This window comes from Meishania litoralis (assembly GCF_042611095.1).
In the GTDB taxonomy this organism is placed as follows: Bacteria; Bacteroidota; Bacteroidia; order Flavobacteriales; family Flavobacteriaceae; genus Meishania; species Meishania litoralis.
The window spans coordinates 859,776-917,446 of record NZ_JBHFPV010000002.1 but is presented as its reverse complement, the minus strand read 5'-3'; the positions used below and the strand labels follow the sequence as shown (position 1 = coordinate 917,446).

48 protein-coding genes and 1 tRNA gene (1 of these 49 only partly in view) are annotated in these 57,671 nt (G+C 43.6%); 34 read left to right on the top strand and 15 right to left on the bottom strand.

Features of this window, described 5'->3' with window-relative positions; translation table 11 throughout:
• Positions 1–152 precede the first annotated feature (152 nt).
• The 5 genes from ACEZ3G_RS13270 to ACEZ3G_RS13250 all read right to left on the bottom strand — a co-directional run bounded on the left by ACEZ3G_RS13270 (position 153) and on the right by ACEZ3G_RS13250 (position 7,295).
• On the bottom strand, positions 153–308 hold the full coding sequence (locus ACEZ3G_RS13270) for a hypothetical protein (protein WP_432425977.1): 156 nt from the start codon (positions 306–308) through the stop codon (positions 153–155).
• 105 nt (positions 309–413) lie between these two features.
• Positions 414–974, bottom strand: coding sequence for a helix-turn-helix domain-containing protein (locus tag ACEZ3G_RS13265; RefSeq protein WP_432425976.1), 561 nt, complete (start codon positions 972–974; stop codon positions 414–416).
• A 288-nt stretch (positions 975–1,262) separates the two neighbouring features.
• On the bottom strand, positions 1,263–2,129 hold the full coding sequence (locus ACEZ3G_RS13260) for a sigma-70 family RNA polymerase sigma factor (protein WP_432425975.1): 867 nt from the start codon (positions 2,127–2,129) through the stop codon (positions 1,263–1,265).
• A 730-nt stretch (positions 2,130–2,859) separates the two neighbouring features.
• On the bottom strand, positions 2,860–5,862 hold the full coding sequence (locus ACEZ3G_RS13255) for an aminotransferase class III-fold pyridoxal phosphate-dependent enzyme (protein ID WP_432425974.1): 3,003 nt from the start codon (positions 5,860–5,862) through the stop codon (positions 2,860–2,862).
• A 53-nt stretch (positions 5,863–5,915) separates the two neighbouring features.
• A complete protein-coding gene (locus ACEZ3G_RS13250) occupies positions 5,916–7,295 on the bottom strand; it encodes a Gfo/Idh/MocA family protein (protein WP_432425973.1) in 1,380 nt (459 codons plus the stop codon).
• Between the two features lie 144 nt (positions 7,296–7,439).
• Between ACEZ3G_RS13250 and ACEZ3G_RS13245 the strand changes: the two genes are divergently transcribed.
• The 5 genes from ACEZ3G_RS13245 to ACEZ3G_RS13225 all read left to right on the top strand — a co-directional run bounded on the left by ACEZ3G_RS13245 (position 7,440) and on the right by ACEZ3G_RS13225 (position 14,826).
• Positions 7,440–9,551, top strand: coding sequence for a thioredoxin domain-containing protein (locus tag ACEZ3G_RS13245; protein WP_432425972.1), 2,112 nt, complete (start codon positions 7,440–7,442; stop codon positions 9,549–9,551).
• A 259-nt stretch (positions 9,552–9,810) separates the two neighbouring features.
• Positions 9,811–11,532, top strand: a complete 1,722-nt coding sequence (locus ACEZ3G_RS13240; RefSeq protein WP_432425971.1) for a GMC family oxidoreductase — start codon at positions 9,811–9,813, stop codon at positions 11,530–11,532.
• Positions 11,533–11,538: 6 nt separating this feature from the next.
• Positions 11,539–12,255 carry a gluconate 2-dehydrogenase subunit 3 family protein gene (locus tag ACEZ3G_RS13235; RefSeq protein ID WP_432425970.1) on the top strand — a complete coding sequence of 239 codons (717 nt, stop codon included), beginning with the start codon at positions 11,539–11,541 and terminating at the stop codon, positions 12,253–12,255.
• A 6-nt stretch (positions 12,256–12,261) separates the two neighbouring features.
• Positions 12,262–13,086, top strand: coding sequence for a sugar phosphate isomerase/epimerase family protein (locus tag ACEZ3G_RS13230; protein WP_432425969.1), 825 nt, complete (start codon positions 12,262–12,264; stop codon positions 13,084–13,086).
• A gap of 99 nt (positions 13,087–13,185) precedes the next feature.
• A complete protein-coding gene (locus tag ACEZ3G_RS13225) occupies positions 13,186–14,826 on the top strand; it encodes a sulfatase family protein (RefSeq protein WP_432425968.1) in 1,641 nt (546 codons plus the stop codon).
• A 1-nt stretch (position 14,827) separates the two neighbouring features.
• On the opposite strand, the gene ACEZ3G_RS13220 is transcribed toward ACEZ3G_RS13225, so the two are convergent.
• Together ACEZ3G_RS13220 and ACEZ3G_RS13215 are read right to left on the bottom strand one after the other, a co-directional pair.
• On the bottom strand, positions 14,828–16,606 hold the full coding sequence (locus ACEZ3G_RS13220; protein ID WP_432425967.1) for an arylsulfatase: 1,779 nt from the start codon (positions 16,604–16,606) through the stop codon (positions 14,828–14,830).
• A 152-nt stretch (positions 16,607–16,758) separates the two neighbouring features.
• Positions 16,759–17,883, bottom strand: coding sequence for a glycoside hydrolase family 130 protein (locus tag ACEZ3G_RS13215; protein WP_432425966.1), 1,125 nt, complete (start codon positions 17,881–17,883; stop codon positions 16,759–16,761).
• 132 nt (positions 17,884–18,015) lie between these two features.
• Between ACEZ3G_RS13215 and ACEZ3G_RS13210 the strand changes: the two genes are divergently transcribed.
• From ACEZ3G_RS13210 to ACEZ3G_RS13190, 5 genes are all read left to right on the top strand, one after another.
• Positions 18,016–18,726 carry a M15 family metallopeptidase gene (locus ACEZ3G_RS13210; RefSeq protein WP_432425965.1) on the top strand — a complete coding sequence of 237 codons (711 nt, stop codon included), beginning with the start codon at positions 18,016–18,018 and terminating at the stop codon, positions 18,724–18,726.
• Positions 18,727–18,743: 17 nt separating this feature from the next.
• The gene (locus tag ACEZ3G_RS13205; RefSeq protein ID WP_432425964.1) at positions 18,744–19,670 is read left to right on the top strand and encodes an alpha/beta hydrolase; all 927 of its coding nucleotides are present in this window, start codon (positions 18,744–18,746) and stop codon (positions 19,668–19,670) included.
• Between the two features lie 231 nt (positions 19,671–19,901).
• Positions 19,902–20,138, top strand: coding sequence for a GIY-YIG nuclease family protein (locus tag ACEZ3G_RS13200; protein ID WP_432425963.1), 237 nt, complete (start codon positions 19,902–19,904; stop codon positions 20,136–20,138).
• 4 nt (positions 20,139–20,142) lie between these two features.
• Positions 20,143–20,216 (top strand) — tRNA-Pro (locus ACEZ3G_RS13195).
• A 122-nt stretch (positions 20,217–20,338) separates the two neighbouring features.
• Entirely contained in the window at positions 20,339–21,103 is a 765-nt protein-coding gene (locus tag ACEZ3G_RS13190; RefSeq protein WP_432425962.1) for a LamG-like jellyroll fold domain-containing protein, read from the top strand.
• A 187-nt stretch (positions 21,104–21,290) separates the two neighbouring features.
• Here the strand turns inward: ACEZ3G_RS13190 and ACEZ3G_RS13185 are convergent, their stop codons facing one another.
• Both ACEZ3G_RS13185 and ACEZ3G_RS13180 read right to left on the bottom strand, forming a co-directional pair.
• Positions 21,291–21,962 (bottom strand): hypothetical protein, encoded by a 672-nt coding sequence (locus ACEZ3G_RS13185; protein WP_432425961.1) that lies wholly within the window; start codon positions 21,960–21,962, stop codon positions 21,291–21,293.
• Positions 21,963–21,980: 18 nt separating this feature from the next.
• The gene (locus ACEZ3G_RS13180; protein ID WP_432425960.1) at positions 21,981–22,184 is read right to left on the bottom strand and encodes a hypothetical protein; all 204 of its coding nucleotides are present in this window, start codon (positions 22,182–22,184) and stop codon (positions 21,981–21,983) included.
• 359 nt (positions 22,185–22,543) lie between these two features.
• Here ACEZ3G_RS13180 and ACEZ3G_RS13175 point away from each other — a divergent pair, with 359 nt between their 5' ends.
• The 14 genes from ACEZ3G_RS13175 (at position 22,544) to ACEZ3G_RS13110 (ending at position 34,729) form a co-directional block, all read left to right on the top strand.
• Entirely contained in the window at positions 22,544–22,693 is a 150-nt protein-coding gene (locus ACEZ3G_RS13175) for a hypothetical protein (protein ID WP_432425959.1), read from the top strand.
• A gap of 437 nt (positions 22,694–23,130) precedes the next feature.
• Entirely contained in the window at positions 23,131–23,313 is a 183-nt protein-coding gene (locus tag ACEZ3G_RS13170) for a hypothetical protein (protein ID WP_432425958.1), read from the top strand.
• Between the two features lie 38 nt (positions 23,314–23,351).
• The gene (locus ACEZ3G_RS13165) at positions 23,352–23,984 is read left to right on the top strand and encodes a Crp/Fnr family transcriptional regulator (protein ID WP_432425957.1); all 633 of its coding nucleotides are present in this window, start codon (positions 23,352–23,354) and stop codon (positions 23,982–23,984) included.
• Between the two features lie 72 nt (positions 23,985–24,056).
• On the top strand, positions 24,057–25,796 hold the full coding sequence (locus ACEZ3G_RS13160; RefSeq protein WP_432425956.1) for a SulP family inorganic anion transporter: 1,740 nt from the start codon (positions 24,057–24,059) through the stop codon (positions 25,794–25,796).
• A 61-nt stretch (positions 25,797–25,857) separates the two neighbouring features.
• Complete coding sequence (locus ACEZ3G_RS13155) at positions 25,858–27,273, top strand: MBL fold metallo-hydrolase (protein ID WP_432425955.1); 1,416 nt, start codon at positions 25,858–25,860, stop codon at positions 27,271–27,273.
• Positions 27,274–27,408: 135 nt separating this feature from the next.
• Positions 27,409–28,818, top strand: a complete 1,410-nt coding sequence (locus ACEZ3G_RS13150; protein ID WP_432425954.1) for an MBL fold metallo-hydrolase — start codon at positions 27,409–27,411, stop codon at positions 28,816–28,818.
• Positions 28,819–28,958: 140 nt separating this feature from the next.
• A complete protein-coding gene (locus ACEZ3G_RS13145; RefSeq protein ID WP_432425953.1) occupies positions 28,959–29,627 on the top strand; it encodes a peroxiredoxin in 669 nt (222 codons plus the stop codon).
• Positions 29,628–29,705: 78 nt separating this feature from the next.
• Positions 29,706–30,050: a rhodanese-like domain-containing protein gene (locus ACEZ3G_RS13140; RefSeq protein WP_432425952.1), complete on the top strand. Its 345-nt coding sequence runs from the start codon at positions 29,706–29,708 to the stop codon at positions 30,048–30,050.
• A 72-nt stretch (positions 30,051–30,122) separates the two neighbouring features.
• Positions 30,123–30,392, top strand: coding sequence for a heavy-metal-associated domain-containing protein (locus ACEZ3G_RS13135; protein ID WP_432425951.1), 270 nt, complete (start codon positions 30,123–30,125; stop codon positions 30,390–30,392).
• Positions 30,393–30,478: 86 nt separating this feature from the next.
• Positions 30,479–31,483 (top strand): Tll0287-like domain-containing protein, encoded by a 1,005-nt coding sequence (locus ACEZ3G_RS13130; protein WP_432425950.1) that lies wholly within the window; start codon positions 30,479–30,481, stop codon positions 31,481–31,483.
• An 18-nt stretch (positions 31,484–31,501) separates the two neighbouring features.
• Positions 31,502–32,185 (top strand): aspartate/glutamate racemase family protein, encoded by a 684-nt coding sequence (locus ACEZ3G_RS13125; protein WP_432425949.1) that lies wholly within the window; start codon positions 31,502–31,504, stop codon positions 32,183–32,185.
• A 44-nt stretch (positions 32,186–32,229) separates the two neighbouring features.
• Positions 32,230–32,868: a Crp/Fnr family transcriptional regulator gene (locus ACEZ3G_RS13120; RefSeq protein WP_432425948.1), complete on the top strand. Its 639-nt coding sequence runs from the start codon at positions 32,230–32,232 to the stop codon at positions 32,866–32,868.
• Positions 32,869–33,052: 184 nt separating this feature from the next.
• Positions 33,053–33,259 (top strand): YgaP family membrane protein, encoded by a 207-nt coding sequence (locus ACEZ3G_RS13115; protein WP_432425947.1) that lies wholly within the window; start codon positions 33,053–33,055, stop codon positions 33,257–33,259.
• Positions 33,260–33,418: 159 nt separating this feature from the next.
• The gene (locus tag ACEZ3G_RS13110) at positions 33,419–34,729 is read left to right on the top strand and encodes an NAD(P)/FAD-dependent oxidoreductase (protein ID WP_432425946.1); all 1,311 of its coding nucleotides are present in this window, start codon (positions 33,419–33,421) and stop codon (positions 34,727–34,729) included.
• Between the two features lie 153 nt (positions 34,730–34,882).
• Here ACEZ3G_RS13110 and ACEZ3G_RS13105 read toward each other — a convergent pair whose 3' ends face one another.
• Complete coding sequence (locus ACEZ3G_RS13105) at positions 34,883–37,183, bottom strand: TonB-dependent receptor (RefSeq protein ID WP_432425945.1); 2,301 nt, start codon at positions 37,181–37,183, stop codon at positions 34,883–34,885.
• 83 nt (positions 37,184–37,266) lie between these two features.
• Complete coding sequence (locus ACEZ3G_RS13100; RefSeq protein WP_432425944.1) at positions 37,267–37,644, bottom strand: hypothetical protein; 378 nt, start codon at positions 37,642–37,644, stop codon at positions 37,267–37,269.
• 408 nt (positions 37,645–38,052) lie between these two features.
• Between ACEZ3G_RS13100 and ACEZ3G_RS13095 the strand changes: the two genes are divergently transcribed.
• From ACEZ3G_RS13095 to ACEZ3G_RS13075, 5 genes are all read left to right on the top strand, one after another.
• Positions 38,053–39,354, top strand: a complete 1,302-nt coding sequence (locus ACEZ3G_RS13095) for a TolC family protein (RefSeq protein WP_432425943.1) — start codon at positions 38,053–38,055, stop codon at positions 39,352–39,354.
• A 77-nt stretch (positions 39,355–39,431) separates the two neighbouring features.
• Positions 39,432–40,514: an efflux RND transporter periplasmic adaptor subunit gene (locus tag ACEZ3G_RS13090; RefSeq protein ID WP_432425942.1), complete on the top strand. Its 1,083-nt coding sequence runs from the start codon at positions 39,432–39,434 to the stop codon at positions 40,512–40,514.
• Positions 40,515–40,643: 129 nt separating this feature from the next.
• Positions 40,644–43,889 carry an efflux RND transporter permease subunit gene (locus ACEZ3G_RS13085; protein WP_432425941.1) on the top strand — a complete coding sequence of 1,082 codons (3,246 nt, stop codon included), beginning with the start codon at positions 40,644–40,646 and terminating at the stop codon, positions 43,887–43,889.
• Positions 43,890–43,943: 54 nt separating this feature from the next.
• A complete protein-coding gene (locus ACEZ3G_RS13080; RefSeq protein WP_432425940.1) occupies positions 43,944–44,249 on the top strand; it encodes a hypothetical protein in 306 nt (101 codons plus the stop codon).
• A 33-nt stretch (positions 44,250–44,282) separates the two neighbouring features.
• Positions 44,283–44,471, top strand: a complete 189-nt coding sequence (locus ACEZ3G_RS13075; RefSeq protein WP_432425939.1) for a YgaP family membrane protein — start codon at positions 44,283–44,285, stop codon at positions 44,469–44,471.
• A 99-nt stretch (positions 44,472–44,570) separates the two neighbouring features.
• On the opposite strand, the gene ACEZ3G_RS13070 is transcribed toward ACEZ3G_RS13075, so the two are convergent.
• The 4 genes from ACEZ3G_RS13070 to ACEZ3G_RS13055 form a co-directional block, all read right to left on the bottom strand.
• Entirely contained in the window at positions 44,571–45,155 is a 585-nt protein-coding gene (locus tag ACEZ3G_RS13070) for an alpha-glucuronidase family glycosyl hydrolase (protein WP_432425938.1), read from the bottom strand.
• A 123-nt stretch (positions 45,156–45,278) separates the two neighbouring features.
• Positions 45,279–47,696, bottom strand: coding sequence for an ABC transporter permease (locus ACEZ3G_RS13065; RefSeq protein ID WP_432425937.1), 2,418 nt, complete (start codon positions 47,694–47,696; stop codon positions 45,279–45,281).
• Between the two features lie 110 nt (positions 47,697–47,806).
• A complete protein-coding gene (locus ACEZ3G_RS13060; protein WP_432425936.1) occupies positions 47,807–50,251 on the bottom strand; it encodes an ABC transporter permease in 2,445 nt (814 codons plus the stop codon).
• A gap of 89 nt (positions 50,252–50,340) precedes the next feature.
• Positions 50,341–52,770 (bottom strand): ABC transporter permease, encoded by a 2,430-nt coding sequence (locus ACEZ3G_RS13055; protein ID WP_432425935.1) that lies wholly within the window; start codon positions 52,768–52,770, stop codon positions 50,341–50,343.
• A gap of 352 nt (positions 52,771–53,122) precedes the next feature.
• Between ACEZ3G_RS13055 and ACEZ3G_RS13050 the strand changes: the two genes are divergently transcribed.
• The 5 genes in view from ACEZ3G_RS13050 to eboE are tightly spaced (at most 15 nt apart) and all read left to right on the top strand, a layout consistent with a single transcriptional unit that may run on beyond the window.
• Positions 53,123–53,977: an EboA domain-containing protein gene (locus ACEZ3G_RS13050; RefSeq protein ID WP_432425934.1), complete on the top strand. Its 855-nt coding sequence runs from the start codon at positions 53,123–53,125 to the stop codon at positions 53,975–53,977.
• Between the two features lies 1 nt (position 53,978).
• The gene (locus ACEZ3G_RS13045) at positions 53,979–54,887 is read left to right on the top strand and encodes a TatD family hydrolase (RefSeq protein ID WP_432425933.1); all 909 of its coding nucleotides are present in this window, start codon (positions 53,979–53,981) and stop codon (positions 54,885–54,887) included.
• Positions 54,888–55,766: a UbiA-like protein EboC gene (eboC, locus tag ACEZ3G_RS13040; RefSeq protein ID WP_432425932.1), complete on the top strand. Its 879-nt coding sequence runs from the start codon at positions 54,888–54,890 to the stop codon at positions 55,764–55,766.
• A gap of 15 nt (positions 55,767–55,781) precedes the next feature.
• Complete coding sequence (locus tag ACEZ3G_RS13035) at positions 55,782–56,936, top strand: 3-dehydroquinate synthase (RefSeq protein WP_432425931.1); 1,155 nt, start codon at positions 55,782–55,784, stop codon at positions 56,934–56,936.
• 10 nt (positions 56,937–56,946) lie between these two features.
• Positions 56,947–57,671, top strand: partial view of a metabolite traffic protein EboE gene (gene eboE / locus ACEZ3G_RS13030; RefSeq protein ID WP_432425930.1) — the 5' portion only. 469 nt of this gene lie beyond the right edge of the window; only the first 725 of its 1,194 coding nucleotides appear in the window; its start codon is at positions 56,947–56,949; its stop codon lies beyond the right edge, outside the window.

Sequence of the window (57,671 nt, the reverse complement as noted above, 5' to 3'; positions counted from 1 at the left end):
CCCTTTTTGCCTTTTAATGAAAAAAGAGCAGTGTTTTTTAGTTCCTGCTCTTTTTTGGGCTTTTGAATAATCTAAAAGCACTTATCAATAAACAAAGTTAAATTCTCTTTCTCCTAGTATGGTTCAGGCCGCGTATTTGAAATTGACCGAAGTCACTTTCTGATTTTGATCAGATCGGGTTGAAGGTTTTTCTCCAATTCCTTCCATCTTGCAGTTTCTTTGCTTGTATTATCGAATACAGGCCTAAAGACATCTCTTATTTTTTTAAGAATACCGTAAACCAAATTGTTCTTTTCGAATATGTCCATACATGTTGTGTATTTAGTCCTGTTCGTTAACATCATAACAGTAGGCAAAGATGCGACAGAACCACGGGAATTTTGCTATATAAATATTTGTGGTCCTTACATATATCACAGGTTTTCCAAATTTTGCTGTCTTTTTTTCTTCATTTTTTTGAAGAATGAAGGTGTGAGGCCAGTGACTTTTTTAAATTGATTTGACAAATGCGCTGGGCTACTATAGTGAAGCTTATGGGCTATTTCGGCTAAGTTGAGCTCATTATATAGCAACAATTCCTTTACCTTTTCAATTTTATGTTTGATAATATAATGCTGTATGGTGATTCCTTGCACTTCTGAAAATGTATTCGACAGATAGGTGTAGTCGTATCCCAATTTTTCGCTTAAATAACCAGAATAATTTGTTTTTGGAATTTCATCATTGTGATGGATCATCTCAACTATTACATTTTTTATTCTTTCGATTAATATACTCCTATTATCATCCAACAATTCCAATCCGGACTTGAGTAGATTATTCTTGAGCTGGATTCGCTTTTCATCAGTAATTTCCCCCATAGTTTCAACCATGCCCAGATTCAATATTACGTAGTCCAGTCCCAACTTTTTTAATTCTTCCTTTACCAACATTTTACAGCGAAGACTGACCATGTATTTTATGTATAACCTCATATAATTCGTTTAAAACTAAAGGTGGTCACTTAGTTGGTGCGTAAAAATCAAATAAGCTTGTACATCCTAAATCCAGGACAATTGAAAATAGGTTTTCCGCCTGAATAATAGGATTCTAATGCCCTTTGAAAAAAGTGAAAGTAAGTCCTTTTTAAAGGTAGTCAATAAATGGTGTTTTGATGTATGAACACAAATCATTATTTAACTGTTGAATCCAATAAGAAAAGATATTGGAAGATTAAAATGGGATATGTTCTCAGTGATAAAGCAATTATTCAAAAACAGAACCTATTCCAAATATTCCTTAAGGAAATCGCATTTTGAGGATTTCCTTAAACGTAACAATGCCCTCGTTTTTATCTGTCTTATCCGTTCCTTCGTAATGCCCAGTTGGTAGGCAATTTCCTCCATTCCCATTGCTTTATTGGCGCCGATGCCATAATACTTCTTGATCACGTAGGCCTCACGATCTGAAAGGATATTGAGCAACCCCTCCAATTCTGTCCTTAATGAATTTTCAATAAGGCCCTTTTCAGGGTTATCCAAATTGCCCGAACTTAAAACTTCATACAACGTGAAGTTGTCACTCTCGGTATTTAATGTTTCATCCATTGACTTGGGCCACATGGAGTGTTTCATGCAGAGTTGGACCTCAGCAAGGGAAACGTCAATCAGTTCCGAGATTTCTTCAGCATACGGCAGTCTTTGGTGAATCTGTTCAAAATTGGAGGAGGCTTTGGTTATCTTGTTGATCACGCTTATTTTGTTCAAAGGCAATCTCACCATTCTTGTAGTTTCTGTCAACGCCTGAAGTATCCCCTGGCGTATCCACCAAACGGCATAGGAAATGAATTTAAACCCTCGGGTTTCATCGAATCGGGTTGCGGCCCTAACCAATCCAAGATTTCCCTCATTTATCAAATCGAGTAATTTCAAACCCCGACCTTGATATTGTTTGGCCACCGATATAACAAATCTTAAATTGGAATTGACCAACTTTTCAAGGGCCAAATTGTCGCCATTTCTTATAAGAATCGCTAATTCGACTTCTTCATCTTCTGTAATCATTGGGATACGGCTTACATCAACTAGATATCTTTTAAGTGATTCACCATCCCTATTGGTAACTTGTTTTGCTATTGAAAGTGGCCTCATGGTATTTGGTGTTTAATCGTAACGAACTTCCGACGTTAATTAGGTTTCAGCTGCCTTTGGGGTCGTTCCTTTGTAAAATTTCGATTTTGCCAATTGATTTGACCAAGGGGGTAATGCAAGCCTCTACGGTATTTGGTGCGTTAATGTTGAAACCTTCAAAAAAATAGCTTAGAATGGACCCCTAGTGATAATTGGAAAATGACAATAGAGAGGGCTCTCTTTTTATTTCAAGACTGGCTCAATTCTCGTGGATGGTCTGTTAAGTTTGATAAAGAAACGGATATTAATTGGATATACTGGGTTAATTCCATTTATTACTATTCGATTAAAACTTTAGATATCAGGTTTCCTGATATCTTATATGTTGAGGGGATTGTAAAAGGAACTTTTTATAAGACAATATTTTACTTTGAGAACAACACTTGGTAGGCATATTTACTACACATGATTGCACAAAGGTAATCTTGGACTTTTATAATATTCGATGATATCGATTTACTTTGTAATTTTGGCTTGTAGACAACACACAATCAATACGTTCTGAAGTTACTTATAAATCGAGTGTCCATAAAGGGATTTGATTTAGACAAGTACAATCAAAATACTGAAAATCAATTATTTGTAACGATACGCGGCATGCTGCCACCCCGACTTTAGCTTTAAAGCCTGTAAACAAACGTTTACAGGCTTTTTTGTGCAATCAAGTTTTGACGAAAGGTTGGTAAATCAATCAATCCACCCAACTTTTCATAAAATCCTCCGCCAATATTTTCTTAAGATAGCATAATAGTTCCCGGGCATTTTCTTGGGTAAAGACCAACGGGGGTTTGATTTTCAAAACGTTATGGTCGGGGCCGTCGATGCTCATTAAAACATGGTGGTCCTTCATTCGATCCACCAGATAATCGGTTTGATCGGGTAGGGGGTTCTTTTTTGAATCTACCAACTCTATACCGAGAAATAGTCCTTGCCCACGTACATCACCTATTATCGGAAACTCTTCGGCCAAGGCTTTCAACTCAACCTTTAGAAACTCCCCGACCAATTGGGCATTTTTACGAAGTCCTTCATTTTTTACCGTTTGCAGAACTGCGCTTCCGATCGCGCATGACACCGGATTACCACCAAAGGTGTTGAAATATTCCATTCCGTTTGCGAATTTTTCCGCTACCTCTTGGGTGCAGACTACAGCGGCTAGCGGGTGTCCATTGCCCAAGGGTTTACCCATCGTAATAATGTCGGGCACGACATCGTAAAGTTGAAAGCCCCAAAAGGTTTTTCCCATACGTCCGCAACCTACTTGAACTTCATCTGAAATACAAAGGCCGCCGGCCCGTCGTACGTAATCATACGCCTTATCTAAAAAGCCGTTCGGTAATTCGATCTGACCGCCACAACTGATAATAGGTTCGATGATAAAGGCCGCGGGTTTTCTATTTTTTTTATGAATGGCATCGATTTGTAGCTGTACTTCTTCGGCATATTTGCTTCCCGAATCGAATCCTCTATATTTACCGCGAAAAGCATCGGGTAAAGGAATTATGTGTGTATGTTCGGGAGCTCCTTTTCCGCCTTTGCCGTCGAACTTATATGAACTGATGTCGATACACATGTTTGTATTTCCGTGGTAGCCGACTTCCGAGGCGATTATATCTTTCAGTCCGGTTGCGGCCTTAACCATGCGCATGGCAAGTTCGTTGGCTTCACTTCCGGAGTTCACAAAATGTACGACATTGAGCGCTTGGGGAAGCGTTTGCAACAATTCTTGGGCCAAAATATTGATTTGATCATGAAGATAGCGCGAATTGGTATTCAGCAGTGCCATTTGCTCTTGCCCGGCCTTTACGACTTTGTAATTCTCGTGGCCGACGTGCGCAACATTGTTGACGGTATCCAGATATTTTTGACCGTATTGATCCAATAAATATTGGGCCTCCCCGCGAACTATTTTAATGGGATTTTTGTATTGAAGGCTTAGACTTTTTCCAAGATGCTTTCTGCGATAATCGATCAACTCTTGATTGGTGGTTTCCTGTTTTTGAGCTAATTCCTTTAATTTGAAAAGCAGGTTGGGGTCTGGACAAAGCCCTTGCCAAACCTCTTTCTGTTTGGGGTAGGTTACGCCCGGAAAGTCTTTTTTGTTGTCTAGTAGCGAATGCATCAGCTGAAAATGCAGGTGGGAGACCCAGTTTCCGTTCTCGGGATAGTTTCCCAAATGGCCAATACACTCTCCTTTGTTTATTCGTTGGCCGACTTTTTTAGAGGATACACTGGCCACCGTCAAATGGCCGTATAAGGAATAAAGTCCAAAGCCATCCAATTCATGCCTTAGAATTAGCAATCCGCCATACTCCTTGTCCCCGGCATCGTTTACCGCAATTACCACCTCACCATCAAATAGGGCATGTACCGGCGTTTTTTCAGGAAGCCAAAAATCAATGCCCAAATGAATTGTGCGGCTTTCAGGACCTGAATTCCCCACTTTGTCATATTCGGTCGATGTGTATAAAGGCCGTGGTTCTAAATACCCTCCGGCAAGAATTCTGTCGGGATACTCTTTTTGTAACCGGTCGATCTTAAACTGAAAAAATTCCAGATCATTGAATTCCTCCCGATGGCCGATCCATTTGCTGGAAACACTTAAATCGAGATGATGGACTTTGTTTTTGTCGACCGTTGGAAATAGATCAGTAAGGGAAAATCTGTTTTGCGCCGCCCACTTTTCAAATTTCCCTGAATCGGGGTGAACTGAAAACCCACAAGCCTGTCGAAAACTGAACAGCGCAAATTCAGGGCTAATTTCCTTCCATTTCATCAAGAGCTCCCAGGCAGGTCGCTCACTGATCTGCAAGTAAGCGTTGTCGGGCTCTTTGATTTTGTTAATGGCCGATTTTGTGACCGAAATAACCAATCTCATGGCTATGCACCAATATAGATGTTCGATTTCACCCTCGGTTAGCGCATATTGCTCGTGATAACCTTTCACTATCGACAAAGAAGCCTCTAGAGGATTGTTATGGCCCATAATACCATAGGCGCAGGCAACGGCAAGATCATTTATAACCTGGGTATGGCAAGAATCGCCATAATCGATGGTCGTTACGACATGTGGGTGGATCAACGCGTCTGAAACGATGATATTATTGTCATTGGCATCGTTATGCACAACGCCTTTTCTTAGTTTTGAATACGATTTTTGTAACGCTTCGAATGTCTGTTGATAGAATAGGATAAGGTCTTTTTCCTTTCCTTTGAACAAATTCAAATGGTTTTTGGTCCAAAGTGATTGGGCGATGTCCCAATCGAATTCTCTATGGGCCTGCGGGTGATCGAAGCCCTGTAGCGCTTTGGTCAGTTTGCCACAATGTTCGCCCAAACTTTTCCTCAAATCGTCGAGTTGAGGATTTACCGTACTCCACAAACGACCTGATACCCATGTGAGCAGACGTACTTTTCTGCTTTTTCCATGCGCATCGGTAATCGTGGTTATCACATTTTCTTGAAGATCGCTAACAACTTTTGGAGCGATTAGGTTTTCTCCGTTATCCGCGATATATAGCAGCAGTTTTTGTTGAAAGTCAAGATAGTCATCGTCTTCTCCAGGCCTTGATATCTTAAGTATGTAGTCTTTTCCGACCTTGGCCTTTATCCTGAAATTGAAATCGATTTCACCTGGGAGGGCCGTCGCGCCACAATTCATGCCAAAATGTTCGAGAACGATATTCTCGGCCATTTCGGTCGTTATTTGAAGATTATTGTAAGCGTCTGGCATTGAGATTCTAAGAACTAACTAAACTGATCAGGGTGTGGATGTTCCCAAGGCCCGCGATATTCTCTTTGAAGCAGTTTCGTGGCTTCGGGATCGTCGATAACCGTTCTTGTTTTTGGGTCATATGAAAGGGGTCGCCCCAACTCCATTGATAAGTTGGCCAAAATACAGCTTGCCGTTGAGATATGACCTTCTTCGATATCGGCTACGGGACGGGTTCCATTTTCTATGGCCGCTAAAAAGTTGCGCATATGTCGTCGAGTTGCCGGGGCGGCATTCAACTCATTGTCCTTTTCTATAAGATCTTCGGGGTATTGTTCTTTTTCGTAGAGTACATCGAAATGTATGGGTTCGGCATCTTTGTCGAAAGGTACAAAATCGGCTTGCATCGTGCTTCCCGACAGTGTTCCCTTTTCACCATATAATTTGAATGACCAGGGATATTCCGGATCGGCCGGTGTGCCCCATGTTCGGTGTTGCCAGACGCAGTTCAGTTCATCGTGTTCGAAAATAGCCGTTTGGGTATCGGCAATATTTGATTTGCCATCCGTTTGCACATAAATACCTCCCGTAGCGGTTATTTTTTTTGGCCATCCCAATTTGAGCATCCAGCGCACGGTGTCGTACATGTGTACACACATGTCGCCTGTTATCCCGTTGCCGTATTCCATAAAAGTTCGCCACCACCTTCTATGCGGAAGCCCATCGTAGGGCCGCAAAGGTGCGGGACCTGTCCACATTTCATAATCCAAAAAATCCGGAACGGGTTCCAAGGGTGGATTCCCATTGGCCCGCATATGATAATAACAGCACATTTCTACATGCTTTATCTTCCCGAGAAGACCCGCATCGACTATTCGTTTTTTTACCTCGATAAGGTGCGGAGTGCTTTTGCGCTGCGTGCCCACCTGTACTACCTTGTTATGTTTTCTTGCCGCCGCGACCATGGCCTCCCCTTCAATAACATCAACACTGATAGGTTTTTGCACATAAACATGCGCACCCGATTCGATCGCGGCGATGCATTGCAATGCATGCCAGTGATCAGGTGTTCCGATAAGCACGATATCCAGATCTTTTTTCTCTAGCATCTTGCGGTAGTCGGAGTACAGCTTGGGTTTCTTGCCTGATTTTTGTCTCTGTGACACAAGAACTGCCACTTCGTTCAAAAATTTACTGTCGACGTCACAAAGCGACACTACATTGACATTGGCAACCTGAATCAATTTAAAAAGATCGCTCGTGCCGTACCATCCCGTACCGATCAACCCTACCCGAATCGGTTTGTCTTCATTGGTCAGATCAAACCCATAGGCGCTAAAGGTCGAGAATAACATAGCGGCCGATGTGCCTTTGATAAAATTGCGGCGATCTAGGTTGAATGTATCTTTTTTCATGGTTCGGTTTATTGCCTCTTTTTTATTGAATGCTTCTAAAGATATTGAAAACTCATTAAAACGGGCCAAAGTTTAGATAGATTTTGTAATTCGATTGATAGTACCTTTTTAATGGGTAATTTAGCGGATATTTAAAGATAGGACATGAAAATTCAATTATATAAGCCATGTTGGGGACATTTACGGTTGTTTGCGCTTGTCTTTTTTATCGCCTGCAAAGGTCAGGTCGAAGAAAAAACAACCGAGCACGAATATACCAATGCGCTCATTTCAGAAACAAGCCCTTATTTGTTGCAACACGCCCACAATCCGGTGGACTGGAGGCCTTGGAGTGAAGAAGCCTTGGAAGACGCCAAAAAAGAAGATAAGCTTTTGCTGATCAGTATCGGCTATTCATCTTGCCATTGGTGCCATGTAATGGAGGAAGAAACTTTTGAAGATGAAGAAGTGGCGGCCCTAATGAACGAGAATTTCGTAAGCATAAAAATTGATCGCGAAGAGCGACCCGATATCGACCACATCTACCAGACCTTCGTACAGCTTATCGACCAGAATAGTGGTTGGCCCCTGAACATTATCGCCCTGCCCAATGGAAAGCCTTTATATGGAGGAACCTATCACACGAAGAAACAATGGAGCGAAGTACTTGCAAAGATTCATCAGTTGTATAAAGATAGCCCCGAAAAAGCCAATGAGTATGCCGACATGGTTGCGACGGGAGTTCAAGAGGCAAATATTGTTTCTCCACAAAACGACACCAAGGGAATCTCACCTGACCTACTAGCGGAAGCAGTGGATATTTGGAGGGCCAACTGGGACTTCGAATGGGGAGGAGATAAGGGGCCCGAAAAATTCATGCTTCCCATAAATTTAACTTTTTTACTTGATTATGCACTCTTGACCGGCGATGAACAGGCAAAGGCCCATGTTAAAAACACGTTGGACAAGATCGCCCTAGGAGGCGTCTATGATCATGTTGGCGGTGGGTTCTTTAGGTATAGCACAGATGGTCAATGGAAAGTTCCTCATTTTGAAAAAATGCTTTATGACAACGCCCAGTTGTTGAGTCTATATGCCAAGGCGTATCAGGTTTTCAAAGATCCGGACTACTATAAGGTCGTTTTGGAAACCATTGAGTTTCTTGAGCGTGAAATGTACAATGGGGAAGGAGGCTTTTATGCAGCCATCGATGCCGACAGCGAAGGTGAAGAAGGAAAGTTCTACGTTTGGAAAGCAGATGAACTGAAAGATATATTGCAAGACGACTTCAGACTGTTTTCAGAATACTACAATATTCGCCCTGAGACCGTTTGGGAAAACGACAACTACGTATTGTACAAAGAGGTCGAGAACGTTGATTTCGCTAAAAGCAACAATGTTTCGGAAAGTGATATGGCCAATGCAGGGTCACGGTGGAAAAAATCACTTTTGGATCAACGGATGACAAGGGTGCGGCCCAGTATAGATGACAAGATAATCACCTCATGGAACGCGCTGTTGATCAATGGCTATCTCGATGCCCATAAGGCATTCGGGAACACCGAATTTCTTGACAAGGCCAAAGAAATATTCGGCTATTTAAGGCAGAACAACTACCAAGAAAAAGAATTGGTGCATGCGTTCAAAAAGGGAAGCAAGCGCAATACTGGCTTTGTGGAAGACTATGCCTTCGTTATTGACGCAGCGCTCAGTCTATATGGTGTTACCCTTGAGGAAGTATACCTCGATTTCGCTTATGAACTGCAAGAAACGGCCCAAAAAGATTTTTTTGACCAAGCTTCAAAAATGTTCCATTTTAACAAAGGTCACGAGTTGATTTCAAGAATAATAAAGACAAATGACGGCGTGTTGCCCTCCCCGAACGCGATAATGGCAGGTAATCTGCTAAAACTCGGGCATATCGGTTATGATTTAGAACTGATTGAAGGCTCGGAGGTCATGTTGGCCAATATGGCCGGAGTCATGCAAACCGATTTGGCCGGTTTTGCGAAATGGGGCCAGTTATCAATGGCCTTCACCCATCCGTACTTTGAGGTTGCCGTGGTCGGTGATCAGGCCTTATCACTGGTAACTGCATTTAATGAGAATTATATTCCGAATGCAATCGTAGTGGGTAGTGCCGAACCTAGTAATCTTCCGCTGTTCAAAGATCGTTTTGATGAAGAAAGCACTTTTATTTACGTATGTCAAAACAGTACGTGTAAACTTCCCGTGAAAACGGTTGCCGAAGCTATCGATCAAATGGCAAACTTTTAGCGAATTCGATTTCCCCAACTGAAATCGGCCTGTATAATTAAGGGTCACTGAGATTGAATTTTATCGATTTGGTCAAACCAACCGACGTTTTTCCGGGGTCAAGCGAGTACCCTAAAATGTAACATCGCTCGCATAAATATTGATTGTCGTTGACCGACGGTTTTATGTCATCTTTGACCGCTTTTGTGTTATTCGGATAAAAAAATAGGAATACTCCTTAATTATTTTTTAAATTGTTGCAAATAACAAAAATCAAACTATGCAAATAAAAGAAAGCTCTGAGGTATATGATGTAATTATTGTAGGCTCGGGTGCGGGTGGGGGCATGGCCACCAAGCAACTCGCGGATGCCGGGCTTAATGTGGCCGTTGTTGAGGCGGGCCCATTTTTTGACCCCAAAGACCCCAAGACCATGACACAACTTAAATGGGCCTATGATTCGCCGAGAAGAGGTGCCGGAACGGATCGTGCATTTGGAGAATGGGATATGTCCTGGGGCGACTGGGAGGTCGAAGGAGAGCCTTATACCCATGAAGAAGGCACTGAATTCAAGTGGTGGCGTGCAAGGATGTTGGGTGGAAGAACCAACCATTGGGGGCGTATCTCACTTCGGTTCGGTCCGAAAGACTTCAAGGGAAAATCACATGATGGTTACGGAGAAGATTGGCCGATAGGGTATGACGATGTCAAACCCTACTATGATAAGACCGAAAAATTGATCGGGGTTTTTGGTTCAAAGGAAGGGTTGCCCAACGATCCTGACGGATTTTTTCTTCCTCCACCAAAGCCTAGATTACATGAACTTTTTTATATCAACGGGGCCAAAAAAAGTGGAATTCCGGTAATTCCCGGTCGGCTTTCCATGTTGACCAAAAAGATAAACGAAGATAGAGGTGTCTGTTTTTATTGTGGACAATGTGGCCGTTCATGTTCCGTTTATGCCGATTTCTCCGCGGGTAGCTGCCTGATATTTCCTGCCCAAAAAAATGGAGGCAAGGTCAAATTGTTTGTCAATTGCATGGTACGGGAGGTAACGACCAACGACGAAGGAAAAGCAACCGGGGTATCCTATATCAATAAAGAAGATAGAAGGGAATACAAATTAAGGGGCAAGGTCGTAGTTCTGGCCGCCTCGGCCTGCAGTACCGCTAGAATTCTATTGAACTCGAAGAGCAAACAGCACCCCAACGGATTGGGCAATAGCAGCGACCTCGTAGGTCATTATTTGCACGATTCTACCGGTGCCAGTGCCGCAGGATTCATTCCCGGGTTGATGAATAGAAAAGTTTCCTACAATGAAGATGGGGTAGGCGGTATGCACGTCTATTCGCCATGGTGGGGAGATCATTCAAAATTGGATTTTCCCCGAGGATATCACATCGAGGTTTGGGGCGGAATGAGCAACCCTAATTACGGCTTTGCATGGAATCCGAACGACTTCAATAAATTCTTCGGTTTGAAGGTCGGCGGCTATGGCGACCAATTGCGTGACGATGTCAAAAAGTACTATGGTTCTGTCATTGGTTTTGGCGGTAGGGGAGAAAGTGTCGCAAGAAAGGAAAATTATTGCGAGATCGACCCCACTACGGTCGATCAATTCGGCATTCCGGTGCTTAAGTTCAACTACAAACATTCCGACCTCGAGATTAAGCAGGCCAAACATATGCAGGACACATTTGAAGAACTGATACACAATATGGGTGGCGAGCCTTTGGGGGAAAAACCTGGCAAGGACAAAGACTATGGACTGTTGGCCCCTGGTCAGATTATCCATGAGGTGGGCACGACCCGAATGGGCAAAGATCCGAAAACATCGGTTACGAACGAATTTCAGCAACTGCACGATGTCGACAATGTCTTTATCACCGATGCAGGTCCTTTTACTTCGCAGGCCGATAAAAACTGTACCTTGACAATTTTGGCGCTTTCATGGAGGGCCAGTGATTATATCATCGAACAACTGAAAAAACAAAATATTTAGAAGAAGATGGATAGAAGAAAAAGCATACAGACCATAATCCTTGGTGCAGGGGCCTCGGCCTTGGCGTTTCATGGTTGCAAGACCGAAGGCGATGCCAATGTTGAAGAAGCGGTCGCCGCATCCGATGAAAAGTATTTTGGTCGAACGCCCAAGGAACTTGAGCGGATCGAAAAACTAAATGCCGAGCGATTGTTCAACGAACACGAAATGGAGACCATCGGGGTCTTGAGTACGGTCATACTTCCTCCTAAAGAACCACATGGCGGACCTTTGGAAGCTGATGTTCCCGAGTTCATTGAATTTATGGGAAAAGACATTCCGGAAATGCAAACCACCCTATTGGGAGGTCTCATGTGGTTGGACCATAAGAGCAATACCGAGTTCGGAACCGATTTCAAATCGGCGACCTTGGAACAGCAAAAACAGATCTGTGATCAAATTTGCTACCACGATATCGAAGTGCCCTTGGACGACCAACCCTTGGAAATACAATTTTTCTATATGATGCGGGGCCTGACGATGACAGGCTATTATACCTCTAAAGTCGGTATAGCCGACCTCGGGTATAAGGGAAATATGCCCAATGTCTGGGATGGGGTACCCCAAGATGTGTTAGATCAGCACGGCGTGGCCTACGATCCCGAATGGATCGCAAAATGTGTCGACCAGAGCAAGCGAGGTGTCATTGCCGAATGGGATGAAGATGGTAACCTTTTAACATAGGCCATAATGAAGAAATTTACCGTAGTCATAATTCTTGCGGCTTTTGCAATGTCGTTGAACGCCCAAGAAGTAGGGTTGCAACTGTACAGCCTTCGCAATCAATTCAAGACCGATGTACCCGGCACGCTGCAATTGATCAACAGTTGGGGCATCACCAATTTGGAAGGCGGTGGAACGTACGGACTTGAGATGGATGAGTTCAAAGGCCTGCTCAAAAAAAACAACCTTGACGTAGTCAGTGTCGGTGCCGGATATGATGATCTGAAAGATGGAAATATCGATAAGATTATTGAAAATGCGAAAACTTTCGGTGCCAAATATGTCATGTGTGCATGGATTTCCCATGAAGGGAACAATTTCGATATTGCCAAGACCAAGGAGGCGACCGAAGTGTTCAATACGGCCGGGAAAAAATTGAAAGAAGCAGGCCTTACACTGGCCTATCATGCCCATGGTTACGAGTTCCGTCCTTATGAAGATGGTACTTTGTTTGACTATATGGCCAAAAATGCAAAGGATTTTGCCTTTGAAATGGATGTTTATTGGGTGCAGCACGGAGGTGAGGATCCCTTGGCTTTGTTGAACAAGTATCCCGATAAATTCGTTTTATTACATCTTAAGGATATGGAAAAGGGAGTGAAAGGTAACGATACCGGTCACGAAGATGTTGAGACCAATGTAGTGTTGGGCACAGGGCAGGTAGATATCGCCGGGGTCGTAAAAAGGGCCCAAGAACTAGGGGTAGTCGAATATATGTTCATAGAAGATGAATGCTCTAGAGTGGTAGAACAAGTGCCTCAAAGCCTTAATTTTCTTGAAGGCCTGGAATAATTTTGAAGCAAATTAGTTGAGAACCTCCCTTTTTTCTGAAGGGAGGTTTTTTGGTTTAATACCTTATCTTTAAGGGGTTCTCAATTTCAAAACATCATTATGTACAAACCGAAACTTGCCAATCTTTTGGGGGCGCTCTTCCTCCTATATATCTCATGCGCCGATAAAAAGCAGAACGAAAACTTGAATGAAAGCGAACTATCACGACCGAATATTATCTGGTTGGTGGCCGAAGACCAGTCCCCTGACTTTTTTCCGATGTATGGCGATAGCACTATTTCACTTCCGAACCTCGAAGCTTTGGCGAGTGATGGTGTCACCTTCACCAATGCCGTATCGCCCGTACCGGTTTGCGCTCCGGCCCGAAGCGCCCTCATTACGGGAATGTATCCAACGACCTTGGGAACCCATAATATGAGAACGTACACACCATCGCGCGAGGTGAACGAACCTTTGCTAGATAGCCTACCAAGTTACTCGCCGATAGTTCCGAACGGGGTACGGATGTTCACCGAATATTTGAGAAAAAATGGATATTACACGGCCAATGGTCCAAAGGAAGATTACAATTTCGAAAAAACGGATGCCGCTTGGGATGAAAGCGGTAAACAAAGGCATTGGCGAAAAAGAAAAGGAGGACAACCTTTTTTTACGGTCTTTAACTTTGGTGTAAGCCACGAATCACAAATTTGGAGTAGGGGGAAGGATTCCCTTTTTGTCGACCCCAAAGATGTGCCGGTTCCTCCCTATTTTCCCGATACTGATACCATTCGGCACGATATTGCGGTCAATTATAGCAATTTGAAACGGTTAGACGACCAGATCGGGGAAGTTATCGCGGATCTAAAAGAAGACGGACTTTACAAAAACAGTATCATCTTTTTCTATGGCGACCACGGCGGCCCTTTCCCACGACATAAAAGGTCATTAACCGATAGCGGGGTTAAAGTGCCTTTGATCGTTAAGTTTCCCGACAACGAAAACGCCGGGGGTATCGATGACCGCCTGATCAGTTTTATCGACTATGCGCCTACCGTACTTTCTTTGGCAGGTATCGAACCGCCAAAAGTGATTCAAGGGGCGGCACAGTTCGGAATATATGAAGCGGATAAAAAACCTGAGTACACGTTTCATTCCTCCGACCGTTTTGATGAATTCTACGATCGGGTACGTGCCGTACGATCCGAACGTTTTAAATACATCAAAAGCTATAACACCGAATTGCCGCATGCCATACCCAATTCTTATCGGGAGCAAATGCCCATGATGCGTGAACTGCGAAGGTTGTACGCCGCCGGAAAGTTGAATGATGAACAATCGATTTGGTTAAAAGCCCCCAAACCTGTCGAAGAATTGTACGATTTGCGCAACGACCCTTATGAGTTGAACAACCTGGCCGATGCCCCCGAGTTCAAAGATACGCTGCTGCACTATCGCAGAACCTTAGAAGATTGGATCAAAGAAACCAACGATTTGGGGCAATATGCTGAGAGGGACTTGTTAGCCAAATGGCTGCCAAATGGAGAACAACCAAAACTATCACCGTTGGAAGTGGAAGATAAAGAAGATGGTATTCGTCTAATTTCAAAAAAACCGGATGCTACCATTGTTTGGAAACAGCCCCAGGATTCTATTTGGAACGTTTATTCAAAACCTTTGCCGAAAGATATTTCTTTTGAGGCCAAGGCCGAACGGATCGGGTATGCCGATAGTGAAAAGCTGATTTATACGCAAAATTGAGTCACTCAATTCTCTTGAACATCAACAACCGCATGTCGATTCCTTCGTCCCCGTCCATTTTCAGGGTTTCTAGGGTAAGTTGATTTCTCCCTTTTCGAAGCTCGATTTTTCCCAAAATATGCGGTTTGAATGCTTTGACATACGATTCGATACGCGGATCGCGATCATTTTCCATTCCGGTTAACGGTGGGTCGTGGGCCTCTGTCACCACGGAAATCAAGGTACGCTCACCATGCGATAATTGAAGGGTAACCCCGGCATCTTTTGATTTTAGCGTGTAATGGAGTTCCACTTCGAATTTCCCGTCGGCCAACACTTCGACATCCCAGGTAATGGAATCGTTTACACTTTTCCAGTTCGTAAAAAAAGTATTGTTCGGGTGAATACTGCTACGTTCTATATTGCCATGAGGAATGCCATCACGCGCGGGAATCTGCGTATATACAAAATCGGGATGCCCCAAGGTTATGGGCCTATCATCCGTTTCACGGGTAAAGGCAATGATTTCGGCAAGCCAATGTTCTTTGACCTTCTTCAAAGAATCGGTCAGTTGTGGAAATTCTTGTGCCACGTCTTTGGCCTGCCCATGATCATCGACCATATCGTAAAGCCGGTCTTCTGCATCTAAACGGTACTGTTGCGTGCGCAGACTTGTCTTACCGTTCCAATGATTGAAAAGTATCCTATCTGTCCATTCCGGGTTTTCGTCAAAAATCAAGGGTGCAAGGTTCCTTCCGTCCAGCGGTTTTTGCGTTTTCGGAACGATACCCACGAGATTCGATAGGGTGGGCAACAGGTCCAAGGCGCTTCCTATCTGTTTTATTTTTTTGCCGGCGGGGATAGAATCCTTCCATTGAATGAAAAATGGGGTGCGCACTCCACCTTCGTCCGTAGACCCTTTTCTGCCACGCATACCTCCGTTCCAGCGCCAACCGTTGGGTCCATTGTCTGAAAGATAAATGATAATTGTGCTTTCTTCCAATTGCAGTTGCCTCAACTTGTTCATGATCCTTCCCACATTGTGATCGATGTTTTCGACCATGGCCAATGCCGCTCGTGTAAAATTCTCGTTTTCTTCCTCGTCTCCAAGATATTTCATCGCCAAATTTTTGTCCCTGAAGTTTTCCCAGTAAGCATCGGGAACCTGCATCGGACTATGGGGTGTGTTGAGTGGTAAATACAGAAAAAAAGGATTATCCCGATTCTTTTCCATAAAATCGATACCATGGTCGGTCAGGTCGTCAACCAAAAACCCCTTGCCTTTGACGATTCTACCATTATGCTCCAACATCGGACTGAAATAATTGCCCCAATGACCGGATGCGAACCCATAATAGTCATCAAAACCCCTAGAATTCGGGTGGTACGGTGGTTGCATGCCGTTGTGCCATTTGCCATAGGCGGCGGTTTCATATCCGGCCTGTTTCAAAAGTTCGGCAATGGTCGTTTCATTCAGGTTCATGCGTTCACCACCGACTGAAGTGCGATATACCCCTAAACGCCTTGCATAGCGCCCTGTGAGCAATTCGGCGCGTGTGGGCGAACATACCGGTTGCACATAAAAGTTTTCAAAAGTCGCCCCATTTTTCGCCAATGCATCGATGTTCGGGGTGCTGAGGTTGGTATTTCCATTAACGCCCAGATCGCCCCAACCCTGATCATCTGCCATGATCAGAACGATGTTTGGCTTAACCTGTGCAGGTATGGGTTTTTGCGTGTGTTCTTTGCAAGCAAAGAACAGCCCCACAAAAAGGGAAAGTATCGTTAAACCTGGCCGCATAAAACAAACTTTTTTTATCGATTTCAAACGAATATTGGAAAAATAACCGACCCATGCCCCTCAAACACTATCGACTGTTCACTCTTTTTTCATACGTCCTTTGAATCTCCACGTCACATTCACGCCCATGCCCCTCAAACACTATCGACTGTTCACTCTTTGACTGCCAACCCTACCATTGAATCGGCCGTGCCATAATATAAAAACCACCTGTTCTTAAAATAGACCAGCCCCTCGATAAAAGTTGTTCCGGCCTTGTATTGACCGCTGATTTCATGCGGAAGGCTAGGGCAGATAAAAGGGGTTTCAAGTCGGGCCAAAAACTTTTTGGGGTCGTTCTTATCAAAGAGTACTTGGCCACCACAGTATGTGCCCTCGGGATATTTTGTCGTTGCCCCTGCACCATTAAGGTTCTTGCCATTGTACAAAAGCAAGATTCCATTTTCGGTGTAGAGCGCCGGTGGCCCTGGTTCGGTGAGATGACTATCGAACTCGTTCAAGGTGGGCTCGAAAACATGTAGCAGTTCTCCTTCTTCATCGAGCAGGGGCGTCCAGTCGATACCATTTTCTGATTGGGCCAAATTGACAAATAGTTCGCCCCAGTACATCAGATACTTGCCGTTGATTTTTTTTGCCGTTAGCCTTCCGTCCACCAATTCGGTCACCACGGATCCCGATTTGCTCCAGACGTCCAAAAATTTACCATCGTATGCTTTTTGAAACACGGGCCCGTGTTTGGTCCACGTTCTCAAATCCTTAGAAGTCGCGCAAGAAAGTCGGGCAACGTCTTTGTTCCAGCTGGTATAGTGCATGATATAGGTGCCATTGGCAGTTTCTACAATACGTGGGTCTTCGATTCCGCCCGGCTGGTCCCATTTTGAAAATTCGTCATTATCCGGATATAGTACCGGTTCGGGATATTTTGTAAAATCGACACCATTGGTGCTGTAGGCCAATCCGATACGCGATGTTCTCCCGCCCAAGATAGCGGCAGGGTTGTCCTCGGCCCTAAAGAGCATAAATACGGTATCGTTTCTGACGATAACTCCAGGATTGAAAACATCGGCCTTTTGCCAGTGGACTTTCTTTTTGGTAACCGGGTCGGTAAAAATGGGGGTCGAATCGGCGGTCATTATCGGATTAACATCCGTTTTTTCAAAACCTAACATCCAAAAATCCTTCACATTTTTTTCGGTTGTTTGTACCTCGGTTTTCTGTTGTTTACAAGAAAAGCCGATTACAGAAATTACGATTAGGAGGGTAATTCTAAAATTCATAGGCTATATTCAAAAAGGATGGACAAATACCGGCATAAAATAATCATTTTATTATAGGTCGAGTCGGATTCTTAGGGATTTAAGCTTTTTAAAATTTAATTTGCGGTATCTTTTATATTTTTAGGATATTATATGACACGATATTGCTTAACCGCCTTCTTATTGTTCATTGCATTTGGATGCAGGCAAGAAACCTCTAAAAATGCAAGCGAAGGAACCCAGTCCGTTCAAAAAGTCGATTCGGCACGTATCAAAGGTACTGCGTCAAAGAAATTCAGAACTTTTGAAGGTCTGACCGATACTACATTTGTACGATTGGCCGACTTTAGTGATGGATTTGCCTTTGACATGCGCTATGCGACCGAAAATAATTTTTTAAAGGAAAAAGTTTATGATTGCGCCGAATGTTACACGCGGGTCAAGACCGTAAAGGCTCTGTTGAACGCCAATGCCGACTTTAGGAAAGCTGGGGTGAAAATAAAGTTTTATGATTGCTACCGCCCGAATTCGGTACAATACAAAATGTGGGAGATCGTGCCGAATCCGCAGTACGTCGCTAATCCTGAAAAAGGATCAATTCACAATAAGGGAGGAGCGGTCGATATAACATTGGTCACTTTGAAAGGCGAAGAACTTGACATGGGCACCGATTTTGATTTTTTTGGAAAGAGGGCCTATCACCATAATACCGATTTACCGCAAGAGATTCTCGATAATCGAAAACTCTTGAAAGAAACCATGGAAAAGCATGGGTTCTGGTCAACACGTACCGAGTGGTGGCACTATAATCTTCAAGGGGCGCACAAAGACCCTGTGGCCAATTTCAAATGGGAGTGCGAATAGTAACTAAAACAATCGCGATGAACTACAAAAAGAAGTTTAAATTATCCTTGTTAGGATCTATACTAGTTACTTTTATGATAAATGCGCAAGATGCCATCATTCCCTTATGGCCTAACGACAAGATTCCGAATAGCATAGTATCTGATGAAAAAGAAGAGGTTATTTCCGAAGATATTGTGAGGATTGCCAAAGTGCAGCAACCGACCATCGAAGTATATCTACCGGCAAAGAAAAATGCCACGGCAGAGGCCATGCTGATTTTTCCAGGTGGTGGTTACGGTATTTTGGCCTATGACTGGGAGGGTACCGATATCGCTAAATTCTTGAACGGAAAGGGAATAGCGGGCATCGTGGTAAAATATCGTTTGCCCTCAAGTGTGTCGCAGACAGAAAAGCATAATGTACCCTTGATCGATGCGCAACGGGCGATACGGCTGGTGAGGAGCAAGGCATCTGAATTTCATATAAATCCCACTAAAATTGGAATTATCGGATTTTCCGCGGGAGGTCACTTGGCCTCGACTCTGGGCACCCATTTTGACGAAAAAGTATACGAACCGGTGGATGAAATAGATACGCTGACCGCTCGCCCCGACTTTATGGCTTTGGGATATCCTGTAATCACTTTCGGTAATTCGACCCATAGTGGATCCAAAAAGAATCTATTAGGGGAAAACCCCAGTTCTGAAATGGTCGAACATTTTTCAAATGAGAAACAGGTGACCGAAAAAACGCCCCCAACGTTTATAATACATGCAACCGATGACATGGGCGTACCGGTCGAGAATAGTCTACTTTTCTTTCAGGCATTAAAAGATAAGGGGGTTTCAGCGACTATGCATATTTATCCCGAAGGAGGCCATGGCTTTTCATTGGCGAGGGAAAATGTGCATTTACGCGGTTGGACCGAAAGAATGTTCGAATGGATCGAAAGTTTGAGGTAGTTTATCTTTTTCGAAAAAGATTGATGGTAGTACAGTTAACTTTTATATTTTTGCAATCCGATTTCGGGATGTAGCCCTTCGACTACGCTCAGGATAAACTGCACTACGATGCGGTTTTTTCTAGTCGAAAAACTGCAAAGCAAACCTATATTTGGTTTTTTAAACTCTATTTCGGGATGTAGCGCAGTCCGGTAGCGCATCCCGCCTTAGGCGGGATGGTCGCAAAGGAGTATGGAATATGAGGTTTACATATTGTTCAGTGAAAAACTGGGGCGATATTATTGCGGGCAGACCGATAACCTTACGAAACGTTTTGCCACTCACAACAGTGGAGGCAAAAAATATACGTCTAAGGGAATTCCCTGGAAATTGATCAAATCATTTCCGGTTGAAAGTAGGTCCAAAGCGATAGAGCTGGAGCGAAAGATTAAAAAAAGAGGTATCGAACGATACCTAGATGAAAATTAATTTTCGGGATGTAGCGCAGTCCGGTAGCGCACACGGCTGGGGGCCGTGTGGTCGCAGGTTCAAATCCTGTCATCCCGACGAACCACTTTTCAAGTGGGTAGCAAAGCACTGTCAACTGACTGATTGATAGTGCTTTTGTTTTTACTGGATTCATCTGATATCATCGGAAATATAAGGGTTGAATATTAAAATTTTAAAATATGAGACAGTTATTGATTTTGATTTTAACAAGCTGCTTGCTTTCATGCGCAACAACCAATGAGTCCGAACCATTGGCCTTTTGGGATTTTAGTACGGATAATTCTTTGGTTAGTGAAGGACAGGTTAATTATAAGTTGACCAAAGCCAATGAGTTGGTAACTTTCAAAAAGGATGAAACCACCAGCTATCTCAATATAGAAGAAGGAGGATATCTGTACATACCAAGAAAAGATTGCCCCGCTTTGGATTTTCATGGCGACAATTCCAAATTTACCATTGTGGCCAAAATTAACCGACGAGAAAAATCATACGAACAATGTGAAGCCATTGCAGGAATGTGGAACGAGACCCGAAAGAAACGCCAATATTACCTGTTTTTGAACCTTTTGCAAAAAGAGAGCGGTGACCAAGTCTGTGGGCACGTTTCCTATGTGGGCGGCCCCACTCCAGGACATAAATGGGCCATGGACGCTTCCATTGGAAAAACACCAATTGAATATGGTGATTGGGTGACCGTTGCTTTCAGCTTCGATGGCACATATGCCAAGTCCTACTTAAATGGAAAATTGGACAAACGGGAAGGGCTCAACCCTTACAAGTTTGAATATCAGATTTATGATGGGGGAGAGGACGGCTCTGATTTTACGGTAGGTGCAGTAGATAGATTGGGCGAAATTGGAAATTTCTTTGTTGGCGGAATCGCAAAATTGGCCGTTTATGATAGGGCCCTTTCGAATGAAGAAATCGCCAAGTTAAACCTATAGGACGGTAGATTTATTTCTCTGGGTCAAAACTTACAAAACTTTGATAAAGTGCCGTATTGGGGCAAAATTCTAAATCAGTTCCTGACCATTCATGAAAAAAGGGTCGGACGTTAAATAAAGTCCAACCCCTGTTTATCTGAAGTTACACACTTAGTGGGATAGTGTCCACACTTAACGCGATAGTATTCTATTCTATCGGTTTTGCAATTTCCTCGATTTCTTCGGTCTTCTTCTTTATTTTTTCCCTGCCCTTCTTGATAATATCTTCCAGTTCATTCAATTTTTCCTCGGCCTTTGTTATTTTTTCCTCTTTTTCAGTCAGGATTTCTTCATCGACCGTCTTCTCTTGACGCTGCTGTTCGACTCTTTCACGGGCATTTTTTATTTTCTCCCTTCCCTTTTTGACCATTTCTTCTTTCTCGCGAAAACTTCTATCGGTTTCCTCGGCTTTTTCCTTGGCCATAGCTGCACGATATTGCCCGAACTCGCGGCCGGTCATATCGCCTTTATCCTTTCCGTATGCATGGCCTTTGCCTGTTTTTTTCTTGAATTCTTCGTTCTCCTTGACCCTCTTGGGACCATCAAGGTCAGCGGTTGCATCGTCGGCTTCCGCCTTAGCTTCCTTCTTCAATTCCCTTTCCTCTTGTTTTAGGGCCTTCTCTTCTTCCCGCAACTCCTTTTTCAGCTCTTTGGCCTCTTTCTTACTTTCCCTGATATCCGCCTCCTTCTCCTTGATTTTTTCTTTCTTTTCCTTTATTTCGGCTTTTTTCTCCTGTGATTTTCCCTGGGCCTGCAACGAAGTGCAAAATAAGCCTGATATTAATAGAGCCAGAGCAATCGATTGTATAGTATTTTTCATCTTGGTCATTGCTTAAAATTATATGTTATCCAATTCTTGCAAAGCCTCTTCGACATCATTGGCTTTTTTTTCAAGTTCTTCCGACGTTTCGTCAATAGCTTTTTCAACTGACTCGATCTTATCAAGTGTTTCGCTCAATTCTTGCTGTTCGTCAGCGGTTTCTTTGCAGGATATGATTCCTGTAAATAGCAGACAAATAGCCCACATGCCGATTTTCTCCATAATGTTTGTTTTTATGATTAGTACCCCAAAAACGATGAAAATGATATTAAATTGTCTGATTTTGTTGGATTGACGGCCTATACCATAGGGCGGCTTTTGGTCAAGTTGGTTTTTGTACGGTCCCATTACAGGTGCCGAACCTATATTATACCATTGGAAAAGTTCTTAAAACCACGGTCCGGGCAATTATCTTAGAACCTGTGCCGATAAAGACTTTTCTTATAATTGTTATGGATTTTTTATCTGTTCTTTAAAGTATTTATCCAAGTATGCCAATTGATGTATTGTTTATCATCCTGACCCACAATATTTTTTGAAGAAGAGCATTATTGTGCTTAGACCGGACTAACCATTACATTATGCACAAAATCGAGATAAAAGGTTCTTCAGAGGATCTGCAGAGAATTTCAATATTTCTTGACAATAACTACATAAAGTACGACATAGTCGATGATAGGCAAGATTCTATTCTTGAAGAAATCGAGGGCACTATTGATTGGCCTTTTTGACTGTTGAGATCTTTTTTTTATCGTACAGATCTTAATTAATGATTCTTTAAAACCGCCTCACCTGTAATTTCGTAGGTATTTTTGAAATATCTATCTTTTGCTATTCTTCTGAACCAAAAATGTGAGGGCGTTATTATTTCATAGGCTCTTGGTTGCCATCTCATAATCGCACCGGGCAAGTTCGTTGAAAACCCAAATATGTAACCTTTGTTACCGAATCGAATGGCTTGAAGGTTTATTTTTGATTTAAAATTGATCGGAATGTCCGGTAAGGGTTCAAAACTTTACTGTATGTTTTTTTTAAAATTTCAGCGATGCCATAAAGGGGCTTTTTTAGAGGCCAATCCCTATAATTTGGGTAAATTTAACACGGTGAAAAGAAATCGCCCAAATGCGGACTTGAATACAGTACCGAGCCTAATTTAAATTATGGTTCTATGTATGTTTCGTATGCGGTCATAATTGCCGTTGCGGTAGCCATCTATGTGCTTACCCGTTTGTTGGGCCTTGATTTCGGCCCTTTGCAACTTTTTGCTACGATAGTTACGGGCCTTGTTTTGTCAATGCCCTATACTGGAGCCGTTTCAAAATCGATATGGGCCGACTTTTTTCAAATATAATAAGGCCCCATGGCCGATGCCATAAAATAGAACTTTGCATGATACAGGAATTAAAGGAAGGTTACGGACACGTTTTTGAGGATGCCTTGATCAACGAGATTCTGCAGGTGGGTACTTTTAAGGAAATTCCCGAGGGTTTCAAATTGATGGAAATAGGACATTACGTAAAGGCAATGCCCCTTTTGGTTTCGGGCGCCATCAAAGTATATCGTGAAGACACTGACGGTAATGAGCTCTTGCTCTACTATTTAGAAAAGGGCGATACCTGTTCGATGACCTTGACCTGCTGTATGGGCGACGCCAAAAGTGAAGTGCGGGCGGTTGCCGAAACGGATGCGAAACTGATTATGATACCTGTTCATAAAATGGAGGAATGGACGGCAAAGTATAAATCTTGGCGAAATTTTGTTTTTGAGAGCTACCACGGTCGATTAAATGAACTATTGAATACTTTGGATAGTATCGCTTTTGACAAAATGGATATGCGCTTGGTAAGCTACCTCAAGGAAAAGGCAAGGATAAACAAAGGGGATATCGTTCACAATACCCATCAAGAGATCGCCTATGAACTTCATAGCTCGCGTGTCGTAATTTCACGATTGTTGAAAAAGCTCGAACAAATGGGCAAGATCGAGCTTCACAGAAACTACATCAAACTGCTGCAATTATAGGGTTTTTATCTGTAACCAATGTTACTGTATATGTGCATATGGCCATGTATTTTTGTTATTAAATCCCTTTAAATGTCCAAAAGCTATTTGCCTATTTTACAGTGGCTTCCGAACTATAAAAAATCTTATCTATCAGGTGATATCGGTGCCGGACTTACCGTGGGTATCATGTTGGTTCCGCAAGGTATGGCCTATGCGATGATCGCCGGCCTACCGCCTGTTTTCGGACTTTATGCTTCTCTGGTTCCACAAGTGATATATGCGATTATGGGCACATCGCGCCAGTTGGCCGTGGGGCCCGTCGCCATGGATTCGCTTTTGGTAGCATCTGGCCTTGGCGCCCTTGCACTTTCAGGTATCGATGAATATATTGCCATGGCCGTTTTTTTGGCCTTGTTCATGGGAACGATCCAGTTGGGTTTGGGATTGTTACGTATGGGCTTTTTGGTCAATTTTTTGTCTAAACCGGTAATTAGTGGATTTACCTCTGCCGCGGCCATTATCATTGGGCTAAGCCAGTTAAAACATCTATTGGGCACTTCAGTTGAAAGCAGCAATCAAATACATATTCTATTGAAGAATGCTTTCACCACGATTACCGACACGAATATGATTACCTTGGGTATCGGTATAATAGCGATCGTTCTTATAAAGACCATCAAGAAGTTTGGCAAACGAATTCCGGCGGCCTTGATCGTAGTGGTATGCGGTGTTTTGGGGGTCTATTTTTTCAACCTTGGCGATGTAGGTGTAAAGATTGTAGGCAATGTACCCAGTGGTCTGCCATCCTTTGAACTACCTGCCACAGGCTTTTCGAGAATTTCCGAATTGCTGCCCATTGCACTTACCCTTGCTTTGATAGCCTTTATGGAAGCCATTTCGGTGGCAAAGGCCGTTGAGGAAAAACATATTGATTACATCGTTGACCCCAACCAAGAGCTCATCGCTTTGGGAGCCTCGAATATTGTTGGGTCTTTTTTTCATTCGTACCCAGTGACCGGAGGATTTTCAAGAACTGCGGTCAATGATCAGGCAGGTGCTAAAACGGGAATTGCCCCATTGGTAAGTGCACTTGTGGTGGCGCTCACGCTGATGTTCTTAACGCCTTTGTTCTATTATTTGCCCAATGCGGTCTTGGCTGCAATCATCATGGTAGCCGTTTTCGGATTGATCGATTTTAAATATCCCGTTCAATTGTTCAAAAACCGTAGGGATGAATTCTTCCTTTTGATCGCTACGTTCTTGATCACCCTTATCGTTGGTATCAAAGAAGGCATTTTATTGGGCGTTCTGATTTCGTTGCTATTGCTTGTCTATAGAACCTCAAGGCCCCATATGGCCATATTGGGCCGAATACGGAATACCGACTATTTTAAGAACGTGGCACGTTTTCCGGAAGATACCGAGACCTTCGAAGAGTATTTGATCGTACGTTTCGATGCACAGCTCTATTTTGGCAATAAAGAGTATTTTAAAAAGGAATTGTTGAAGCAACTTGATAGCAAGGGTGCCGAAGTAAAATATATCATCCTGAATGCAGAGTCCATTAACTATATTGATAGTAGTGCGGTCCATATGTTACGTCAGCTAATCGCTGAACTAAAGAGCAGGGGAGTAAAACTGGTCATTGCCGGGGCGATAGGCCCGACCCGTGATATCTTTCATAGTAGCGGATTGATCAACGATATAGGGAAGGAAAATTTCTTTGTCAAGACCAACGAAGCTTTTGAACATTGTAGGGCATTAAGTTGCAAAACGGCCATCGAAGAGAAAATAGCGCTACAGACAAAGAAATCCGCTTATGTAACATAAGTAACTGTACGGTAGTAATTTCTAGATTATTTTTAACGGATAAACCATAAAATACGTAACCATGAAAATAGAACAGATTTATACAGGATGTTTGGCCCATGCCGCCTATTACATCGAAAACAATGGTGTAGCAGCGGTTTTTGATCCTTTGAGGGAAGTACAACCGTATTTGGATAGGGCAAAGAAAGACAATGCCAAAATCAAGTACGTTTTTGAGACCCACTTTCATGCCGATTTCGTAAGTGGTCATCTTGACCTTAGAAAAAAGGCAGGTTCCCAAATTGTTTTCGGGCCGGGTGCCAAACCCGCTTATGAGGCCATTACGGCCGAAGACGGACAGCTTTTCGAGGTGGGAGATTATAAGGTAAAGGTAATACATACCCCGGGCCATACCATGGAAAGTACGACGTATCTGCTTATCGATGAAAATGGCAAAGAACACGGAATAATCACCGGGGATACCCTTTTTATTGGTGATGTTGGGCGGCCCGACCTTGCCCAGCACGTGGTTTCGGAACTGACCGAGGAAAAATTGGCGGGGCATCTTTATGATTCACTCCGTAATAAGATCATGCCGCTCAGCGATGATTTGATCGTATATCCCAATCACGGTGCCGGATCGGCCTGTGGGAAAATGATGAGCAAGGAAACGACCGATACCCTTGGAAATCAGAAGAAGGTAAATTATGCGTTAAGGGCAGATATGACCAAAGAAGAGTTTATTAAAGAACTGTTGACGGGCCTTACTACACCTCCGGGATATTTTCCCCAAAATGTTTTGATGAACATAAAAGGTTATGAAAGCCTAGATAAGATAATGGACCGTGCGACCACGGCTTTTTCCCCCGAGGCATTTGAGGCTGCCGCCAATGAGACAGGGGCCCTGGTACTCGATACAAGGGATGCCCAAGATTTTGCAAAAGGCTTTATTCCCAATAGTATCAATATTGGTTTAGAGGGTAGTTTTGCACAATGGGTCGGTGAAATGATTCCCGATGTAAAACATGAAATACTGCTGGTCACTTATCCCGGAAAAGAGGAGGAGGCCATTACCCGACTATCAAGGGTGGGTTACGACAACACCCTAGGTTTTCTGAAGGGAGGTTTTGACTCATGGAAGAAAGCAGGAAGGGGTTACGAAAATGCCGACCGTATTACGGTGAAGGAATTCGAAAAGGCCATGTCAGATGAAAAACCGCTGATAATCGATGTACGCAAGAAAAGTGAGTTCGATTCCGAGCATGTCGTCGGCGCGATAAATGTTCCTTTGAACCAGATCAATCAGAATCTGGCCCAATTTCCAAAAGACAGGCCGTTCATATTACATTGTGCTGGGGGGTATCGAAGTATGATTGCCGCCTCTATACTCAAGCAAAGAGGTTGGAATGATTTTGTCGATGTCATCGGCGGCTTTGACGAGATTGCCAAGACAGATATCCCTAAATCGGAATACATCTGTCCGACTACACTGCTGTAGTCGTCAAAACTTAAATATTATCAAAAAGAGACCTGGCAGATCGCTACAGGTCTCTTTTGTGTAATAATATGTAACCAATGTTACTTTCTTGCCCGGTGATATTTCATAAATTTACATCGATTAACACCTATGTAAATGAAAATAGAGCAAATTTATACCGGATGCTTGGCGCAGGGGGCTTACTATATCGAAAGTAAAGGTGAGGTCGCAATTATCGACCCACTTCGCGAGATAAAACCTTATATCAACCGTGCCAAACGCGATGATGCCAAGATCAAGTATATTTTTGAGACCCATTTTCATGCCGATTTCGTAAGCGGACATGTGACTTTGGCCAAGGAGACCGGTGCCCCTATCATCTATGGGCCGAACGCTAACCCTTCTTTTGAAGCCATTACCGCTGAAGATGGCCAAGAGTTCAAATTGGGCGAGGTTACCATTAAGGTATTGCATACACCTGGTCATACGATGGAGAGTACTACCTATCTTTTAAAGGATAAGGGTGGTAAAGACCATGCCATCTTTAGTGGTGACACATTGTTTCTTGGCGATGTAGGCCGACCCGACCTGGCCCAGAAAATGGGCGAATTGACGGAAAGGGATTTGGCAGGTATGTTGTACGATAGCCTGCGCGAAAAAATAATGCCCCTAGCTGACGATATTATCGTTTATCCCGCCCATGGAGCAGGTTCTGCCTGCGGAAAGAATATGATGAAGGAAACGGTAGATACCCTTGGCAATCAAAAGAAAATGAACTATGCCTTGCGTGCCGATATGACCAAAGAAGAGTTCATCGATGAAGTTACTGAAGGCCTGCTTCCGCCACCCCAATATTTTCCTTTGAACGTTAAAATGAACAAAGAAGGGTATGACGACATTGCCGATGTTCTGAAAAGAGGAACCCGTGCACTTTCACCAAAGGCGTTCGAAGCTGCGGCAAATGAGACCGGGGCCGTTGTATTGGACGTGCGCCATCAGGCCGATTTTGTCAAAGGTCATATTCCGCGTTCCATTTTTATCGGATTGAACGGCGATTTTGCGCCGTGGGTCGGTGCATTGATCGCCGATGTAGAGCAACCCATATTGTTGGTGGCCCCACAAGGAAGCGAAGAAGAAGCGGTGACCCGACTTTCACGTGTAGGCTTTGACAACACATTGGGGTACCTTGAAGGAGGTTTTGAAGCTTGGAAAGAGGCATCTATGGAATATGACACGGTAAGCCAGATCAGCGCCGATGACCTGAGGGAAGTGCTGGAAACCGAAAAAGTACCCGTTTTCGATGTTCGAAAAGAAAGTGAATATAAGTCTGAACATGTATTGGGGGCCAACAATACACCTCTTGATTATCTGAACGACCATTTGACCGAATTCCCCGATAACAAACCTTTTTATGTACACTGTGCCGGGGGATACCGAAGCGTTATCGCTTCATCGATGTTGAAAAGTAGGGGCATACACAACCTTATTGATGTAACGGGAGGCTTCAATGCCATGAAGGAAGCAAATCTACCCGTTTCCGAATATATATGTCCATCGACGCTTTAGAAAGAACCTTTGGTTTTGGGCATATATGACAAGTCTTGTCGACACCGCCAATTTTGTACTTTGTTTAACATAACTGTGTAACCTAGGTTACTGTGCTTTCGATAATACGATACTACCTTTATCGTATGAAAATTTAAAATATGGAAACTACAGATAATACAAACACAGCGACAATGCCGAGAATCGGGGATCAAGCTCCCGATTTTGAGGCGATTACCACAAAAGGAAAGATGAAGCTATCCGATTTCGCAAAGGATAAATGGATAGTCATGTTTTCACATCCCGCCGATTTCACGCCGGTATGTACCACCGAAATGAGTGGTTTCGCGAAAAGAAAAAAAGAATTCGATGCCATGAACACCGAATTGTTAGGATTGAGCATTGACAGTGTGCACGCCCATTTGGGATGGGTCAGTAACGTAAAGGAAAAAACGGGTGTATACTTCGATTTTCCGATTATTGCCGATCTCGATATGAAAGTGGCAAAACTATATGGCATGCTTCAGCCCAATGAAAGTGAGACCGCTGCGGTACGGGCCGTATTCTTTATCGACCCCGCTAAAAAGATACGGTTGATCATGTACTACCCGTTGAACGTAGGTCGAAATATGGACGAGATACTTCGGGCTTTGGAGGCTTTGCAGACTTCGGATAAATACAAGGTAGCGATGCCTTTGGATTGGAAGAAAGGTGATAAGGTCATCGTACCTCCGCCAAAGACCTTGGAAGAAATGGATGCCAGAATGAAGGACGATACCATTGAGTTGGTCGACTTTTACTTGGCAAAGAAAGAATTAAACTATAATTGATTGGTTGGTTGATTCAGGAAATGGCCTGTTTGAAATAGGCCGTTTCCTTTTCATTGAACATTCCATAAAAAATAAAATATGTCATTTTTCAGCACACTTTTTGGTTCAAAAAAAGAAACCTCCGATAAGATTTCCGTTTTGGACAAGAATGCCTATGCACGGGCCATTTCGGGCAACAAAGTACAATTGGTCGACGTGCGCACTGCCATCGAATACAATAGTGGCCATATCAAAAATGCGGTCAATATCGATTTTTTCAATGCGGCGAATTTTCAGAAATCCTTTGAAAAACTGAACAAGGATAAACCGGTATACGTCTATTGCCGTTCAGGGGCGAGAAGTTTTAAGGCTGCCAAAAAGTTGGTCGATATGGGCTTTGCACAAATTTATGATTTACAGGGCGGTTATATGAAATGGGGATAAAATAGAAGTAAGTAGCTCTTCAATGGAAAGCCTATTTTGAAGTTGATCGAAGTAAAACAAAACAATTGAACGATGAAAGAATCTGTAATAGTTCAAAATCTTAAATGTGGTGGATGTGCCAAGACCATAACTTCAAGAATATCTGAATTGGAAAACATTTCCGATGTTTCCGTTGATGTGGAAACGTCAACGGTTTCCTTTGTTCATAGCAATATGAACGATGCGCTTGTAGTGAAAGATAGGTTGAAATCACTGGGTTACCCATCTATAGACGATAAAAATTCCGTAGCGGCCAAAGCCATCTCTTTTGTCAGTTGTGCGACCGGTAAACTGGCGAAATAAGAAAAGAACGTAGTGGCCAACCCGACAATTATCAGGATTCTAAATTTTGTAATTGATTCATAATCAAGTTATTGATAAAAATTTAAATGATGAAAAAAGGCATCCTTTTATTGGCGATACTAGGTATGTTCGGTTGTAAGGACAAGGCTAAAACCATACCACTAGATACGGCTTCTGAAAAAGAGGTTGCACAATCCGGGGAGGAACATCCTGGTAAAAAAATCATGGAGACCGAATGTTACCTATGCCATAATCCCAAGGCATCGCAGGCAAGTATGATAGCTCCCCCCATGATAGCCGTCAAAAAGCACTACATCGATGACAACACGACAAAAGAAGAATTTATCGAATCATTGATTCTGTGGATCAATGATCCCGAAGCGCCGTCAAAAATGCCGGGCGCGCAGCAAAGATTCGGTAAGATGCCATATCTGCCTTATCCAAAGGAAACCATTACCCAAATTGCCGAATACATTTATGACCATGAAATCGAGGAACCGGAATGGTTCAGTGCCCATTTTGAAGAAGAGCACGGTAATGGAAATGGAAGGGGTATGGGAAAAAATCGTAAGCATGCATCCGACGAAGTTGAAAACGATCTTTCCGATATCGGTCTTGGTTATGCCTTGGCGACCAAAGCTGCCCTGGGAAAAAATTTGATGAAGGCCATCAATGAGAAAGGAACCGTAGGCGCTATTGAATTCTGTAATATGGAAGCCATGAAATTGACCGACAGCATGTCGGTCATGAAAAACGCCATAATAAAAAGGGTTTCCGACAAGCCTAGAAATCCTAAAAATAGGGCTGTGCAAGACGAATTGGACTACATCGCTTACTTTAAGAAAGTGGTTGCTTCCGGTGGTGAAATCGAACCCATAATTCATCCTAACGGTGACGAGGTCAACTTTTACTATCCGATCACTACCAATACCATGTGCCTGCAATGCCATGGAAAGCCAAACGAACAAGTTAATACCGAAACGTTGGCTACATTGAAAAGCCTATATCCCGATGACATGGCCACAGGTTATGATGTAAACGAGGTTCGGGGTATTTGGGCCATTGCCTTTGACGCAGAAGCTGGGGAATAATCGCAAAATTTATCCTTGATGAGAACACTGGGTATGATCGGCGGCACCTCATGGCATTCGACAATAGTCTATTATCGAATGATCAACGAACTGGTGGGTGCCGAAATCGGTACGCAGGGTAACCCACCCTTGATTATACACAGTATCAATATTGAATTGATGCGCGAACAGAATCGCGAAAAAATCAATGCGAAATACCTTGACGTAGCGCAGAAATTACAAACTGCCGGGGCCGAGGCCATTCTTATATGTGCCAATACACCGCATATGGCCTACGAGTTCGTACAACCGAAATTAGATATCGCTATTCTTCATATCGCCGATGCCGTAGGTAAGTCGGCCGAAAGACAAGGTCTTAAGAAACTTGGGTTATTGGGTAATCGACCGACGATGACAGGAAATTTTATTCCGGATATTTTATGGAAGAATTACGATATCGAAACGATCATTCCTGAAAATCAATACATTGGACAAGCGCATGATTTTGTTTCCAAAGAACTGACCCGAGGGCAGTTTACGGCCAAGGCAAAAGCGTTTTTTCTTGACCAGATAGAAAAGCTTCGCGTGCGTGGCGCCGACGGTATAATCTTGGGGTGTACCGAATTGCCGATATTGATCAAACCGGAAGAAGTGGACTTGCCTACCCTTGCAACGACCGACCTTCACGCCCAGATGGGGGCTTCCTTTATTTTAGGAAACTAAAAAGTTATCTAATATCCGGTTGTTTCTTTATCTTTAAGCAAAAAGTGATAGGCAAAGTATTGGATCTTCATTTTCCTGAATTGGCAAGAATGCCACTTCTTAAGGAAGAACTGATTTCGGCGAGCCAGGTACGTAACTTCAAGGCAGGGACCGTAATCCTTAAACAAGGTGAATATATTAGGGCGATACCCCTTTTGATTTCCGGATTGGTAAAGGTATTTAAGGAAGAGAGTACAAGCGGTGGTGAAGTTCTTTTGTACTATATCAAACCGGGCGAAAGCTGTGCAATATCTTTGGCTACCCTACTCCGAAATGGTCAAAGTCAGGTAAAGGCGGTTATCGAAGAAGATGCAGAAGTTGTTGTTGTTTCGGGCGAGAAAGTACTGGCCATGGTCAACAACCATCCTAAATGGAATGAATTTGCCTATGATCTCTTTAACGAAAAATTCGAAGAATTGCTCCATGTAATCGAAGTGCTGACTTTCGCTAACAAGGACATTAGACTTCTGGATTATCTGCGGAAAGAGGCTAATCTGAAAAAAAGCAATACCCTGCACACGACCCATCAACATATTGCCGATGAACTTGGATCATCTCGAGAGGTCATATCTCGGTTATTGAAAAAGCTTGAAAATCAAGGATTTGTGATATTAAAACAAGGGACCATTGTTTTAGTTGAATAAACTTGAACAAAAAATTCGCCGGTTGTAACAATTGTCACAAGGGTTGTCTTGTTTTATTTTTAATTTGTGATATGAATATGAACAAAGGTATAAAGCTTTTGTTGATATGCCTTATATGCATAGGCATTGTGACAAGCATTGTTCTATTTGTCCAATTTTTTAATACTAATTAAAACCACATATTATGAAAAAAAACATGGGAGGAGCGGATCGTACCATCCGCATAATAGTTGCTTTGGTCGTTGCCGCCCTATATTATTTTAAGGTTATAGATGGCACTTTGGCCTATGTATTGTTGGCATTGGCGGCCATATTTTTGCTGACGAGTTTTGTCAGTATTTGTCCGTTATATTCCATATTCGGGATCAACACATGTAAGGTTAAGCAATAATTTAAGTGTGATCGAATTTCGATAAAGGCCTGTTCCAGTGTTTGGAACAGGCCTTTATCGTTTAGGTTCCTGCCTTTTTGATCAAACTTGTGTAACCAATGTTACAAAAATGCCGATCATTACTATTTATATTTAACATATTCAAAAAAGAAAGCAACAATGAGCTCACATCATCAAATACTTATTATCGGAGGAGGCACCGCGGGAATTATGGTGGCCGCACAGCTTATCAGGCAAAAAAATGCGAAGGACGTTGCCATCATAGAACCGGCGGATACGCACTATTATCAACCTGCATGGACTTTGGTAGGTGCCGGAGCGTACGATTATGACAAAACGGCAAGGCCCATGTCTTCGGTAATGCCAGATGGTGCCAAATGGATAAAGGACAAAGCAACAGGTCTTGATCCAGAAAACAATAGGGTGCGTACGGCGAACAATGGCGACATCACATACGATTACTTGGTGGTAGCACCAGGATTGACATATGATTTTAGCCTGGTTCCGGGTTTGGGTGAGGCAATGGACAAAGGTGTGGTCTGTAGCAACTACACAGATCCTAAACATACTTGGGAGGTCATCAAGAATTTCAAAGGGGGCACGGCGTTATTTACGCAACCCACAACACCCATTAAATGTGGCGGGGCACCACAGAAAATAATGTATTTGGCCGAAAGTCATTTTAGGAAGAGCGGTGTACGAAAAAAGACCGATGTCGTGTTCGCCACCGGGGGTACGGTTATTTTCGGGGTAAAAGAAGTAGCCGAAACGCTGATGAAGGTGGTCGATAGAAAAGATATCAATTTAAGGTTTCATCATAAGCTTGTGGCCGTTGATGCCGAAAAACAGATTGCATGGTACGAAATGGGCAAGGACATCTCGGCAGGCGGATGTGTGGTGATTACTGGCGAAGAAGGTAACGAATTGCAACTGGATGAAACATTCCAATACAATTACAAAGACGTAAAAGTTACGGTGGATGGCAATCGATATGGTATTCACTATGACATGATGCACACGGCTCCCCCGTCGGTGGCACCTAAGTTTGTACAAGATTCGCCCTTGGTCAATAATGCGGGTTGGTTGGATGTGGACCATAAGACCATGCAGCACAATAAGTTCCCCAATGTATTTGGTCTGGGCGACGTTGCGGCGTTGCCCACGGCCAAAACAGGTGCTGCCATTCGCAAGCAGGTGCCGATCGTGGTCGACAATCTAGATTTGTTGGTCAATGCGAACCACAGGGGCAACAAAGCCTACAATGGGTATTCTTCATGTCCGCTTGTAACCGATTATGGAAAAATGGTGCTGGCGGAATTTGATTACCATAACAATTTTACCCCAGATCCAAAGTTGAAACGCATGTTGATTTCTGATTCTTCAAAGGAACATTGGCGTCTATGGATGCTTAAAAAATACGGACTACCCTATTTATATTGGAACAAAATGATGAAGGGGCAAGATGTATGACGAACTAGACAAAGGGTAAGATTTGAAAAGACGATACGATTCGGTATCGTCTTTTTTTATAAATTTATAAACCTTGTTTCTAAGGGCCTATGAAACGAACAAAAGTCTTTTGAAATGAAAAACCAATGGGGCTTTTGGCCCCATTGGTTTTGTTTAGAATTTGTATTGCAAAAAGGCGGATAAATTCCTTCCGGGGTCATTTATGGGAATCCTGTCGAAATTAGCTTGATTGTTGAAAGCAAAATTAAGATGGTTGTTATAAGATTCGTCCAAAACGTTCAACGCCGCCACACCAAGGGTCAATTTTTTAAACGGTACGACTCCAAGCCGTAAATCCAATATTTGGTACCCCGGTGTTGACCGTTCACCGAATGAAAGTGCAATGTTATCTTGCCTGGAAGTTATGGTGTAATTGGCATTTACCCAAAATCTATCCCTTTTGTAGCCAAGTTTGAACCGGCTCGTCAAGGGCGCAGCCAAAGGCAAAGATTCATTAAGGTCTTTGTTCTTCGCATAAACGTATGCGATTTCGGTCATAAAGTTGAAGTTGTTATAAAAATCGAACCCTGCCATGACCTCAAATCCAGTTTTGTAGGCTTCGTCCAAATTGCGGAAAACCTTTGGGTTCACGGGTTGCTGTGTCGGCATGAATTTTCGCGTCTGGGTTTCATCGATAACGGCTACGATATAATTCTCGTAGAACGAATAATAAAAAGACGTTCCGTAATTGAACCTATCCGAATTATTGTTGGACAAGGGCAGCGACCCTTTGAAGCCGATTTCGAACTGATTGTTGACTTCGGCATCGAGTTCAGGGTTGCCGATGTATTCATAAGCATCTTGCCCGACCGTAAAATGGTTGATGACCCTTTCGATCATGTTGGCCGACCGAACACCCCTTCCAAAGGCCATTTCCATGATAAGCCGTGTTGATGGAACATATTTGACCGATACGGTGCCGCTAACATTGTGCTCTGTACGTTTATCCAAATCAGGATACATAGCTTGAAAATCGGCCTCGGGATCTTTGATTTCTGAAGTAACATTATCATATCGCAGACCTGCGGTCAACATCGTCTTTTCGGTTAAAGGGTATTTGCTTTCTGCGAAAACCCCGATATCGTTGATATACGAATCTTGCCAGACCTTATCGGTAAATTCCATAGGCATGGGCAAGGGTCCCACGGCATTGCGTTTGACCAAACGGGTACGTTGCCCGTCCCTCGCTATATGCAGCACATCCACACCCGAATAAAGGGAAAGTTTCTCGTTTGGCCTCAACTTGAATTCGACTTTTCCGCCAGCGGTGGTCGCATCAATGGCCGAAAGCGCATCGACCATCATAAAGCTTGGTCTTCTTGTGTTGCTCATAATATGGTCTACATAGCTGTAATAGACCTTGACCTCAACATTATTGACCAGCCCGCTCAAACCTGTTAACTTATAGTCTAAAGAGAGAATACTGCTATTGTCTTCATCGGTATCCATGGGCAAGCCAGCATGTAGAACATCGCGCCCGTATGATTGCCTCCAATGGGCCTGTAGGCGTTGGTGCGGTGTAAAATTATAGGCTGCTTTTACCCCGTAATCAAGACTACGGAAAGAAGAAGGGATTTCGGTGCCATCGCCATCTTCATAATTGCCAAAATCGCGAAAACCGACATTTCCGACAATATCATAATTCTCTGTGGCCTGTTGTAATCGCGCCATTGATACGATAGAATTCCCATTGCTTTCGTACCCGGCGTTGACGCTGCCGTGAAGTCCAAAATCCGCTGCTTCGGGCTTTTGGGTGACCATATTAATAATGCCACCGAAAGTTGCCCCATAGCGTACGGTATAGGGCCCTTTGATGATTTCGATTTTCTCGATTTCCTCAGGTATGACATGGGTGGTAACGGGATCCATTCTATTGGGGCATGCATGCATGGCCTTCGTGCCCCCATCGAATTGAACGTTCAATTGTTCGTATTGTGCCGCCCTAAAGCTTGGGTCGATGGCATAGTTGCCACGCTTTATCAATGAAAACCCATTGATGTCATTGAAGAGGTCGGCAACATTTCTGGGTTGTACGATTTTTTCCACGTAATCGTTGGTTTCCATGGTCAGCACGGGATCCGTTTTGGCATTCCCGGTCACCATTATCCCGTCTATTGAAATGGGAGCTTTTTCCATCAGAAAAACAATACGCACGTCACTTGGTCCGACCTTTTGTTGCAATGTTTTGTATCCTACAAAAGAAATGTTCAAAGTTATAGCTACCTCTGAGGGCATTTCAATTTCGAAATTTCCATCACTATCGGAATAAGCGGCCAGTCCCTTTTCGGTCGAGATATGTGCCCCTATTAAAGGTTCATTGTTCGTTTTGTCAACTATTCGCCCTTCAAACTTTTGTGCGTTGACCAGATGCACCCATAGCAACGCCATGAGTGCCCCAATATATTTTAGGTTCATTTTTAAATTCGTTTAATTATACATAGAAGTAGTGCCAGAACACATAAATGAAGTGCCAGGCCAAAATGAATTCGAAAAAATCCCTAAAGTCGGGGAGGGTGGGTTACACGATCGATAAAATTGAAATCATATAGATTTCGGTATTGAAGAAAGTTTGGATCAGAGGTATTGAGTTGTAAAAATAGCACCGAAAAAAATGCTGTCACAAACAATACGGTCTCATTTTTTAGCCAATCAAGGTTTATGGGCATACGCTCGTCTTCGGCTTTTTGCATGAGCATTTGCGAAAGTGCGCACTTACCATCACAATTTAGTTCGGGTCTCGCCTTGTTTTCACAAAAACGCTCCACGAAATCTTCGGTAAAGAGTGCATAATAGCCGATAGTCCCTGTAATTTTTAAGCTACCGGCCAAAGTAATCATAACAAAAAAAGCCGATATGGCCAGATTTGAGATCTTCATGGCACAAAGATAGTTCCGGCAAATAATCCAAAAGGTGACTTTGGTCATGTATTAATAATGAAGTTGGTAAACTTTTTCCAATCGCCAGAATGATAGAGAAGGTTCTCATACCATCTGAAAGATATATTTTCAAATGAAAGTCCATTGCTTGGGCGCTACTGTGCCCTCAGAACTAGAAAATATATGACTTGATTTTTTAATGATGGTTGTTGAAAAGGCACTCTTGTGATGGGGGTGCCTTTATTGTTTTTGCGGATTTCTTTGCGCCAATAGAGATTGAAATCGTTGCCTTTTGCCTGAATGGATGGACTGTGTGTTCCGATTCGTGCCACAACTCTTGTTTTGGTAACATTGGTTACTGTGCAGGCCGTTTTGTCGCTCTAATTTTGTCGCAAATAAATTGATACGATGAAGTATAAACTAATAGGTTTATTGTTATTCGCCCTTTATTCGGGAATGGCGCAAGATACCAGATCCATTACCAAGGAAGAGGTTCTTGCCAAAGTAATGACGGGCAATAATACACTTAAGATGGCCCAAGAAGATGTGCTGGCGGCCAAGGGCGATTTCAATCAGACGAATGCCGTTCTGTTGCCCAATATCAGTGTCTCCCATACAGGGATAGCCACTACGAACCCGTTAATGGCCTTTGGCTCAAAACTCAACCAAGAGATTCTTACGGCAGCCGATTTTGCCCCTGAACTATTGAACGATCCCCGTCAAATCGAGGACTATGCCACACGTGTGGAAGTACAACAGCCCCTTTTGAATTTCGATGGAATTTTTCAACGCAAGGCGGCCAAGGCCAAATGGAACGCCGCCGAACTGCAATCAGAACGTACGCAGGATTATTTGGCCCTTGAGGTCGAAAAGGCCTATATGCAGTTGCAGCTCGCCTACAAAAGGGTGGAAGTGTTGGAAAAGGCCAAGGAAACGGGAATTGAGAACAAAAGGATCGCCGATAACAGTTTTAGACAGGGGTATCTTCAAAAGGCCGATGTACTGCAGGTAGAGGTGCATGTAACCGAAATCGACAATCAATTACAGTATGCCAAGAGCAATATCTTGAACGCCAGCAATTATTTGTCGGTATTGATGAACGATGGCGAGATCGGCACTTTAAAACCGGCCGATTCGTTGGCGGTCGTTTACCACACCGTTCCCGAAACGGATTTCTCGGAAAACAGAAAGGATATTTTGGCCATGCAATCGGCCACCGAGGCCTACCGGCAAATGCACAAAGCGGACCAAATGGCCTTTTTACCAAGATTGAACGCCTTCGGCACCTATGAACTGCACGACGACGAAATCTTTCAAGGCGATGCCAACGGATATCTTTTCGGAGCCGAACTGAAATGGAACCTCTTCGAGGGAAGCAAACGTTTCGGAAAATCACAAAAGAGCAAAGCCGAATACGACAAATCGAAATTACAACTTGAACAGTATAAATCGGAAAGCCAATTGGAACTGAACAGGGCAAAAAGGGGGTTGGGCGACGCCCAGAATAAATTGAAGCTGACGAAGTTGGCCCTGGAACAATCTGCGGAATCGTTGCGGATCAGGACCAATCGCTTTAAACAAGGTTTGGAAAAAACAACAGATATATTGATGGCCGAAACAAAATATGCCGAAAAGCAACTGGAATATTATGCAACGATATTTCAACACAACTATGCCTTGGCCTATGTACGGTTTTTGACCCAGGAGTGACATTGCGAACATGAAAAATAGATAATAGATAAAGGACGATTATTAAAGAATTTGTACAAGTACTATAAACTAAAACAATGAAAAACAAAAGATACATACAAGCGGTAACCCTGGGCATGACCCTATTATTGGCAAGTTGTGGCGGTAAGGACAAAAAAGGGGTAGCCGATAACTCCCCGGCGGTAGCCGTTCAGGTCAAGACCGTTTCAGAAGATAATAGCAGTTCTTTTTTGACCGCCAGCGGCAAGGTAGAAGCGGTCAAAAGTGCCGATATCAGTACACGCATGATGGGTTATGTCGATAAGATCTATGTTCAGGTAGGAGAAAAGGTGCGTAGCGGGCAGCTACTACTGAGTGTCAACAATGCCGATGTATCGGCCAAACTGGCGCAGGTAAACGCAGGAATAACCGAAGCCCGGGCGGCCTTTGACAATGCCGAGAAAGACTATAACAGATTCACGACGCTCTTTAAGGAAAACAGTGCGTCGCAAAAGGAGTTGGACGATGTTACGGCGAACTACAATATGGCCAAGGCGAGGTTGGAGTCCGCCAATCAAATGAAGAATGAGGTGAACGCCCAAATGGGCTATGCGAACATTCGCGCCCCGTTCAGCGGCGTAGTGACCAATAAGTTCATAAACGCCGGCGATATGGCCAATCCGGGGATGCCCTTGCTCGAAGTGGAATCCCCAGAAAATTATCAGGTATTGGCGATGGTACCCGAATCGGAGATTCTTGAAATCGGCAAGAATACTGATGTAACGGTGCAATTAAAGGCCCTTGGCCAAACCGTGAACGGAAAGGTAACCGAGATCAGTACATCTTCGAAAAACACTGGTGGCCAATATTTGGTCAAGGTTGTCCTCGATGCGACCGATGCGAAAATATTGTCGGGCATGTATGTCACGGTACAGTTTCCAGTCGCGCGAAAAACCAAGAGTTCCGCCGTAATGATCCCCGTGGATGCCATCGTGAACAACGGGCAATTGAAAGGCGTCTATACGGTAAGCCAGAGCAATACGGCACTTTTGCGCTGGTTGCGCCTGGGAAGGACTTTCGGGGACCGGGTGGAAGTGCTTTCGGGATTATCGCCCGATGAACAATACATCGTTTCGGCCGAAGGGAAGTTGTACAACGGAGCAAAAATCTCAAATCAATAAACGGGATCCGCGTTAGGGATTGCAGCGGTTACCCCGTATGTGCCTCGATAGGCGCAACGGAGTAAAAGCGGAAAGCCCGCCCGCCTGCCCTTCGGCAGGTGGAAACGCCCCACTTATAATGAATTAAAAATGAAGGAAGGTCTAGCTGGCAAGATTGCCAAAATGTTCATAGGCAGTAAGTTAACGGTACTTCTGATGATCGTTTTCATGGTCATCGGGGTGTACAGCTCGTTCTTGATCCCGAGGGAGGAAGAACCGCAAATCGATGTGCCGATGGCCGATATTTTTGTGGGATACCCCGGGGCGAGCCCTACCGAAGTGGAGTCGCGCGTGATCAAACCCTTGGAAAAACTGATCTCGAACATCAAGGGGGTCGAATATGTGTATTCAACCTCGATGAAGGAGCAGGGCATGGTCATCGTGCAGTTCTATGTGGGCGAAGATATCGAACGTTCGTTCGTAAAGCTCTACAACGAGATCAACAAGCACATGGACCAAATGCCCCAGGGCGTAACGTTTCCGTTGGTGAAGACACGGGCCATTGACGATGTACCCATGTTGGGCCTAACATTGTGGAGCGAGAATTACGACGGGTACCAACTAAGCCAAATGGCGCAGGAACTTGAAAGCGAGATCAAGAAAGTGAACGATGTGGCGATTACCCATAAGATCGGTAATCAAGACCGTCAATTGCGCGTGGTACTCGATAAGGATAAATTGGCCGCCAGCGGACTCGATTTCTTATCGGTTTCTGAAATGATCAAGGCGAACAGTGCACAGTTGAACTCCGGTAGTTTCGATAAGAACGATACCGAGTTTCTGGTTAGCACGGGCAAGTTTCTGGCCTCGGTCGGCGATGTCGAGAACCTCGTGGTGGGCGTGCAGCAGAACCAGCCGATCTATCTGAAACAGATCGCGAATATCATCGATGGCCCCGAAATTCCTCAGAGTTATGTTTCCCTAGGTTTTGGGCAGGCCAGTGACAAGGCGACCGATTACAAGTCTGAATACCCTGCGGTTACCATTTCCGTAGCAAAGCGAAAGGGTGCCGATGCCATGAAGATTGCCGATATCGTTATCGATAAGGTGGACCATTTGCGCAGCACATTGATTCCTGATGACGTGCACGTCGAGATTACCAGAAACTATGGGGAAACGGCATCGCACAAGGTATCTGAACTATTGTTGCACCTTATTGGGTCTATCATCGCCGTAACGCTGGTGGTCATGCTGGCGATGGGCTGGCGCGGTGGTCTGGTCGTGTTTTTATCGGTTCCGATTACGTTTGCCCTGACCTTGTTGAGCTACTATATGCTGGATTATACCCTGAACAGGATCACCCTTTTCGCCTTGGTCTTTGTTACGGGTATCGTCGTGGACGACTCGATTATCATCGCAGAGAACATGCACCGGCATTTTAAGATGAAACGGTTGCCGTTCAAACAGGCCGCCCTATATGCGATCAATGAGGTCGGTAACCCGACCATCTTGGCTACGTTTACCGTCATAGCCTCGGTATTGCCGATGGCCTTCGTTTCGGGACTGATGGGCCCTTATATGGCCCCGATGCCCATTGGCGCATCTATCGCCATGATTTTATCGCTGTTCGTGGCCTTGACCATTACCCCGTATTTGGGCTATATTTTTCTTAGGGAAAAGAACAAATCTGCCAGTTCCAAAGAAGAGAAGGAGGAAAAACCTTTGGAGGACACCTTGATTTATAGGATCTATAACAGATTCGAGCATCCGTTGATAGAAAACAGCGGTAAGCGTTGGATTTTCTTGGGATTGACCTTTTTAATGCTCATAGGCTCGATGGTACTGTTCTTCACCAAATCGGTCGCCGTTAAGATGTTGCCTTTTGACAACAAAAACGAGTTTCAAGTAATCATAGACATGCCGGAAGGTACCACCCTCGAACGCACGGCGGTCGTAGCCCGGGAAATCGCACAATACCTTTCAACGCGTTCGGAAGTTGTGAACTACCAGAACTATATCGGTACTTCCGCGCCAATAACCTTTAACGGTTTGGTACGCCATTATGATCTGCGCGGCGGGAGCAACATGGCCGACATTCAAGTGAATTTGGTCGACAAGGGGGAGCGCTCGGCACAAAGCCACGACATTGCGAAACTGCTTCGGCCCGAGATCCAAAAGATCGCCGCCGAATATAATGCGAACGTAAAGGTAGTGGAGGTGCCGCCAGGGCCTCCGGTGCTATCGACCATTGTGGCCGAAGTCTATGGCCCCGATTATGGTGAGCAGATGAGGATTGCCGATAGCATACGGCATATCTTGAAAAAAACCGACGATGTGGTGGATATCGACTGGATGGTGGAAGCCGATCAGACCGAATATCAGTTCGATATCGATAGGGAGAAAGCCATGCTGTACGGTGTTGCGCCGCAACAGATCGCCTATACCATGAATATGGCGCTGTCGAACCGGGCGATAACCAATCTATACGATGAGAATGCCACCGATCAGGTCGGTCTGGTTTTGGCCTTGGACGAGAAGGAAAAATCGACCATCAATGATATTTCGCAATTGAAAATCGCTTCTAAGCTGGGTAATATGGTGCCCATTGTCGATTTGGTAAACATTGAGGAAACCATTAGCCCGAAGAGCATCTACCGCAAAAACCAAAAGCGGGTGGTCTATGTCCTGGCCGATATGGCCGGAAAGCTTGAAAGTCCGGCCTATGCGATTCTAGGTATGGAAGAAAAATTGAAGGCGATCGATCTGCCACAAGGGTATGAGATCAATGAAATGTACTTGGGCCAACCTGATTTCGAAGACGATTATACCGTTAAATGGGACGGGGAATGGCAAATTACGTTGGAGGTGTTTAGGGATTTGGGAATCGCTTTTATGGGGGCGATCATCTTGATCTACATCTTGATCGTCGGATGGTTCCAGAACTTCAAGGCTCCCGTAGTGATGATGGTCGCGATACCCTTGTCACTGATCGGAATCGTTCTAGGCCATTGGATCATGGGTGCTTTTTTCACGGCCACTTCCTTTATCGGAATGATCGCCCTTGCGGGTATCATGGTACGGAATTCGGTATTGCTCATCGATTTTATCAATCTGCGTTTGGCAGAAGGTGTTCCCTTAAAACAAGCGGCTATCGAGGCCGGTGCCGTTCGTACTACGCCCATTCTATTGACCGCGGGTACGGTGGTCATCGGTGCCTTTGTCATTCTGTTCGATCCCATTTTTCAGGGATTGGCCATTTCATTGATGGGCGGAACCATAGTATCAACGGTATTGACTTTGTTGGTGGTGCCTTTGGTCTATTATATGATCGAGCGGAAGAAGTATCCAGAGCCGGAGCTTCGGCAAACGAAGGGTTCGATTGAGGAAAAAGAATAACCTACCACGTTAGGTAATACCGAAAAAGCGGAAATGACACAAAAACATTTATCTATGAAATTATTAATCGTCACGGTCGTAGAACAGTTCGAAAAAGATATTCTGAAACTGTTCAAAAAAGCGAATATCGAGAGCTTCAGTGAAAGCCACATTGATGGATATAAGAACCCTACGTCCATGGTGCGCACGGCCAGCTGGTTCCCAAGCGAGAAGGGGGGAGTCGAATCGAACCTGTTCTTTTCGTTTACCGAGGAAACGAACATTGAAACACTCTTCGGCCTGATAAAAGAATTCAATGCCAATCTGGAGACCAACAACCCGATCAAGGCTGTCGTGGTTCCTATTGAAAGATCGATTTAATCAATTATAAACATTTTTTTAAAAACAAGAGAAATGCTAAATACATATTTTAGGGTCATTGTAGGTACATTCGTTTTATTGAGTGTCGTATTGGCCGTGTACGTAAATATCAACTGGTTATGGTTTACCGTATTCATCGGGGTCAACTTGATTCAATCGGCGTTTACCAAGTGGTGTCTGTTGGAGACCATCCTGTTGAAATTGGGCATAAAAAAGGGGTAGGGATTGTTATCGGACAAACCTATGAAAAGGGTGATAGTGGTTAGCAAGGGATTTCCTTTTGACTGCCAACTTGATTTCGATTAATCGAAATTAAATAAATCACTGAAAATAGGATGGTTGCAAATTGCCGGGTCGAACGCGGTCGAGATTATCCCAATGGTTAAGCATTCGGATATCGATTTTCGGGGCATCGACCCAATTTATTCCTGTTAAGGATTGTCCGGTCTTTATCAAGTGCAACAATCGAAAAATACCATATAGAATACCTATGTCATCGTTGGCAGTGACCACAAGAACATCTTTTTCGTTGTGTGATACGGATTTAATCACAAATCCTTCGTTTCCAATCTTTTGAAGGTCTTTTTGAAGCGATTTGACAACCGCTTTCGGCAAAAAAGAGCCTTTTGAGACGATTATAGTGTTATCGGAATTTATCGAGTTCGTGAAATCAGGTATCCGCCCCAACATTTTTTCAAGTGCGGTGTCCATTTCTTGCTTGGCTACCTTAAGTGTGCTCGTTCCATCTTGAAAATAAACCGAAGAGGCCAAATCGTTATATGCTTCAATCAAAGATGGTCGTTGAATTTTGGCGTGTCCCAACCAAAGATCATATCCTTCAAGCGATTGTGAAAACGCAGAACTTATACAGAGAAAAGATAATAGAATAAACTTTTTAAACCCCATTTTTGATCTTTGCGCATAGTGAATAAGGGGGAGGCCACCAATGCATTTGATGCAAAGACCTACCCCTAACAGGTTAAAACCAAGATACTTGATAAAGATACTACAGAAGAGACAAAAATCGGTCTACTCATCACGTAAAGCATCGACTGGGTTGGCAATCGCGGCCTTAAAACTTTGCCAGCTTACCGTGAGCATTGCGATTGTCAATGCCGTAATTCCAGCTATGGCGAATATCCACCAGTTCATGGTCGTTTTGTAGGCAAAACCTTCGAGCCACTTGTTCATGACATACCATGAAACGGGTACGGCAATGATAAAGGCCAGGCCTACCCATTTTACGAAATCTTTGTTCAATAAGGCCAATATTTGGGCAATGCTCGCACCGTTGACCTTTCGAACGCCAATTTCTTTTTTTCTTTGTATGCAAGTGTAGGAGGTAAGCCCGAACAACCCCATAGAAGCAATAAGTATTGCTAAAACCGTAAATATTTGAAATGCAGAACCGAAGGTCTTATCCTCATTATACTGCGCTTCGAACTTTTGATCTAAGAAGGTATAGTTGAAGGTGCTTTTTGGAAACAGTTCTTTCCATTTGTTTTCAATCTGTGCAAGGGCGTTGGTCATACCATTTGATGAAAGTGCCGTTTGATTGAATTTTACAAGAAGTTTATCTCCGTTGGATTCGTATCGCAACAGCATCGGTTCAATACCCGTTTTTAGACCGAAATGATGATAGTCTTTGATAACCCCGGAAATAATACGTTCTTCTCCAAAGATTTTCATGGTTTTGCTTACGGCTTCCTGCATATCTGTAATCTCCATAAATCTTACGAACTTTTCGTTCAAGACGACTTTGTCGCTTTCACCGCTCGAGTTTTCCTTAAAAGGTTCTCCGGCAAGGAATTCCAGGTCCATCAACTTAAAATAATCGGGGTGTACCCCATAGTTATAGGTGATTCTTATGTCATCTCGAATCCCATTTGGAAAGGTAATGCCGGCATTTGAATTGAGTTCATCATATCCTCCACCCGGATAGGTTTCAGCCCCTGCGGTAGCTTCGACAAAAGGAAAATTTTCAAGTTCATGTTTAAAGGTTTCCAAATTTTTGACAAATAAGGAATCAGGCATCGCACTCAATATCTGTCCGTTAAGGGCGACGACTTGATGTAAGTCTACACCGATGGGCTGATTCTGAATGAAACGAATTTGTTTTGTAACGACTATAGTACCGATCAATAAAACGATCGTTGCGAAAAATTGCCCCATTATCAAGACCTTTCTAATAATCGGGCCACTTCCGGTGGTTTGTATCTTTCCCTTAAGCGACTTTGCAGGAGTGTACTTGCTCAAGACCATGGCCGGATACAGGCCTGATACCAAAGCCCCGAACAATACAAAACCTAATATTGGTATAAAATCTATGACGTTCGAAAGATCGACCTTTAGTACCATGCCGGCATAGTTGTTAAATATAGGCAAGACAAGTAAGACGATCGAAACCGCGATTATTATGGCCAATAGATTCAGTAATAACGACTCTAAAAATGATTGTAGCATGATTTGAGGTTTCTGTGCCCCTGCCACTTTTCGTATTCCTGTTTCCTTGGCCCTTTCGAGCGATTTGGCCGTGGAAAGGTTTACATAATTTAGCCAAGAGAGTATGAGAATTATCAATGCAATGGCCAATAGAAACGTGACCCGATTTGCACTGCCGTTTGCCTCGGCCTCATAAGGCTTATCTGAGTACAGGTGAATATCTTCCAAGGGTTCGATGTTATGCCTTTCATAAGGCAGGTCTTCTACCTTAAAATTCATTACCTTCTTTTTAAACGCATTGGCATTGGCCAAGGGATCCAGCTTCAAATAGGTAAAATACATGTTTTGGTTCCATGTATATTGCCAGTCGCGTTCGAAAGCCTCCCAGGTATGAAAAGTTTTAAAGGAAATCAAAACGTCATTCTTGATATGGGTATTTCTCGGGCTATCGGCAAGAACTCCGGTCACGGTAAAAAGAGGGCTATCACTGCTAAATACTTTTAACGTCTTGCCCAGGGCATCTTCATTGCCGAAAATCTTTTCGGCCAACGATTCGGTCAAAACAAGGGAGTAGGGCTCATTCAGAGCATTGTTTACATCGCCCTTAGCCAACGTGCGGTCAAAAATTTGGAAAAAGGAAGGGTCTGCCAACGAGCCCCTATTGTCTTCAAAAACCCTATCATCATGTATGAGAACGGCGTCGTTCGTATGACGCAGCCTTACATAATCCTGTACCTCGGGAAACTCATCCTTTAGTGTTGGCCCACTTACAATATACGCATTTGCATCGCCTGGAACCCATTCGCCACCTTCGAGATAATCCATATACACGCGATATACGTTTTCAGAACCCTCGAATTTGTCATAGCTTCTTTCGTAATGCACATAGAGCATGATCAGAAAGAAAGAGGCGATGCCGATGGCCAGCCCAAAAATGTTGATAAACGAGTATAGTTTATTTTTAAGTAGATAGCGTGTCGCGATTTTTAGGAATAGTTTATACATGGCTTTTGTTTATCGGCCTCCCTCTAGCCCCCTCCGAAGGAGGGGGAATGGATTCGGCATTAATTTAGTATTTCAGTTTTCTCCCCTTCGGGGGAGTTAGAGGGGGCTTTTCATTCGGTTCGTAAACTTTTTACCGGGTTTGTATTGGCCTTGGCAATAGTTCTTATACTCATGATTATCAGTGAAATAAAAGCCATGATAATTCCGCTCAATATAAATATCCATGCACTTAATTCGGTTTTATAGGCAAAATCTTCTAACCATTGATGTAGTCCGTACCAAGCGACAGGGGCCGCAATCACAAAGGCGATACCGACGAGGACCAAAAACTCTGTGCAGAGCAAGATGTTCAATTGCAATAGGGAGGCCCCTAGTACTTTTCGTATACCGATTTCCTTTGTACGCCGTTCGGTGGTGTAGACGACCAAGCCAAAAAGCCCTAAACAACTGATGGCGATCGATAACCCCATGGCCCATTTTAATAGGGTAGAGGTCCTGCGTTCACTTTCATAAAATCTTTTAATGGTGTCGTCCATGAAGGTCAATTCAAACTCTACATCGGGATACACATCGTTCCAAATGGACTCTATTTGCGCGATGGCTTCGGACCAACCGCTAACATCATCGGTCTGAAACGAGAAATGAACTGTATTGAACTGGCTACGGTCGGGGTCCCAATCCCCAACGATGGCCATGGGCTTCACAGCCGTTTTTAAGGATCGTTGATTAAAATCGGCCACGACCCCGACTATGGGGTATTTGGCATCGTTCCGACCTATTCTTTTGTCAATAGCTTCTTCGGGTGTCTTAAAGCCTAACTGTTTTCTAAAGGTATCATTGATCACATATTCACGAATGGTATCGTTCAGTCTATCACGTCCGGCCAAAAGGGGAATATCATAAAGATTGAGATATTCCATATCCCCTCGCAGCAGCTGGAGAATGGAAACAATCTCCCTTTCCCCGTCCATATAGGTTACATAAGTGGAACTGGTACTGTTCGACGCTGGAGGATTCCCACTTAAACTTAGTCTCTGCACCATGGGCAACGCCTCGATCCTTTCGGCCAGCAATGTGCGCTTTTCAGGTCCGGGCACATGCCAAGGTGTTCTGACTGAAGCAATGGCCTCAGTTCGAAAGCCCATATCCTTAGTCATTAAATAGTCGATTTGTTTTCCGACCAAGAATGTTGCTATGACGAATACTTGGGCAACACTAAATTGAAAAACGGTCAGGTATTTGCGTAGGGTCGTTTTTTCACTTTTTTGGGAGATTTGGCTCTTAAGTACAGCTACCGGCCGGTAGCTTGAAAGCACAAGAGCGGGATAAAATCCTGATAGCAAGGTTACCAAAGCCAAAAGAACCAATATGCCCACGATTACCCACGGTTCACTGAAAAGCCCAAAATCAAGACCTTCTGGAATGAAATCGGAAAACGCTTGAAGTAACCAGTATGAAAATACGATCGAAAGTGCCGATGCAAAAATTGTCAACAATAAGGTCTCCGCCAAAAATTGAAAGACAAGTTGCTTTTTAGAACTTCCCAACGTTTTACGCACCCCTATTTCCTTGGCGCGCTGAGTAGCCTGTGCGGTATTGAGGTTGATAAAATTAATGCAGCCCAATAACAACAAAAAAAGGGCGATAAAACCTAGACTGATCAATACCGACTTGCTTGCCTTGACCCTGCTAAAATCAAAAGTATAGTAGTTGGGGTCCAAGTGCAGTTCGGTTAGGGGTTGCATGTAAAAGTTTCTGATACGGCCACGGGCCACTTCTTCTTCTTCGTTATGCTCCTTGGCAAGCGCATCGAGGGTAGATTGTACAGTTTCCTTAGTTACATTTTGTTCGAGCTTTACAAATAATTGGGATGAAGAATTGGTATTGTTCCATCCCGCATACTCAACATTGTTCGACATATCAGCCTGTTGGGCGGTTTTCAACGATATGAATTCTTCAAAGACCAAATCGGTACGTTTTTCAAAATTGGCCACAATGCCGATAACCTTTACTGGAATGGTATCTTGATACACCAAGGTGCTTCCTATAATCTCATCGGGCCGCCTGTCTGGAAAATAGATGTTGGCCCTATTTTCGGACAACACAACTTCATTGGGGTTTTCCAATATATTGTCAGGAGAACCGACAATCCAATCATATTCAAAGACGTTAAAATAAGCAGCGTCGGTATACACCACATATTCCGGCCTTTTAAAGATTTTATTGTCTTCGTTATTTCTGACTGTAACGGGGTAGGTCGTGAGTACGGGAGCGACGGCCTCAAGACCTGCCCCCTTTTCTTTTAAGGTCTCCGCCAGTGGATAAGATACGCCGGGATTGTACCCGTTTCCTTCGGGAGAGGTAAATTCAGAAGTGATACGATAAATACGCTCCACATCGGGATGAAACTTGTCGAAACTCAAATCGTAATACACCATTAGGCCGATTACGAAAGAAGCACTCAACCCAATGGCAAGGCTACTTACCTTGATCAAGGAAAACAATTTGTTCTTGGTAATGCTTCGGGATGCTATTTTCAGGTAGTTTTTAAGCATGTTTTTGTTTATAGTTCTTTGAGGGTTATATTTTTTGTCTATGGTCTCATATATGACTTCTCAAATCTTACTTCTAAAATTTATCTTCTTTACTCCGTCCGCAGACTTTTTACCGGGTTGGCCATGGCCGATTTAATCGATTGAAAACCTACTGTTATGAGGGTTATTAACAGGGCAAACCCTCCGGCCAACGCAAATACCCACCATTGAATTTCGATTCTGTATGTAAATCCTTCCAACCATTTTTGCATAAAATAATAGGCCATAGGGGAAGCTATTAAAAATGCAATACCTACAAGTTTGATGAAATCTTTGGTCAATAGCCCTAATACCGAGTTGATGCTGGCTCCCAATACTTTTCGAATACCGATTTCTTTTTTCTTCTGTTCGGCCACATAGGACACAAGACCGAAAAGGCCGAGACAGCTTATCAAAATGGCCAAGATGGTAAATACAACTGATATCTTGCCGAGTCGTTGTTCCTCCTCAAATAACTTTGCTACCTGTTGGTCGACAAAAGTATATTCGAATGGGGTTTCTTTGGTAATTCCCATCCATTTATCTTCCAAACCAGCCAATAATGTCTTAAAGTCGGTGGTTTCGGTACGAATAACAATCCATCCCGGGGTATTGTCGTTGAAAAGGGCAATGGGCGCTATGCTTTCTGTCAATGGCGCAAAATGATAGTTCTCTACCACCCCAATTATATCGTAAAGTTCTGTTTCGCCTTCATAAGTGCTTGCAATTTTTGATGAAAGTGCCTGTTCAAATGGAATGCCCAGCGATTCCAAAACGGCTTTGTTCACGATGGTCTGCGTGCTGTCGTTGGACCTAAAATCCCTACCTGCGATCAATCTCATGCCCACGGTGTTTATATACCCGGGGCTCATTCCGCTATAGTGTATCAATGTTCTTTTGGTGGGGTCGGTCCCGGGCAAATGCCCTCCGAAATCGCCAAAGACGCGTTGCGAGGGGTAATTGTTGGCCCCTGCAATATTTTTTACCCCCGAAACGGTAGAAAACTGCTCCTTAATTGCATCAAAACGACTAGATGTTTCAGAAGTGCCCAAACGTACGGCCAAAAGATTTTCTTGTTCGTAACCCAAATCCTTATTTTGCCCATAACGCACTTGCTGAACTATAATGACTACGGCCACGATCAGCGCTGTAGATGCTACAAATTGAAAAACGACCAGGGCCTTTCTCAATCCGACACCCCCAGAAGCCATTTCTGTAATTCCACCTTTTAACGCCTGTATAGGTTTGATCGCAGCCAGTATCAAAGCTGGATAAATACCGGCCAAAAGTCCCGTAATCAATGCCAAACCAAATAACAATACTGCGATTTTGAAATTTAAGACATCGTAAAGATTCAAATCACCATGTCCCAACTCATTGATAAAGGGAAACAATAAAATAGTCAGGGGTATGCTGATCAGGGTCGCAAAAAAGGTCAGCAGTAAAGATTCTCCCAAAAATTGATAGGTAAGGGAGCTTTTATTGGCGCCCACCACTTTTCTGACCCCTATTTCTTTTGCTCTCTTGTTCGCAAAAGCCGTACGTAGGTTGATAAAATTGATACAGGCCACGACTAGTATTATAGCTGCCAAGATGAGAAGGGTGTACAAGAACCCAATTTCCGAAACGATATCAAGTTGATTATTTATTCCTTTGGAGTATAGATGTATGTCCGTTATGGGCTGTAATAACAATGTCTTTTCAAAACCTGCGGCGGCCAGATCTTTGGCGCCCCGCCTCTGTAAAAATTCGGGAAGCTTGCTTTCCAAATTTGTGGCACTGGAGGCTGGAGCCAATTTTACATAACTGTGGACAAAATTTTGTGTTGCATAGTTTTGGACACTCCTTACAAATTGACCCACCCCGGGGGTATTCATACTTATGATGTAGTTCGGATTTAGATGGGTCTTACCAAAGTCATCTTTAAAGACCGCAGTGACCGTTTTATTGGCAGCTTGGTCACCTGCCCCTAATACGATATTTCTATTTAACGCATTTTGGTTTCCGAAAAGTTTCTTTGCCAAGGTAGCGGAAAGCACGATGGCATTCGGGGCGTCTAAAGCATTTTGGGCCGTCCCTTCCAATAGGGGATAGTCAAAGACTTTAAAGAAAGTTGAATCGGCCACATAACCCCTTTCTGCATAGTAGCTTTCAGTAGATTCTGCTATTCGAATCGGCGATTCAAATTGTTCCATATAAACTATACGGCAGGCCTCTTCAATTTCGGGAAAGTCCTCTTTCATCGCAAAAGCGATTGGAGGTCCTGCCGCTGCTGAATTCGTATCGGGAGAACTACCTCCTATATGTTTTATCTTGGTCCGGATTCTATAAATGCTGTCGGCGTCGCTGAATTGGGTGTCATAACCCGTTTGTGCGAGTACATAGACCAAAATGCAGAGGCAACTTGCCGTACCGACCGTAAGCCCCAGAAGGTTGATTCCGGTTTGCAACTTGTTCTTGGTCAGGTTCCTCCAGGCGATTTTTAGATAGTTTTTGAACATGGTTCTCGTTTTTTGATGATGATTTGAAGACCGAACAGAATTTGTAAATATCGAATTGCCCGTTATAGTATTCCGATTTTTCCACACCTATATTTATGCCAAAAACAAAACCATTTGATAATCAATATTTTATGTTTGACTATTTTTAGTGACAATTCTTAAGATGTAAAATTTTTTTACACAAAGTGTCCAGTATTTTTACGTTGTTTGGGGAGAATTCATGGTGAGATATTGTTCAAAAACAAAGTGTCGTATTTCTTTTATAGCGGAATAAACTTTATTTTTGATGGTGTTACTAATTCAAGGTCTTTTCTAAAATTTTCGAGTCCTTCCAAACCAAACCAACGATATAATGCAGGTAGAAAATGTAGGTGCGTACCTATCCCAAATTGTCGAAGACCATGTTTCAACGGCATTGAAAAACTGGTTGGGGGGAAAAATAAAAAACATCGTAGACGAGCGATCGGCAAAAGACCTTTATTTGACCTATAGCTTGATCGGAACCAAGTTCGGTTCTGAAGAAAATTTGGAATTCGCTACAGATTCCGATGTCGGCCAGTACCTAAAAACTCAAAGGGCGAACATTCGACAGGTGGCCAGAATATATCTTTTGGTAAAGGTTTTGGAGGCCGATACCGATTTTTTTGCGCCCAAAGTGGCCAATATCATTCAGGTGGCCGATACGGGCGAGCTGGAAACTTTTTTAAAGTTTTTGATTTTACTGCCCGATCCCGTGCGATACAAAACGACTGCCGTTGATGCCCTGAGAACGAACATCGCTACAGTTTTCAATGCCATTGCCTACAATAATCCGTATCCATCTTTGTTTTTCAATGACCAACAATGGAACCAGATGTACCTGAAGACGGCATTTATGCAGGGAGATCTTAGCGCGATAATGGACATTGACAAAATGGCCAATACCGATCTGGTCAGGATTATATCCGATTATGCCCACGAACGATGGGCGGCAGGGCGTGCCATCGACCCCTATTTTTGGCGACCGGTTTCCAAGTTTTTGAACGATACGCTTTTAGGAGACATGAAGCGGTTATTGGCAAGCGATGACCCCATGGAAAACAAAGCCGGGGCTCTTTGCTGTTATGGATCGGATTACCCGGAAGCAAAAAAGGAACTTGAAAACCATGAAGATCTCGTTGGTCAAATCGAAAACAAAACATTAACCTGGGAAAATCTAAAAGAATAACATGGAAGAAAAAATGATGTTTATCGACCCGCATGTGCATATGACGTCGCGAACCACTGATGACTATGAGGCAATGGCAAATGCAGGGGTAGTGGCACTGATAGAACCTTCGTTCTGGTTGGGCCAGCCACGAACACAAGTGGGTTCTTTTCAAGATTATTACAGCAGTTTGGTAGGCTGGGAACCTTTTCGGGCAAGTCAGTTTGGCATTCAACACTATTGTACGATCGGTTTGAATTCCAAAGAAGCGAACAATGAGGCCTTGGCAGAGCAGGTAATCGAATTATTGCCCCTCTATGTGCATAAACAAAATGTGGTGGCCATCGGTGAGATCGGTTACGACGACCAGACCCCTGCTGAGGACAAGTACTTTAGAATGCAATTGGAACTGGCCAAAGAGCTGGGCATGGTCGTTCAGGTGCATACGCCCCACAGGGATAAAAAAGCGGGAACCATCAAAAGTATGGAGGTCTGTCTTGAACATGGTCTTGATCCTTCAATGGTCGTTATCGACCATAACAACGAAGAAACCGTAAAAGAAGTCTTGAACAGGGGCTTCATTGCGGCGTTTACCATTTACCCGAAAACCAAAATGGGCAACGAAAGAATGGTAGAGGTAGTGAGAAAATTTGGTAGCACCGATATTATTGTGGACAGTTCGGCGGATTGGGGGGTCAGTGACCCATTGGCCGTTCCGAAAACGGCAGGTTTAATGCTAAGAAGAGGTATTGCGAAGGAAGATGTTGTCAAGACATGCTATCAAAATGCCCTCGATATTTTTGGTAAAAACGGCAAGATGAAAGAATCGGATTGGCTGGACGCCAAAGGGATCGATCAAAGGGAGCTGTACAATGACAATAGCGTACTAAGGGGTCAAGAGCCCAAAATAGATTCCGATAAAATCGTTTAAATGGGTTCTGTGTTCAAGGGCTATTTGCGATTGATGCGTCCCGCGAATTTGCCAACTGCCGCTGCCGATATATTCGCCGGGGCAGCTTTATCGGGCATGTTTTCCATAAATTCCCTCGGACCGAACATCGTTTATCTTGTACTGGCTTCGGTTTTCCTCTATGCCGGTGGCGTTGTACTGAACGATGTTTTTGACTACAAACTTGATAAGGTCGAGCGCCCGGAGCGTCCGATTCCAAGTGGCTTGATTCCATTAAAAGCGGCAGCTTTCTTTGGTATGGTACTGTTGTTGATCGGCGTATTATTTGCCTTTCTTACGAATCGATTGAGCGGCATTATAGCTTTAACATTGGCTTTTTCGATCATACTTTATGACGCCTACTCAAAAAAACATGGCTTTTTAGGCCCCATGAACATGGGACTTTGCCGAGGACTCAATCTGTTGTTGGGCATGTCGCTACTTGGGGAAATAAATGCATGGTGGTACGGCATCATTCCATTGATATATATCTTTGCGATTACCTTGATAAGTAGGGGCGAAGTTCATGGGAACAATTCGAAGCACATTCTTTGGGCGGGCGTTTTATACCTAATCGTCATTTTGGCCGTTTTAGCTATAGTAATGATGAAAACGGATAATATCTTGCAAGCTGTCCCCTTTCTGGCACTTTTTGCTTTTTCGGTATATAGACCTTTGGTCGCCGCCTTTCGATCGAACACTCCTGAAAATATAAAAAAAGCGGTCATAGCAGGGGTACTTTCATTGATTGTACTTGACGCGACCCTGGTTGCCGGCTTTTCCGTTTGGTGGTATGGTCTTTTGGTATTGTTATTATTGCCGTTGTCCATACTTTTGTCAAAACTTTTTGCCGTTACCTAAACCAAATTGACGCCCTTGAGACCCATAGCACAATCATTTTCGGTTCCTTACGAATACAAACTTCATTTTACGAAAGATTTGTTCAATGTTGGGAATCCACTGTTTAAGGATATTTTAAATGCGTACAAAACGAATGAAAGCATAAAATTGCTTTTCATCATTGATGACGGGGTAAGCGAAAATCACCGAGACTTGTTGAACGCTATCGTAGCTTATTGTCGTTCGTATCGACAACATTTGGAACATACAGAAAGTATAGTGATCAAAGGAGGGGAGCACTGCAAAAATGAACATCAAGAAGTAGAGCGTGTTCTAAAGGCCATCAATGACCGGCATATCGACAGGCACTCTTTTGTAATTGCCATTGGTGGTGGCGCGTTGATCGACATGGTGGGCTATGCGGCCGCAATAGCCCATAGGGGTGTGAAATTGATCCGCATTCCTACTACGGTACTTTCACAGAACGATTCCGCCGTCGGTGTAAAGAACAGCATCAATCTATTCGAAAAAAAGAACTTTTTGGGCACTTTTGCCCCGCCTTATGCGATTATCAACGATATTGATTTTTTGTCCACTTTGGAACAACGCGACTGGATTGCCGGTGTGGCCGAGGCCATAAAAGTATCCTTGATCAAGGACAAAACTTTCTTTGAAGATATAGAGAACAATGCAAACGGTCTCCATGTACGCGAAATGGAACCTATGCAAAATCTGATATATAGATGTGCCGAAATCCATATGCATCATATCGCCCAAGGTGGTGATCCTTTCGAAAGCGGTTCGTCAAGGCCTTTGGATTTTGGCCATTGGGCCGCCCATAAATTGGAGCAGATGTCCAATTACGGACTGCGGCATGGAGAAGCCGTGGCAAAGGGCATTGCACTGGATGTTACGTATGCCTATCTGATAGGTATGATTTCTGAAAAAATATTGAAGCGAATCCTTGATTTGATGGAGCGGATAGGTTTCGACCTGCATATTCCTGTTGATTCAAATCAGGAAATGGACGAACTACTATTAGGGCTCAAAGAGTTTCAAGAACATCTGGGCGGAGAACTTTGTATTACCTTGATCACCGATATCGGCAAACAGCAAAACGTAAATACCATCGACCTCGAAGTTATGAAAAGTGCCGTCAACCATTTGAACACACTTTGCCAATTAACCTAAACTCAGGTAAATGCTGATCAACAATTCTTTTCATCTTACCTATTGTACCAACATTCATCCCGGGGCGAATTGGAAAAGTACGTTTGAAAGTCTTAAAACCTATGTGCCCGGCATAAAGGCGAAAGTTTCCAACGGATCGGATTTTGGTCTGGGCCTTCGATTGTCCAACAAGGCAAGCGAAGAACTTGCCGAGGGAAACAACCTCAAAGCGTTCAAACAATGGTTGCATGAAAATGGGGTGTACGTGTTTACCATGAACGGCTTTCCTTATGGGAATTTTCATGATGAAAGGGTCAAAGAAAATGTACATGCCCCTGATTGGACCACGAAAGATCGGGTAACCTATACCAAACGACTTTTTGACCAATTGTCCGAATTGATCCCAGAGGGATTATCGGGCGGAATATCAACTTCCCCAATAACTTACAAATACTGGCACGATACAAAGGAAACCACCCAAAGGGCCTTTGAGACAGGCGCAAAGAACTTTACGGAAATCGCATTACGGCTTTACGACATAGAAGGCAAAACGGGCAAATATTTGCATCTCGACATTGAACCAGAACCTGATGGATTGTTGGAGAACAGTGATGAGGTCTTGCATTTTTACGCCGACTATTTAATACCTATCGGCACGGAAATTTTAAAGGAAAGACTTGATTTAAATGAACCGGAAGCTGAAAAGATCATCAAGCGCTACATCACCGTATGCTACGATATCTGCCATTTTTCGCT

Bases quoted from the DNA above. Each gene is read 5' to 3' on its own strand.
- ACEZ3G_RS13165 (WP_432425957.1), top strand. From the start codon at position 23,352: ATGATACAGGAATTAAAGGAAGGTTACGGACACGTTTTTGAGGATGCC.
- ACEZ3G_RS13180 (WP_432425960.1), bottom strand. From the start codon at position 22,184: ATGGAGAAAATCGGCATGTGGGCTATTTGTCTGCTATTTACAGGAATC.
- ACEZ3G_RS13175 (WP_432425959.1), top strand. From the start codon at position 22,544: ATGCACAAAATCGAGATAAAAGGTTCTTCAGAGGATCTGCAGAGAATT.
- ACEZ3G_RS13170 (WP_432425958.1), top strand. From the start codon at position 23,131: ATGTATGTTTCGTATGCGGTCATAATTGCCGTTGCGGTAGCCATCTAT.
- ACEZ3G_RS13065 (WP_432425937.1), bottom strand. From the start codon at position 47,696: ATGTATAAACTATTCCTAAAAATCGCGACACGCTATCTACTTAAAAAT.
- ACEZ3G_RS13090 (WP_432425942.1), top strand. From the start codon at position 39,432: ATGAAAAACAAAAGATACATACAAGCGGTAACCCTGGGCATGACCCTA.
- ACEZ3G_RS13265 (WP_432425976.1), bottom strand. From the start codon at position 974: ATGAGGTTATACATAAAATACATGGTCAGTCTTCGCTGTAAAATGTTG.
- ACEZ3G_RS13070 (WP_432425938.1), bottom strand. From the start codon at position 45,155: ATGGGGTTTAAAAAGTTTATTCTATTATCTTTTCTCTGTATAAGTTCT.
- ACEZ3G_RS13225 (WP_432425968.1), top strand. From the start codon at position 13,186: ATGTACAAACCGAAACTTGCCAATCTTTTGGGGGCGCTCTTCCTCCTA.
- ACEZ3G_RS13160 (WP_432425956.1), top strand. From the start codon at position 24,057: ATGTCCAAAAGCTATTTGCCTATTTTACAGTGGCTTCCGAACTATAAA.
- ACEZ3G_RS13230 (WP_432425969.1), top strand. From the start codon at position 12,262: ATGAAGAAATTTACCGTAGTCATAATTCTTGCGGCTTTTGCAATGTCG.
- ACEZ3G_RS13185 (WP_432425961.1), bottom strand. From the start codon at position 21,962: ATGAAAAATACTATACAATCGATTGCTCTGGCTCTATTAATATCAGGC.
- ACEZ3G_RS13110 (WP_432425946.1), top strand. From the start codon at position 33,419: ATGAGCTCACATCATCAAATACTTATTATCGGAGGAGGCACCGCGGGA.
- ACEZ3G_RS13055 (WP_432425935.1), bottom strand. From the start codon at position 52,770: ATGTTCAAAAACTATCTAAAAATCGCCTGGAGGAACCTGACCAAGAAC.
- ACEZ3G_RS13200 (WP_432425963.1), top strand. From the start codon at position 19,902: ATGGAATATGAGGTTTACATATTGTTCAGTGAAAAACTGGGGCGATAT.
- ACEZ3G_RS13095 (WP_432425943.1), top strand. From the start codon at position 38,053: ATGAAGTATAAACTAATAGGTTTATTGTTATTCGCCCTTTATTCGGGA.
- ACEZ3G_RS13075 (WP_432425939.1), top strand. From the start codon at position 44,283: ATGCTAAATACATATTTTAGGGTCATTGTAGGTACATTCGTTTTATTG.
- ACEZ3G_RS13155 (WP_432425955.1), top strand. From the start codon at position 25,858: ATGAAAATAGAACAGATTTATACAGGATGTTTGGCCCATGCCGCCTAT.
- ACEZ3G_RS13085 (WP_432425941.1), top strand. From the start codon at position 40,644: ATGAAGGAAGGTCTAGCTGGCAAGATTGCCAAAATGTTCATAGGCAGT.
- ACEZ3G_RS13260 (WP_432425975.1), bottom strand. From the start codon at position 2,129: ATGAGGCCACTTTCAATAGCAAAACAAGTTACCAATAGGGATGGTGAA.
- ACEZ3G_RS13060 (WP_432425936.1), bottom strand. From the start codon at position 50,251: ATGCTTAAAAACTACCTGAAAATAGCATCCCGAAGCATTACCAAGAAC.
- ACEZ3G_RS13125 (WP_432425949.1), top strand. From the start codon at position 31,502: ATGAGAACACTGGGTATGATCGGCGGCACCTCATGGCATTCGACAATA.
- ACEZ3G_RS13255 (WP_432425974.1), bottom strand. From the start codon at position 5,862: ATGGCCGAGAATATCGTTCTCGAACATTTTGGCATGAATTGTGGCGCG.
- ACEZ3G_RS13050 (WP_432425934.1), top strand. From the start codon at position 53,123: ATGCAGGTAGAAAATGTAGGTGCGTACCTATCCCAAATTGTCGAAGAC.
- ACEZ3G_RS13115 (WP_432425947.1), top strand. From the start codon at position 33,053: ATGAAAAAAAACATGGGAGGAGCGGATCGTACCATCCGCATAATAGTT.
- ACEZ3G_RS13210 (WP_432425965.1), top strand. From the start codon at position 18,016: ATGACACGATATTGCTTAACCGCCTTCTTATTGTTCATTGCATTTGGA.
- ACEZ3G_RS13250 (WP_432425973.1), bottom strand. From the start codon at position 7,295: ATGAAAAAAGATACATTCAACCTAGATCGCCGCAATTTTATCAAAGGC.
- ACEZ3G_RS13080 (WP_432425940.1), top strand. From the start codon at position 43,944: ATGAAATTATTAATCGTCACGGTCGTAGAACAGTTCGAAAAAGATATT.
- ACEZ3G_RS13150 (WP_432425954.1), top strand. From the start codon at position 27,409: ATGAAAATAGAGCAAATTTATACCGGATGCTTGGCGCAGGGGGCTTAC.
- ACEZ3G_RS13270 (WP_432425977.1), bottom strand. From the start codon at position 308: ATGGACATATTCGAAAAGAACAATTTGGTTTACGGTATTCTTAAAAAA.
- ACEZ3G_RS13205 (WP_432425964.1), top strand. From the start codon at position 18,744: ATGAACTACAAAAAGAAGTTTAAATTATCCTTGTTAGGATCTATACTA.
- ACEZ3G_RS13215 (WP_432425966.1), bottom strand. From the start codon at position 17,883: ATGAATTTTAGAATTACCCTCCTAATCGTAATTTCTGTAATCGGCTTT.
- ACEZ3G_RS13105 (WP_432425945.1), bottom strand. From the start codon at position 37,183: ATGAACCTAAAATATATTGGGGCACTCATGGCGTTGCTATGGGTGCAT.
- ACEZ3G_RS13140 (WP_432425952.1), top strand. From the start codon at position 29,706: ATGTCATTTTTCAGCACACTTTTTGGTTCAAAAAAAGAAACCTCCGAT.
- ACEZ3G_RS13045 (WP_432425933.1), top strand. From the start codon at position 53,979: ATGGAAGAAAAAATGATGTTTATCGACCCGCATGTGCATATGACGTCG.
- ACEZ3G_RS13235 (WP_432425970.1), top strand. From the start codon at position 11,539: ATGGATAGAAGAAAAAGCATACAGACCATAATCCTTGGTGCAGGGGCC.
- ACEZ3G_RS13100 (WP_432425944.1), bottom strand. From the start codon at position 37,644: ATGAAGATCTCAAATCTGGCCATATCGGCTTTTTTTGTTATGATTACT.
- ACEZ3G_RS13135 (WP_432425951.1), top strand. From the start codon at position 30,123: ATGAAAGAATCTGTAATAGTTCAAAATCTTAAATGTGGTGGATGTGCC.
- ACEZ3G_RS13240 (WP_432425971.1), top strand. From the start codon at position 9,811: ATGCAAATAAAAGAAAGCTCTGAGGTATATGATGTAATTATTGTAGGC.
- ACEZ3G_RS13220 (WP_432425967.1), bottom strand. From the start codon at position 16,606: ATGCGGCCAGGTTTAACGATACTTTCCCTTTTTGTGGGGCTGTTCTTT.
- ACEZ3G_RS13190 (WP_432425962.1), top strand. From the start codon at position 20,339: ATGAGACAGTTATTGATTTTGATTTTAACAAGCTGCTTGCTTTCATGC.
- ACEZ3G_RS13130 (WP_432425950.1), top strand. From the start codon at position 30,479: ATGATGAAAAAAGGCATCCTTTTATTGGCGATACTAGGTATGTTCGGT.
- ACEZ3G_RS13245 (WP_432425972.1), top strand. From the start codon at position 7,440: ATGAAAATTCAATTATATAAGCCATGTTGGGGACATTTACGGTTGTTT.
- ACEZ3G_RS13145 (WP_432425953.1), top strand. From the start codon at position 28,959: ATGGAAACTACAGATAATACAAACACAGCGACAATGCCGAGAATCGGG.
- eboC (WP_432425932.1), top strand. From the start codon at position 54,888: ATGGGTTCTGTGTTCAAGGGCTATTTGCGATTGATGCGTCCCGCGAAT.